The sequence below is a fragment of the Actinomadura meridiana genome (assembly GCF_039537545.1).
In the GTDB taxonomy this organism is placed as follows: Bacteria; Actinomycetota; Actinomycetes; order Streptosporangiales; family Streptosporangiaceae; genus Spirillospora; species Spirillospora meridiana.
Window position 1 is genome coordinate 1 of record NZ_BAABAS010000026.1, and the last position, 55,209, is coordinate 55,209.

The following is a 55,209-nucleotide window of genomic DNA, read 5'->3' on the forward strand; positions in this document are numbered from 1 at the left end:
GGCGTCGGCTCCTACGTCGAACTCTCCGCCTCCAACCCCTCCGTCCTCGCCTTCACCCGCGAGATGGAGAACGGCGAGGCCAATCAGTGGGGCGGGACGGACACCGTTCTCTGTGTGAACAACCTGTCGCGTTTCCCACAACCGGTGGAACTCGACCTGCGGCGTTTCCAGGAATGCAAGCCGATCGAGTGCATGGGCGGCGTTCAATTCCCTGCCATTGGCGAACTGCCCTACCTGATGACCCTTCCCGGGCACGGCTTCTACTGGTTCCTGTTGCCGCCGCCCGCTGAGCGCGCTCAGGGAGAGATGTAGCCGTGCCGCCGTCCGACCATGACCATTCCCTCGTCCAACTCCTGGCGGGTTGGCTGCCAAAGCAGCGGTGGTTCGGTGGCAAGGACGGCCCCATCGACGACCTCACCATCGACACCGCGACCCAACTACGCACCGGCGACCCCGTCCTACACCACCTCATCCTCGACGTCCACCAGAACGGCACCACCGACCACTACCAACTGCTCCTCGGCACCCGGCAGCACCTGCCCGACCGGCTCCGTCCCGTCGAGATCGGGAAGCCGACCGTCGGGCACGGCATCGACGGGCACGTCTACGACGCCGTCCACGATCCGGAACTCGCCCGGACGCTGCTCGCCGCCATGGCGGACGAGGCGACGGTCGGGCCCCTGCGGTTCCGCCGCGCGCCCGGCGCCGAACTGCGCACGGACCTGGACGGCATCCCCATCAGCGCCGAGCAGAGCAACACTTCGCTGGTGTTCGGGGACGCCTACATCTGCAAGCTGTTCCGCCGCCTCTCCCCCGGCGTCAACCCGGACCTGGAGGTCAACCTGGCACTCGCCCGGCAGGGCTCCCCGCACGTGCCCGCCGTGCACGGCTGGGTCGAGATGGAACCCGGCACGGGCGACGAACCGGTCACGCTGGCGCTCCTGTCGGAGTTCCTGCGCAGCGCGAGCGACGGCTGGCAACTCGCGCTCACCAGCGCCCGCGACTGGCTGGCGCAACCCTCGCAGCCCGGCCTCGCGGCGGACCTCGTGCCGGGCGACGCGGGCGGCGACTTCGCCGCCGAGGCCGAACGGCTCGGCGCCGCCACCGCCGAGGTGCACCGCGCCCTCGCCGCCGCCTTCGGCGAGACCCGCACACGGCCCGAGGACGTCCGGGACACCGTCTTCGCGATGAACGACCAGCTCGACCGGGTCAACGCCGCCGTCCCGGAGATCCGCCCGCACGCCCACGCGATCCGCGGGGCGTTCGACGCGCTCGCCGCGCGGGCGGAGGCGCTGACGGTCCAGCGCGTCCACGGCGACTACCACCTGGGCCAGGTGCTGCGCACCGACAGCGGCTGGACGCTGCTGGACTTCGAGGGCGAACCGGCCCGCACGCCCGCCGAGCGCCGGGCCCCCGCGCATCCCCTACGGGACGTCGCCGGAATGCTGCGCTCGTTCGAGTACGCCGCCCGGTTCCTCATCGCCCGGGACGCCGACCTGCCGCCCGACACGGCCGAGGCGCTGGAACTGCGCGCCCGCGCCTGGGCGGCGCGGAACCGCGCCGCGTTCCGCACCGGCTACGCGGCGGCGGGCGGGCCCGACCCGGACGCGAACGCGGCGCTGCTCCGGGCGTTCGAGTTCGACAAGGCCGTCTACGAGGTCCACTACGAGGCGCGGAACCGGCCGTCGTGGCTGCCCATCCCGCTGCGGTCGCTGGCCCACCTCGCCGAATGACCGTCCCCGGCGGCGGTCAGAGGTCGATGGAGTAGTCCAGGACGACGCGATCCGCCGGAAGCACGATGTCGCGGCACACCTCCATCACGTCGACGCGCGACAGCAGGCGGCGGGTGATCGCGAGGACCGGCACGCCCTCCGACATGCCGAGCGTCTCCGCCTCCTCGGGCGTCGGCATCCGGGAACGGACCGACTCCTCGACGCGGGTCGGCGGGTGGCCGAGATAGGCCAGCTGCGCGAGCGTCCCGCCGGGCCACGGCTCGCGCGCCGGATCGGAGACGGGCGTGTCCCCGACCAGCGCCCACGGCAGGTAGTTGACGGAGATCTGCTGCGGCTCGCCGCGCGAGTAGAACACGAACCGGCGGCGCAGCAACTCGGTGCCGGTCGGCAACTCGAACAGGGCGCCGAGGTCGTCGTCGGCCCGCACCCGGCTGAACTGGCGGTCGAGCCGGTACTCCTCCCAGGTGATCCGCTGGTCGCGGGTGAAGGTGGTCTCGGGGACGGCCATGGGCCTCGTCACCGCGCGGTAGCGATCCATCGCGACCCGGCGCGCGGGCGGGATCACCTTGACGAGCGTGCCGCCGCCGCGGCGCGTCTCGACGAGCCCCTCCCCGCGCAGCAGCGCGACGGCCTGCCGCACGACGATCTCGGAGACGCCGTGGACCTCGCACAGCTCGGCGATGGTCGGCAGCCGGGACCCCGGCGGAACGCTGCCGTCCCGGATCCCCTCACGCAGCGAGTCGGCGATGCGCAGGTAGGCGGGTCGGTCCGGCACCGGCATCACCTCATTCTTCTTCCAGGCGGGCCTCCGGTCGTTCGACCGGGTGTTCGACTCCGCGTTCGATCGTGGATCACTCCTCCTAGTGATCCATACCTTCCGCGCGCTATCCACAGGGGCATGGTCCGCTTACGGACAGCTTGACACCTCTAGGACCGAGTAAGACTTTTGTATACAGAAGAGCGGCCTCGGGGAAAGGACGACCTTGATGGGCGACTTCGAGGATCTGAAGGCGGCCATCGAGGGCGACTTCCCGGGCTGGCAGGTGTGGCGCAGTGACGCGGGACGCTGGTACGCGACCCGCAGCGGCGACCTCAGCGACGCCCAACTGCAAGCGGGATTCGCCATGACGGTGGCCGCGGACGACTCGGTCGGGCTTCGCCGCCTACTGCTCGAACAGACGCGCCAGGAGCGCGAGGAGAGGTGACGTGACGTCATCGGGAGAGGTCACCGGGAACGGTGCGGCCCGGTTCGCATGCGGGAGCGGGCCGGGCCGGGGCCTGCCGGTACGGCAGATACCTGTGGCGCTGGAGTGACATAGGAATAGAGCTCGCGGCGGTGTGGTCCATGTCACCGCTGGGGCCAGGTAGACGTGGCCGCACGGGCGGCGCATTCGGCGCGACCCCCTCGACAAAGAGTCGTGCCGCCCGTGCGACCGCACCACCGACACCCGTGCGCGGCGCTGTCGAAACCCGCGCGACCGCGCTGTCGGAACCGGCGCGTTTTCCCTGGAAGCGTCAAGCTCCTGGAAACAGGTGCGTCCGTGACGTGAGACCGGCGTATCTCGGGGCATCCCTACCCGGGTAAAAACTCGGGCGGACGGGAGACGCGAGGTCATGGCGAGGGTCACGCGCGCGGAGATCGACAGGCTGGTCGCGGGCGACCATCACGATCCGCATGGTTTGCTCGGCGCGCATCCCGGCCGGGGCGGTGTGACGGTCCGGGCGTTGCGGCCGCTCGCGGAGCGTGTCGAGGTCGTCCTGCCGAGCGGCGACCGGTACCCACTGCGCCACTTCCACGAGGGACTGTTCGTCGGGACGCTGCCCGAGGGCGCGTCGCTGGCGGGCGACGACGAGGACGAGGCGCCGCTCGCCGTCCCCGACTACCGGCTCGCCGTCACCTACGCGGACGGCGCCGAGGCGATCCAGGACGACCCGTACCGGCACGCGCCGACCCTGGGCGAACTGGACCTGCACCTGATCGGCGAGGGACGGCATGAGGAGCTGTGGCGGGCGCTCGGCGCGCGGGTCCGCAGCTATGTGTCGGCGTTCGGTTCGGTGGAGGGGACGACGTTCGCGGTGTGGGCGCCTACCGCGCGGGGCGTCCGCGTCGTCGGCGACTTCAACCACTGGGACGGCCGCGCGCACCCGATGCGGTCGCTCGGGTCCACCGGTATCTGGGAGTTGTTCGTTCCCGGCGTCGGCGACGGCATGTGCTACAAGTTCGAGATCCTCGGCGCGGACGGCGTACGGCGCGCCAAGGCCGACCCTATGGCGCGATGGACGGAACGTCCTCCGGCGACGGCGTCCCGCGTCTACACCTCGTCCTACGAATGGGACGACGGCACGTGGATGGACGCCCGCAAGGAGCACGAATGGGTGCACGAGCCCATGAGCGTGTACGAGGTGCATCTCGGTTCGTGGCGCCCGGGTCTCGGCTACAGGGAACTCGCGGACGAACTGACCGAGTACGTGCGCGACATGGGTTTCACGCACGTGGAGCTGCTGCCGGTCACCGAACACCCGTACGGGCCGTCCTGGGGCTACCAGGTGACGTCGTACTACGCGCCCACCTCCCGGTTCGGCAGCCCGGACGACTTCCGCCACCTGATCGACCGCCTGCACCAGGCCGGTATAGGCGTCCTCATGGACTGGGTTCCCGCGCATTTCCCCAAGGACGAATGGGCCCTGGCCCGTTTCGACGGCACCGCCCTATACGAACACGACGATCCGGCACGGGGCGAACACCCCGACTGGGGGACGCTTGTGTTCAACTACGGCCGCGCCGAGGTTCGCAACTTCCTGGTGGCGAACGCTTCGTACTGGCTGGAGGAGTTCCACATCGACGGGCTGCGCGTCGACGCCGTCGCCTCGATGCTGTACCTCGACTACTCCCGCGAAGAAGGCGAGTGGACGCCCAACGTGTACGGGGGTCGCGAGAACCTGGAGGCCATCTCGTTCCTCCAGGAGATGAACGCGACCGTATACAAGCGGAACCCAGGTGTCGTGACGGTCGCGGAGGAGTCCACGGCATGGCCCGGCGTGACCCGTCCGACGCATCTCGGCGGTCTCGGGTTCGGGTTCAAGTGGAACATGGGGTGGATGCACGACACGCTCGAATATCTGCGTCACGAGGCAGTGTTCCGGCACTACCACCACAACGAGATCACGTTCTCTTTGGTGTACGCCTTCTCGGAGAACTACGTCCTGCCGCTGTCGCACGACGAGGTCGTCCACGGCAAGGGTTCGCTGTTGAGCAAGATGCCGGGCGACGCCTGGCAGCAGTTCGCCGGGCTGCGCGCCCTCCTCGCCTACATGTGGTCGCATCCCGGCAAGCAACTGCTGTTCATGGGTCAGGAGTTCGGGCAGGGCGCCGAATGGGCGGAGGAACGTCCGCTCGACTGGTGGCTGCTGGAGAACGCCGCCGAGGGCGCCCACCACCTGGGGATGCAGAAACTCGTCCGCGGCCTGAACCGGACCTACCGCGACCAACCCGCGCTGTGGACGCGCGACAGCGACCATGAGGCGTTCCGTTGGATCGACGGCAACGACGCGGGCGGCAACACTCTTTCCTACCTGCGCTACGGAGCGACCAAGGGCGACACGTCTCCCGTGATGGCGTGCGTGGTCAATTTCGCCGGAAACCCACACGAGGACTACCGGCTAGGGCTGCCCCGTGAGGGTGGCTGGCGCGAGATCGTCAACACCGACTCCTACGACTACGGCGGCAGTGGTGTCGGCAACCTGGGACGGGTCGAAGCGACCGCCGAGCCTTGGCACGGGCTGCCCGCGTCCACGGTGCTGCGGGTTCCGCCTCTGGGCGCGGTGTGGCTCGTCCCTGAATAGGGTGTCGGGGTGACCACCGCGCAACGCCTGCACATCGTCCCGTCCCAGTTTCTGGTGCAGCACATCCCGAACGTGACGTTTCCCGAGGACGACGAGTGGATCGCGCTGGTCCGCGCCCCCGAGGGACTGACCGTCGTCAGGGAGGCGTCACCGTTCAGTGAGGCGGAACGCTGGGTCGGCTTCTACGGCGACGCCGGTCACGGGCTGGATCTGCCGGGGATGTTGGCCGCGGTCGTCGGCCCGCTCGCCGACGCGGGAGTTCCCGTCTTCGTCGCGTCGACCTACCACGCCGATCTCGTCCTCGTCCCGGAACACCGGCTGAAGGACGCGACCGCCGCCCTCCTCGACGCCGGTCACCGCGTGGAGAACTAGAGCCGGTCGAGGAGCCAGCGGGGACCCGTCACGGTCGCCCCGGCGGCCTCGCAGCGGCTCCGTAGCTCCCGGTCGGCCGTCACCACGAGGTTCACGGTGTCAGGCCCGGCGTCCCGCACGACGTCGACGATCTGGTCGTCGCCGCTGCCCGGCGCCGCCACGACCCGCACCCCGTCCGCGGGCTCGTCGGCGACACGCCGCGCCGCGCCCTCCACCACCAGGACCACCTCGGGGAAGCAGCGGTCGAACGACACGAGCCCGTCCGGCATGCCCAGGACGCCCGCGTTGAGCGCCTTCAGATCGTCGCGGAGGCGCGCGTTAGCACCGGCCCGGTCCTTCCACCAGCCGTCGGCGCGGGCGCCCACGACGTTCGCCGCGTCCACGACCAGGACGACACCCTTCATCGCCTCCCGCAGCAGGGGCCAGGACCGCGCGAACGGCGCGAACAGCTTCCGGTCGACGACGTCCTCGGCGCGAACCCACTCCGCGTCGCGCGTCTCCCTCGACGCGGGTTCGACGGGAAGTTGCTCTGACAGGGAACCCATGACGGAGGTGAACGACCAGCCACCGTGGTCTTCGACCCTCGTGCCGTGCACGTCCACGGCCGTCACGTCGAGCGTGCATTCCTCGGACGTCTCCCGGAGCGCCCCCATCACGGCGTCCTCATGGCTGTGCAGCGCGCCGCCGAACATGCCCCACGTCCCGCCACCGATGCCCCACCACGCGCGCTGCTGCAACAGCACCCACACCTGCCCGGCGTCGTCGCGCTGGTAGGCCAGCAGACCCGCCGCGCCGAACCGCCCCCAGTGCGTGTGCCCAAGGCCGCAGCCGGCCCATCCGTCCCCGTCGCCCATCCTTCGACGATATCCGTGAGGAACCGCACAGTCCCCCGGACGGCGGCACCGAATACCATTCGAGGAGTCGTCATGATCAGGGGGAACGAGTGAGCGTCGAGACGGGCCCGCAGCTGGACCAGCGGCTGATCGACCTGTGGAACACCCTGTCCGGCGCCGAGCTGCTCCAGGCCATGGCCGACGGCACGGTGCCGGAGATCTCCCATGTCAGCAGGCATCTCAGGCAGATCGTGACGGGCGCCGAGCCGGGCCGCGTCGACATCTCCTGGACGCCGACCGCGGACCTGTGCAACCCGGGGAACGTCGTCCACGGCGGCTACATCGCGATGATCCTCGACAACGCGGCGTGCATGGCGGCGAGCAGCACCTTCGAGCGCTTCACGCCGATGCTGACGCTGAGCCTGAACGTCGACTACCTGCGGGCCGTCAACGCCGACGAGACGTACACGGTCACCGGCACCTGCCTGCATCCCGGCAGCACCCGCATGGTCTCCAACGCCCTGATCCACGACGCGGAGGGACGCCCCGTGGCGCAGGCCACCGCAAGCGTCATTCCCAACAAGGCGTTCATGCCCTAGTACGGGCACGCTCCAGCACGGGCACTCCTTGACGCGAGGACGCTCCAGCACGGCCGAAGGGGCGCCGGGGGCCCGACCGCATAGGGTGGGCCCATGGTGGATCCCGGCACAGTCGTCAACGCGATCAAGCAGGCCCGCGACCGGCGGACGGCCCCGCTGATCCTCGAACTCGACCTCACCGACGGCATCATGGAGACCGCGCCGTCCGACCCGATCTCCGCGCTCATGTCCATGCGCCGCACCGGGCTGCGCGACGTCCTGGACGGCCTGCGCCGCGCCCGCTCCGACACGCGCGTGCGCGCCCTTGTCGTGAAAGTCTCCGGCGGGATGGGGCTGGCGCTCGTCCAGGAACTGCGCGAGGCCGTCCAGGCCCTGCGGGACGCGGGCAAGCTGACCGTCGCATGGGCGGAGACGTTCGGCGAGGGCGGACGCGGCACCATCCCCTACTACCTGGCGACCGGCTTCGACAAGGTGTACCTCCAGCCGACCGGCGAGGTCGGGCTGACCGGCGTCGCGATCGAGGAGCCGTTCCTCGCGGGCGCGCTGGAGAAGGCGGGCGTCCAGCCGAGGTTCGCCAAGCGCCACGAGTACAAGACCATGGCGAACACGTTCATGGAGAAGGCGTACACCCCCGAGCACGAGGAGTCGTCGCGGCGCCTCGTCGCGTCGATCGGCGAGCAGGTCACCGCCGGGATCGCCGCGGGACGCGGCCTCCAGCCGGACCGGGTCCGCGAGCTCACCGACCGGGGCCCGCTCCTCGCCGACGAGGCCCTGGAGGAGAACCTGGTCGACCGCCTCGCCTACCGCGACGAGGTGTACGCCGACCTGCGCACCGAGTTCGGCGAAGAGGCCCAGCTCCGCTACGTCGCCCGTTACAACCGTTCGCACGGCCTAGCGGGACGGCTCCCGCATCCCGGCCGCCAGGACACGGTCGCGCTGATCAACGGGCACGGCCCGATCCGGCTCGGCCGCAGCGGCCGGGGCGGCCCGCTCCCGAACTCCGGCCCCACGATGGGCTCGGACACGATCGGCGCCGCGTTCCGCGCCGCCGTGAAGGACGACCGGGTCAAGGCGATCGTGTTCCGCGTCAACAGCCCCGGCGGCTCCGCCGTCGCGTCCGACGCGATCTGGCGGGAGGTCGTGCTGGCCCGCCGCGCCGGCAAACCCGTGATCGTCTCCATGGGCAACGTCGCCGCGTCCGGCGGCTACTACGTGGCGATGGGCGCCGACGCGATCGTCGCGCAGCCCGGCACGCTCACCGGCTCGATCGGCGTCGTCGCCGGGAAGGCCGTGGTGAACGGCCTGCTCGACCGCGTCGGCATCACGTTCGGCACCGTCGCGGACGGCGACCACGCCCGCATGTTCAGCGCCACCAAGGACTTCAGCGACTCCGAGTGGGAGCGCGTCAACGCCGCCCTCGACCGGATCTACGACGACTTCACCGCGAAGGTCGCCGAGGGCCGCGACCTGTCCCGCGACCGCGTCCACGAGCTGGCGCGGGGCCGCGTCTGGACGGGCGCCGACGCCCGCGAGCACGGCCTCGTCGACGAGTTGGGCGGCATCGACACGGCCCTCGACCTGGCGCGTAAGAAGTCCGGCCTGCCCACCGACGCGCCGATCCGGCTCTACCCGCACACGTCGCCGCTGGAGCGGCTCCGCCAGCCGGAGTCCAGCGAGGACCGCGCCGCCGCGTCCGCCCGCTTCGACGCCTGGGGCTCCCTCGGCGGCCTCGCCGCCCGGCTCGGCCTTCCGGCCGCCGGTCCGCTGACCCTCCCCGGCACCTGGGAGATCCGCTGACCGGCGTCCCCGACTTCGTCGACGCCGTCGCGGGCTTCGCCACGGGCGTGGTCGTGCTGACCGTCCGCGACGGCCGCGACGACCTCGGCACCACCGTGACCTCGTTCATGTCGGTGTCCCTCGACCCCCCACTGGTCGTAGCGGGCGTGGCCACGTCCTCCTACCTCACGGAGGTCCTGACCCGCCAGCCCCGCTGGGCCGCGACCGTCCTGTCCGCAAGCCAACGCGCCCTGGCAGGCCGCTTCGCGTCCGAAGGCCGCCCAAGCGCCCGCATCCTCCTCGCGAGCACCCCGCACCACCGCGGCGAGCACTCGGACGCACTCATCCCCGAACTAGGGCAATTCGCCATAGAATGCGAAACCCGCCAAACGATCGACGCCGGTGACCACACCCTTTTCGTCGCCGAGACCCTCTCCACGGACTACATTACTCAACAGCAAATACCCCTAATAAGAGTCAACCGCCGTTATCTAGAGGACAATTAGCATGCCGGACCACGACGATGACGACATGACGATCATTCCACGCCACGACGATGACGCCATGCCGACGAGTCGGCCGGTACGACTCCACCCGATGACCCTGGACGAGTACCTCGAACTCGACGAGGACGTCCGGCGCAGTTCCGAGATAGTCGAAGGGAGTCTGGTCCCTCGCGAGCCGCGCGAGCGACCGCATCAGAAGACGGCGTTCCGGCTCGCGAACGCCTTTGAGGCCGCCGTACTCAAGTACAGGTCGGCGCACTCCGGGTCCACCGCACCGTGCTACGAGGTCAACACCGAGGTACCTCTCCAGTTGTGGGAGGTTCCCCTGACCATTCGCATCCCTGACGCGATCGTGCACCGCTGTCGCGAGCAGTTCGAGCGGCTCGACGCGGCGGACGCGATCATCATCGCCGAGGTGATCTCGCGCTGGTCGCAGTCACGCGACCGCATCCACAAGATGGGCGAGTACGCGAAATCCGGAATCCCCCATTACCTCATTGTGCAGTTCGATGAGCGCGGCGCGACCATCGTGGAGCACTACGCCCTCATGTCACCGGACCACCTCACCTACTCTCAAATCAGTGTCAATCACCGTGATCGGGATATCTGGGCGCTGAACATCAGCATCCCCTTCGACATTCAGATCAGCTGGCAAGAACTCGACATCATTCTTCCCAGCTGACCCGAATATGGGGCTGCGGGGGCGTCGGCGCACCAGGACCGGGATGCGCGGGTCTGGAGGAGGTCGGCCGACGGATGGCCTAAAAGTCGTGGGTGGGGAGGACGCCTTCGAGGGGGGCCGGGATGGGGAGGTCTTCGCCGAGGGTGGTGGACGCGCTGTGGGTGTAGTCGTCGCCGCGTGGCTCAGAAAAGATCGTGGCCTTGCCGTCCAGGCGGTCGATCAGTAGGTACAGCGGGATGTCAGCGGCGGCGTAGCCCCGGCGTTTGGGCCCACGGTCGCGTTCGGCGCCCTTGCGGTTACCCCTTCGGTCGGAGGTCACCTCCAGGACCATCGACACGCCATCGGGTTTGCTGTGCCATTCCTGCCACGCGAACGCGCCCTTGGGGGCTGCGATGCCGTCAGGAACGTACTCGCCTTCTGGGCTGATCAACGTCAGGTTGCGGTGCAGCCTCAGGCCGTGGACGTCCCGTACCCAGTCGTCGACGGCCACGATGATGGTCTCATGCTGCCCGTCGTGGGGCGGTGACACGATGATTTCTCCATCTACAAGTTCGGCTCGGAAGCCGGGCATGACGTCGAGCGCGGCGAACGCCTCGCGCAGATCGTCACGAACGATCGACGGCTCCTCCGGCATTGCCGTCATCGGGTTCTCCTTGCAGTGGGGTACCTCGTGTCCAACCTAGCAGCGAGGCCATGGCGCAACGGTGGGGCTGCGGTCGCCAGGCGAGTATCAGCCGATGTCACAGGTGGGTGGGGCGAAGGGCGACGAAAGTTGCGTGGAGGGGACGTGCGGCGGTCGGGCGCGGAGGGTCGTCCTTGCGTGGGTTGGTCGTCGCTGGGACCGTGCGCAGGAGCCCAGAGGCTGCGCTAGTAGGCCAGCAGCCGCTGCGCGTTCTGTCGGACGTGGGGGGCGAGGCGGGCGTGGACGGGGTCGCGGTCGGCGGCTTGCAGGAGGATGGCCGCGACGACGAGTTCCGCGAGGCGGCCTTCTGGTGTCTCAAGGATGTCGGTGAAGACGTCGCGGACGCGGGCCGCGAGTTCTGGGACGGGCAGGGAGTGGGCGTGGAGGTGGGCGGCGTCGAATCCGTGCGGGCCGGGGCCGAAGCCTTCCCAGTCAAGGATGGTCAGGTCCGGGCCGGTGAGGTTGGCCCAGTGCAGGTCGCCGTGGGCGAGGGTCCAGTGGCGGACGGTGGTGTCAACGCCTGTGTCGCCGAGGTAGCGGGGGATGGTGCGGTGTATGTAGTCCTGGGTGATGACGTGTGGGCGGCCTTCCGGCACCGGTGTGGTCGCGACCGTTTCCGTAGCCCACCGCAATCGTGACCACCAGGGGCCCGGTAGAGCGATGTGTCCGGTGAGGTCTGGGGAAGAGGAACAAACGGGTGCCATCACGTATGTGCTGAGTTCGGCCCGGTTGGCGTACGGCTCGTGCGCCCAATCGACTGAGTCGAGTAGCCGGGGCCGTGGGATGTCCATCGGCAGCGTGGTGGCGGCTTCCTCGGTGCCGGTCCAGAGCTTTCCGCCCTCCTTGCCCAGCGGCACCTCCAGCACACGGAGCCAGGCCTTGCCGTTGGACGTTGTGACGGGGGCGCCGAGGGTTCTTCCGTTGTGGCCCCAGGTTTTGGCCGCACCGGATATGAGCGAGCATCCGAGCCGGACTGCCGCGTTGGTGAAGGCGGCGTGCATGCGTTCACGGACGTCGGGATCGTCAGGCTCGGAGAACATGGCAGATGTCCTGGAGACGTGTGGGTGGGATGGCTGGGGACTGGAAGGCACGGCCAGCCTCTTGCCAGTGTGCCGTGGTTGAGGCCGACAGCAGAACTCCAGCGAGCCCCGGCGTGGAAGCCACCACCGACAGCGCGGCGGCGACACGCGAGAAGCCGGGATTGATGAACTCGGCCAGGTCATAACTGACCAGGTCGACGAGTTCGCCGCCGTTCAGTGGCGCGGAGGCCCACACCTCCAGACCAACCCCGGCGGCCGCCGCGATGGGACCGGAGCCGTGCAGGGCTTCGGCGACGGGCGCGAGTTCGATGAGGCTTACGGGAAGTTGGATCGCCCGCAGATGGGTTCGGGCGCTTCCCGCCGCCTGTTGCGCCGCGGTGACGAGGTCATGAATGGTGAAGGCGCCGCTGGTGAACCCGCTCCACGTGGCGATGCCGTAGCAGGTGATGTCGCCCTGATGGGCGGCCTCCTCGAAGATCGTGAACGCTCGGGTGATCTGCTTGAGCAGTCGTCTGCGGTCGCCGTGCGCGTCGTGTTCGGGATTGTGCAGATACAGCAGGTCGAGCCGTTCCCGGCCCAGCTCGGTGATGTTGGTGCTAATGCGGTGTTGCAGGTAGGCGGGCGACAAGGAGTGGCAGTGAGCGGCCTCTTCGGAGGTGATGAAGACCCGCCCGGCGAGCGGCCCGGGCTTGCCGCCGGGTCATGTACCCGGCCTTGGTGGAGATGCGCAGGCCAGGGTGATCGGTGAGCAGACCGGCCAAAACTGTGGTCTGCTCGGTGCGGTGCAGTACGGCCCGGGGCGCCACCAGCCGGACGAGGAGATCGGGATCGTCCGGGAGCCGCGCGTGCACAGCGTGTGGCAACGAGAAGCCACCATGAGTCCCGTGGGCAGCATCACGCGCGGCCAGGTAAGAATCGATCACCGCCGGGTCGTTGAGGCGCTCGGTCAGAAGCTCGCGCATCTCATGGCGCCAGGCCGTCCGGGCGTCCCGGTCGGCCAGGCGGGGGATGTCGGCGCGGACGGATGGCTGTGCGCGGAGGTCATCCACCAGCCATGACAGCAGGTCAACACCGGTGTGCGTGGACAACCCGCAGGTCAGGTGAAGGGACGGGTGTCCGGTGGACGCGGCGGCGGCATGCCACCAGCCTCGCGGGACGTGCAAGGCGTCCCCGGTCTGAAGGACGAACTCGTCGATCGGGTACTCGGGTGGTGTGTCGTCGAACTCGACATCTCGATACAGCGGAGCGGGACGAGTTGGGCCGTAGATCCGCCATCGTTTGGCGCCGGATACCTGTAGGACGATGACGTCATGGTCGTCCCAGTGGACGCCGAAGCCTTCTTTCGCTGTCCAGGATGCGTAGGCGTTGACCTGCACGCTCATCCGAAGTTGGCGCTCGAGTGCGCTCGCCACGGCGCGGATCGGCGGATGCATCTCCCCGATCGCGTCCAAGACCAGTGTCGCGCCGTTGCGAAGTTGCTGGGCGACGAGGTGGGGCTGGGGGGCTTCCCACGGCGGCATGCGCCGGTACGTCCGGCGCTGGCAGTACTCCGTTGCGGGGATGGTGGCACCGTCAGCAGACAAGCGCAGTCGTGGCGGTTCCAGTCGATGGGTGTCCAGGAGCCGGTTCATCGCCGTCCAGGTCAGCAGGTCGGCGAACCGCTCTCGGTCGGCGGCCGGGGCAGGGTAGACCCGGTGGGTGCGGCCCAGGTCCTGGGCGAGGAACCGTTCCCCGCCCAGGACCTCGACAATCAAGTCGATCACGATCGCCGGTCAGCCGTCGTTGAGGTCGGACTTGCCGGTGCCCCCGCCGTCAGATGGCTGAGCAGCGCGTCCGCGTGCCGCGACGATCTTCTCCACGACCACCACCAGGCCGCCGTCCTTGCTACTGTCCACTGTGGCTCTCCCTTCCTTCCGCCTGCCTCCAGATGGCCGGCTGTCGGGTCCAACCTTGTGGCAGTCGGCGCAGTTGGAACAGTGACCGAGTCCGCGGCTTGTTCCCGTGGAACCAGCCCACGGACACGCACCGCAAATCGCCGCCGCGCATGGGCTGCGCGCCGCTACTCTCTGGAAGAGGCCTTTCGGTGAGTCAGGGACGAACAGTGACGTGACCAGGCGCAGGTATTTCGATCCCGGAGCTGTCTCTGTGGGATTCTGGTGCCGCGACGACGTCGCGCAGGCCCTCACCCATCGCGATATCGGTCGGCTTTTCCGGCTCTTCCTCGGTCAATTCACCGAGTGCACCCAGACTCAACTGGCGTTACTCACTCAGCATGATCGCTCTGACATCTCCAACTGGGTGCGGGGTACTCGCCAGGGCCGAGTCTCCGACATCGAGGTGCTCACCCGTATCGCGGACGGCCTGCAACTCCCCGATCAAGCCCGGCTCCTGCTCGGACTCGCCCCAGCCGGTTCCTCCATGGCCGGTCCGAATCCGGCCGTTCCCCACCAACGTGCGGACGCCCGTGCCGAAGGCACGGCGACCTCCACCGCACCCGTGCACGTGGCAATCTGCGGTAGCAGAACCCCCGACACCGACTCCTCTGTGATCAACGCCGCCGTCCGGTGCCTCGCCCGTCTCGTAATGAGCCGGGGCTATCGAGTCAATCATGGTCCCGTTGGGGTGGGCATTGAGGTCATGACCTACATTGCCGACCACTACCGTCCCCCCGAAATTTCCCTGGCCATCGGGCTGTTCGGTCACCGCAACGGTTCTACCACCAAGCGGCCCGCGACCCTCGTCTCCGCACCTGGCTGGACGAGAAGCAGTTCGCCGCACTCAACTCCTACGCGGACCCAGGCGAGGACTTCGTCCGTCTCCTCGAGCACCTGATCAACAACGACTCTGGAGCACCGCATGACTGAACGCCCCTACGTGCTGCTTTCCTGCGCGGAGTCGGTGGACGGCTACATCGACGACACCACCGCCGAGCGGCTCCTGCTGTCCAACGAGGAGGACTTCGACCGCGTCGACGAAGTCCGGGCGGGTTGCGATGCCATTCTCGTCGGTGCCAACACCATCCGCCGGGACAACCCGCGCCTGCTTGTCCGGAGGGAGGAACGCCGCAAGGCCCGCGTCGCCCGTGGCATGCCCGAAAGCCCGATCAAGGTCACATTCACCGCCCACGGCGACCTCGACCCCAGCGCCAGGTTCTTCGCCGCCGGTGACGTTGAAAAGATCGTGTACTGCTCGAACGCCGTGGTCGACAACTGCCGTGCCCGACTCGGTGACGTCGCCACCGTCATGGACGCCGGTGACCCGGTCGACCTCAACACCGTGCTCGCCGACCTCGCCGAACGAGGCGTTCGCCGGTTGATGGTCGAAGGCGGTGGGACCGTCCACACCCAGTTCCTCACCGCTGGGCTGGCCGACGAACTCCACCTTGTGATCGCCCCGTTCTTCGTCGGTGACTCCGCCGCCCCACGCTTCGTCGGAACGGGCGCGTTCCCGCACCACCTCGGCAACCGAATGACGCTCGAAGAGGTCCGTCCCATCGGCGACGTCATCCTCGCCCGCTACCTACTCACCAACTCTTAACCACGTCGTCGGGCTTGTCAGCGGGCGCGTCCACTTGGCCGGTGTTGCCTCTGGGACAGATGGATCGGCGAAGGACTTGCCCTTGGGGATGTGGGTGCGGCGGGTCGTCCTGGCCCGGGGGACGGGACGACTCGCCGCTACTCGGCGGGTCGGTGCCGCCGGGTGGTCAGTGCGTGTCGGGGCGGGTCTGGACGGCGCTGCGCAGGGCTGCGCGGGTCAGCAGGAGGACGGGACCGTCCGGGTCCTTGCTGTCCCGCACCGCCACCACACCGGCAGCATCCGCCAGCTCGACGCACTCTCCGCCGTTACTCAGGCTTCGTCCGGCCTTGCGCCACTTGGCGTTTGTCAGGTCCATCTCTCCTCGACGTCCTCTACTCGATGGGGGTCGGTGCCGCCGGGTGGTCAGTGCGTGTCGGGAGTGGGCTGGACGGCGCTGCGCAGGGCCGCGCGGGTCACAAGGAGGACGGGCCCGTCCGGGTCCTTGCTGTCCCGCACCGCCACCACACCGGCAGCGTCCGCCAGCTCGACGCAATTGCCGCCGTTGGACGTGGTGTAGCTACTCTTTCGCCAACTGGTGTTCCTCAGGTCCATTTTTCTTGGACCACCTTCCTAATCACTTCACGCGACATCTCTTCGGTGAGTGTCCGCGCACGAAGCTCGAACAGGGTCCGCGCCATGATGGCCAGGTCCGCAGGGTTGTCCGTCGTGATGGCGCGTATGGCCGTCTCGACGTAAGAGATCTCGCTCCGATCGTCCATCGTCGCGATCATGAACCCGCCTGAGTTGCCATCATGCTCGCCGTTTCCCAACACTACTTGAACCGTGACGTTGGGCAACATGCTCATATCCAGCAGGTGTTCGAGTTGCTCCCGCATGGTCTCGGGCGCTCCGACTTGCCGGTAAAGCGCCTGCTCGTCGATGAGAAGCATGAGCAAGGGTAGGCTGGCCTCGTCGCGCCCGGTGAGGATGCTCTGACGAGCGATCCGGGCGTCAACTGCTTCCTTGTTTCCTCGAAGCAACGCCGAAGCGTAGGCGGGGGTCTGGGCGAGACCGTTGATCAGCATGGGCTCCCAGGAGACCAGCATGGCCGCGTCCGCCTCAATTCCGGGCCAATCGAACCAGATCGGGACCGGGTGCCCGTCCTTGTTCAGGTCTTCCCAGAGGCTGATGAGCGCACCGCCCGCCTCAAGGTAGTCGTCCACGAGCTCTACGAACGTACGGCTCGCACGCCTCTTACCAGCTTCGATTCGGCTCACTTGCGCACCGCTCAGGTTCGTCAGATGCGCGATGGTCTCTTGCTTGATGCCCTTGGCTTCACGCATTCGCCGTAATTGACGACCGAATGCGACGAGTGCGGGGGACTCCCGGGGGCGTTGACGGCGTGGGGGCACGCTCTTACCTCTTCTCGGCATATACCCAGTGCGGCAACCGCTTACCGGCACTGGTCACCCTTGTTCGGCAACACACATTTTAGAGCGGACAGTGGCTCAATGTGGGGAGTTCGCCACACACAGTTAGGAGAGATCATGGGTGAGGCGGTGCAGAGCGAGATGGTGGTCAAGAGGGATCTGCGGGCGGTGGCGGAGGTACGGACGTTCGTCCGGCTGGTGGCGGGTGGGTGGGAGGTGGACGACTTCGTTCCGTGCCTCATCGCCAGCGAGCTCGTCACGAACGCGCTGCGGTACGCGACCACGGCCGACGATGAGGTGATCTTCCGCATCGGCCGCACCGACGCGGGCGTGGTGTGGGTGGAGGTTCAGGACGCCACCTGCGACATGCCGCGCCTAGAACACGCGGACCTCAATGGCGAGTCAGGCCGGGGCCTGTTCGTCGTCGAGCAGTTCACTCGCTGCTGGGGCACCCGACCGCTGGCGGGCAACGTCGGCAAGGTCGTCTTCGCCGTCCTCAACCCGTCCTGAAGACCAGCTGAGCGGCGAGCTTACACTTTCCGGCCTGCCTTCCAGACGGCGGCTGTTTGGGGGACGCCGGGGCGGTAGGCCAGGTGGATGTGGGACGGGGCGTCTAGGACGTGGACGTCCGCGCGCGCGCCGACGCCCAGGTGGCCGACGTCGGTGCGGCGTAGGGCGCGGGCGCCGCCTGCCGTCGCGGACCAGACGGCTTCGGCGGGGGTCATGTGCATGTCGCGGACGGCGACGGCGATGCAGAACGCCATGCTGGAGCTGTAGCAGGAGCCCGGGTTGCAGTCGCTGGCGAGGGCGACGGTCGCGCCCGCGTCGATGAGGCGGCGGGCGTCCGGGTAGGGCTGGCGTGTGGAGAACTCGACGCCCGGCAGGAGCGTCGCCACCGTTTGGGATGAGGCCAGGGCTTCCACGTCGGCGTCGCTGAGGAACGTGCAGTGGTCGGCGGACGCGGCGTCCACCTCCACGGCGACCTGCACGCCGGGACCCTCGCCGAGCTGGTTGGCGTGCACGCGCGGGCTCAGGCCCGCCGCGATCCCGGCCCGCAGGATCTCGCGGGCCTGGTCGGCGTCGAAAGCGCCCTTCTCACAGAAGACGTCCACCCAACGGGCGTGCGGGACGCAGGCGGCCAGCATTTCCGTCGAGACGAGCCGCGCGTAGGCGTCGGTGTCGTCCTTGTACTCGGTGGGTACGACGTGGGCCCCGAGGTAGGTGACCTCGTCGGCGAGTTCGGCGGCGATGCGGACGGCGCGTGCCTCCTGCTCGACCGTGAGCCCGTACCCGGACTTGCATTCGACGGTCGTCGTGCCCTGGCGGGCCATCTCGTCGATGATGCGGCGCAGCGTGGCGCGCAGTTCGTCGTCGGACGCGGCGCGGGAACGCTCCACGGTCGTGCGGATGCCGCCGCCGTCGTAGCGCTGGCCGCTCATCCGGGCCGCGAACTCCTCGGCGCGCTCCCCCGCGAACACCAGGTGGGCGTGGGAGTCGACGAAGCCGGGGAGGACGGCCCGTCCGGCGGCGTCGAACGACTCGTCGGCGGCGGGCGCGTCCGACGACGGGCCCCTCCACGCGACCTTGCCGTCCTCGATCACCAGCGCGGCGTCGCGGACGATGCCGAGACCGTCACCGACGGTCGGATCGTTGGTGACCAGTTCCCCGATGTTCGCGATGACCGTGCTCACCACGGCAGGATCTCACGCGGTCGCATGCTGTTCTCCTTCAGGTTCCGTCACGGCGGCCACTGCGGCGGCGAGCGCGGCCGGGACGTCGTCGATCAACAGGTGCCGCCCGTCGCGCACGATCCGTCGTCCGGACACCACGACGTGCCGGACGTCGGCGGCCGTCGCGGCGAACACGGCGGCCTCGGCGGCGTGGTCCGGGGCCGCGCCCGCCGTCCGCACCGAGTCGAGCGCGACGGTGACGAGGTCGGCGTACGCGCCGGGCTCCAGCCGTCCCGCCTCCGGCCAGCCGAGCCCGTAGTGGCCGTTGGACGTGGCGGTGGCGAGCAGCTCACCGGCCGTCCAGTGGCCGCGGGTCCGGGTGCGCAGGCGCTCGTCCAGCTCGACCGCGCGGGCCTCCTCGAAAAGGTCGATGACGGCGTGCTGGTCGGAGCCGAGGCTGATCGGCGAACCGGCGGCCGCGAGGTCGCGGGCCGGGCCGATGCCGTCGGCGAGGTCCCGTTCGGTGGTCGGGCACATGCACACGCCGGTCATGGTCGTCCCGAGCAGGCCGATGTCCTCGCCGGTGAGGTGCGTCGCGTGGACGGCGGTGGTCAGCGCGCCGAGGGCCCCCGACTCGGCGAGCAGCCGGGTCGGGGTCATGCCGTAGGCGTCCACGCAGGCCTCGTTCTCGGCGGGCTGCTCGGACAGGTGGACGTGCAGCGGCGCGCGGTGCTCCTTCGCCCACGCCGCGACCGCCCGGAGCTGCTCGCGCGGCACGGCCCGGACGGAGTGGATCGCGGCGCCGACCCGGGCGTGCGACCGTCCCGCCTTGCCGGTGTTCTCGCGGAGGCTGTCGACGCGCCGCGCCCAGTTCCCTGCGGTGCGGTCGCCGAAGCGGAGCTGCGGGCCCTGGAGCGGTTCGCCGATGCCGCCGGTGAGGTAGCAGGTGTCCAGGAGGGTGATCCGGACGCCCGCGTCGGCGGCGGCGGCGATCAGCGCCTCGCCCATCGCGTTCGGGTCGTCGTAGGGGTCGCCGCCGGGGCGGTGGTGCAGGTAGTGGAACTCGCCGACGCAGCTGATCCCGGCGAGGGCCATCTCGGCGAACGCGGCGGTGGCGAGGGCGCGGTAGGAGTCGGGGTCGAGGCGTTCGGCGACGCTGTACATCTGTTCGCGCCACGTCCAGAACGTTCCTGAACCGGCCTGAACACGGGAACGGAGCGCGCGGTGGAAGGCGTGCGAGTGCGCGTTGGCGAGACCGGGGAGGGTCAGGCCGGGCAGGCGTTCGACGCCGGGCGGGGCGGGGGCACCGGCGGTGACGCGGGTGATCCGTTCGCCGTCCGCTTCGATGAGGACGTCGGACGCCACCCGGTCACCGAGCCAGGCCAGCTGGGCATACCACTGCATATCGGGCTACCTACCCGCACGCCAGGTCGGCCAGTACCGAGGCGAGTGCCTCCACACCGGCGAGGCAGTCGTCCTGTTCGGCGAACTCCGCGGGGGCGTGCGACACCCCGGTCGGGTTGCGGACGAACAGCATCGCCGCGGGCACCCGCGAGGACAGGATCCCCGCGTCGTGCCCCGCACCGGTCGGCAGGACGGGCGCCCCGCCGAGCGTCCCGGCCAGCCGGTCGCGCAGCGTGTGGTCGAAGTCGACGATCTCGGTGTAGGACTCCTCCGCCAGCTCGACGGACACCCGGTGCGGGCGCGCGGCGACCCTGGCGGCCTCGTCGACCTCGGTGACCGTGCGGCGGACGGCGTCGTCCGCCGGTCCCCGCGCGTCCAGCCAGCCGGTGACGGACGACGCGATCGCGTTCACCCCGCCCGGCACGACCCGCACCTTCCCCACGGTCGCGACGGTGCCGTTGCGTTCGGCCGCCTCCCGCGCGGCGAGGACCATGGCGGCGAACGGCAGCATCGGGTCGCGGCGGTCCACCAGCCTGGTCGTCCCGGCGTGGTTGCCCTCACCGGCGAACTCGAACCGCCACCGCCCGTGCGGGACGATCGAGCTCGCGACCCCGACCGGCTCCGTCAACGCCCGCCCCTGCTCGACGTGCAGTTCGACGTAGCAGCCGATGCGTCCCAGCAGGTCGTCGTCCGGGCCGATCGCCTCCGGGTCGAGGCCGGCGTTGTGCATGACCTCGGCGAACGTGCGGCCGTCCGCGCCGGTGAGGCCGCGCGCCCGCGCCGGGTCGATCGCCCCGGCCAGCAGCCGCGACCCGAGACAGGCCACCCCGAACCGGGCGCCCTCCTCCTCGGCGAACGCCCCGATCCCGATGGGGCGTTCGAGCGCGGTGCCGTGTTTCCGCAGCAGGTCGACGGCCGCGAACGCCGACACGACGCCGAGCGGCCCGTCGAACGCGCCGCCGCCCGGCACCGAGTCCAGGTGGCTCCCGGTCAGGACGGCGTCGTCGCGCGCCCCGCTCTCCGGGAACCACCAGGCGACCATGTTGCCGTTCGGGTCGTGCTCGACGTCCAGGCCGCGGCGGCGCGCCTCGTCCAGGAACCAGGCGCGGCACTCCAGCTCGGGCGGCGTCCACGCGAACCGGTGGTAGCCGCCGCCCGCGTCGTCCTTCCCGATGGGCAGCAGGTCCGCCCACATCTCCTCGAAGCTCATACGCGACTCCCTTGTGGGGGGACGACCCGGTTCGCTTCGCTCATGCGCGCATCGGAATGCGGACACCGCGCTCGTCGGCGACCTCGGCGGCGCGGTCGTAACCGGCGTCGACGTGCCGCATGACGCCCGTGCCGGGGTCGTTGGTCAGGACGCGCTGGAGCTTCTCACCGGCGAGGGCCGTCCCGTCCGCGACGCACACCTGGCCCGCGTGGATCGAGCGTCCGATCCCGACGCCGCCACCGTGGTGGATCGACACCCAGGTCGCGCCGGACGACGTGTTCAGCATCGCGTTCAGCAGCGGCCAGTCGGCGATGGCGTCCGAACCGTCCGCCATGCCCTCGGTCTCCCGGTACGGGCTGGCGACCGACCCGCAGTCCAGATGGTCGCGGCCGAGGACGATCGGCGCGCTGATCTCGCCGCGCGCCACCAGGTCGTTGAACACCTCGCCCGCCTTGTCGCGCTCGCCGTAGCCGAGCCAGCAGATCCGGGACGGCAGGCCCTGGAAGTGGACCCGCTCCCCCGCCATCCTGATCCACCGGGCCAGCGGCTCGTTGTCGGGGAACAGGTCGAGGATCGCCTTGTCGGTGCGGGCGATGTCGGCCGGGTCGCCCGACAGCGCCGCCCAGCGGAACGGCCCCTTGCCCTCGCAGAACAGCGGCCGGATGTAGGCGGGCACGAAGCCGGGGAAGTCGAAGGCCCGCTCGTATCCGGCGAGCTGCGCCTCACCGCGGATCGAGTTGCCGTAGTCGAAGACCTCGGCCCCCGCGTCCTGGAAGCCGACCATCGCCTCCACGTGCGCGGCCATCGACGTGCGGGCCCGGTCGATGAACGCGGCCGGGTCCTTGTCGCGCTCGGCCGCCATGTCGTCGAACGCGACGCCGACCGGCAGGTACATCAGCGGGTCGTGCGCGCTGGTCTGGTCGGTGACGATGTCGATCGGCGCACCCCGGCGCAGCAGGTCCGGGACCATCTCGGCGGCGTTCCCGAGCACCGCGATCGACAACGCCTTCCGCTGCGCCTTCGCCTCCTGCGCGAGCCGCAGCGCCTCGTCCAGGCTGTCGGCCTTGACGTCGCAGTACCGGTGCTCCACCCGCCGGTCGATGCGGGACGGGTCGCAGTCGATACAGATCGCGACGCCGCCGTTCATCGTCACGGCGAGCGGCTGCGCGCCGCCCATCCCGCCGAGCCCGGCCGTCAGCGTGATCGTCCCGGCGAGCGACCCGCCGAACCGCTTCTCCGCGACCGCCGCGAACGTCTCGTAGGTGCCCTGGAGGATGCCCTGCGTGCCGATGTAGATCCACGAACCGGCGGTCATCTGCCCGTACATGGTCAGGCCCAGCTCGTCCAGGCGCCGGAACTCCTCCCACGTGCCCCACTGCGGGACGAGGTTCGAGTTCGCGATGAGCACGCGGGGGGCCCACTCGTGCGTCCGGAAGACCCCGACGGGCTTGCCGGACTGGACGAGGAGCGTCTCGTCGCCCTCCAACGTGGTCAGCGACCTGATGATGGCGTCGAAGGAGTCCCAGTTCCGCGCCGCCTTACCCGACCCGCCGTAGACGATCAGCTCGTCGGGATGTTCGGCCACCTCCGGGTCGAGGTTGTTCTGGATCATCCGCAGGGCGGCCTCCTGCGGCCAGCCCTTGGCGGCGGTCAGCGAGGTGCCGCGCGGCGCGCGGACGGGGCGTGGACCTGACATGTTCTTTCTCCTCCAGGAGAGAGCGGTCTTCAGGAGAGCGGGCCGGTGACGGCCTCGGCTGCGGCGACCAGGGACCCGTCGCGGACCATCTCGGTCGCGGCGGCGATCTCCGGTGCCAGATAGCGGTCGGGCCCGGGCGGCGGCACGGCCTCCCGCAGCTTCGCGACGACCGCGGCGGTCGCCGGACCCGGACGCAGCGGGGTGCGCAGGTCGAGGGCCCGCGCGGCGGTGAGGATCTCGATCGCGACGACCTGCGCGAGGCCCTCCACGGACCGGCGCAGCTTGCGGGCCGCGTTCCAGCCCATGGACACGTGGTCCTCCTGCATGGCGGAACTCGGGATCGAGTCGGCGCTGGCCGGGGCGGCGCGCCGCTTCAGGTCCGAGACGATCCCCGCCTGCGTGTACTGGGCGATCATGTGGCCCGAGTCGACGCCCGGGTCGTCGGCGAGGAACGCGGGCAGCCCGTACGACCGCGCCTTGTCGAGCATCCGGTCGGTGCGGCGCTCCGACATCGACGCGACGTCCGCCGCGGGCACCGCCAGGAAGTCCAGCACGTACGCGACCGGGGCGCCGTGGAAGTTGCCGTTGGACTCGACGCGTCCGTCCGGCAACACCACGGGGTTGTCGATGGCGGACGCCAGTTCCCTGCCAGCGACGAGTTCGGCGTGTTCAAGCGTGTCGCGGGCCGCTCCGTTGACCTGGGGGGCGCACCGCAGCGAGTAGGCGTCCTGCACCCGCGTGCAGTCGGGCCCCCGGTGCGACTCCATGATCTCCGAGTCGCCCAGCAGGGCCCGCAGGTTCGCGGCCGACAACGCCTGCCCCGGATGCGGCCGCAGCTCCTGGAGGTCAGCGGCGAACACCCGGTCGGTGCCGAGCAGCGCCTCAACGGTCATGGCAGCCGCTAGATCAGCCGCCGTGAAGAGATTGTGCAGGTCAGCGATGGCCAGAACGAGCATGCCGAGCATGCCGTCCGTCCCGTTCAGAAGGGCGAGGCCCTCCTTGGCGGCCAAGGTGACCGGCGTGATCTCCGCTTCCCGCAACGCCTCCGCTGCCGGTTTCAGCACGCCCTGGGCGTCCCGCACATGACCTTCGCCGATCAGGGCCAGCGCCACATGCGCGAGCGGCGCGAGATCCCCGGAACACCCGAGGCTCCCGTGCTCGAACACCTGAGGCGTAATGCCCGCGTTCAACAACGCGGCCAGCGTTTGCGCCGTCTTGGGCTGAACGCCGGTGCGTCCGGTGGCGAGCGTCCGCAGCCGGAGCAGCATCAGCGCCCGGACGACCTCCCGCTCGACCTCGGGCCCGGACCCCGCCGCATGGGACCGGACGATGTTCAACTGCAACTGGGCCCGCATCTCCGGAGCGATGTGCCGCGTGGCAAGCGCCCCGAACCCGGTGGAAACCCCATAGACGGGCGTCGGACGGAGCGACAGCTCCTCCACGTGCGCCCTTGAATCGCCGATCAGCTTCAGCGCCTCATCGGTCAGCGTGACCGGCGCGCCGCCTCTGGCGACGTCCACGACCTGCGCGAAGGTCAGCGCCTCCGGCCCGACCCGAACGCCGTTGTCCCCCATGCCAAAACTCATACCCACCATTCCAACCACCTGTGGCGCGGCCCCACGAGACCCCTGACGCGCAAGATGTCTCATATGCAAGACAATGGACCTTATGTCACAAGTTCCGGCCGCTCGTCGCGCCCTGGCCGTCCTGCGCCTGCTGGCCGCCTCACCGGGCCCTCTCCTCGCGTCCTCGATCGCCCGCTCACTGTCCCTTCCCCGATCGAGCACCTACCACCTTCTGACCGCGATGTCCGAGGAGGGTTTCGTCACCTACATTCCCGAGGAGCGCCGTTGGGGCCTGGGCGTCGCCGCGTTCGAGATCGGCTCCGCCTATCTCCGCCACGAGCCCTTGGAACGCCTGGCCCGTCCCCTCCTGCGCCGCCTGGTGGACCGGGTTGGCGAGATCGTCCAGCTGGGCATCCTGCACGGCCCAGAGACCCTCTACCTCCTCAAGGAGCAGCCACCCCGGCACGCCACCGTCATCACCGACGTGGGCGTCCGCATGCCCGCCCACCTCACCGCCAGCGGCCGCTCGATGCTCGCCCACCTCCCCGCGGCCCAGGTCCGCGCCCTGCTCACGACCCCGTTCATCACTCGCACGGGCCGGGGCCCCACCACGCTGAGCGACCTCCGCCGCACCCTCGCCGAGGACGCCCGCCGAGGCTGGTCGGTCGAGGACGGCCACATCACCGAGGGCTTCACCAGCATCGCCGCCTGCGCGTTCGACCACACCACCCGTCCCACGGCCGCCGTGACGATCACCTTCCGCCGCGAAGACCACCCCGAAGAGGCCTGGCCCACCCTCGCCGACCAGGCCCGCTCAACCGCCACAACCCTCACGACCCGCCTGAACGGCCGCCACCCGTAGTGTCAGCCGCCATCATTATGGTCGGGCGCCATGGGTGACTACTTCCAGACCATCGTTGACCTTGACGCCACGGCCGCAGATGCCGCCGAACTGGGCGACCGTGCTCTCGACTGGCTCATCCGGGAAGGGATCGTCGAGGCCGAGCCCACCGACTGCGTGCTCGGGGCCCCGACAGGCCACGAGCCCGGCGAGGCATGGGAGAAGGCCGTCCTCGACCCTGACTGGGAGCCGCTGGACGGCCTCAACATCGAGACGGGCCGGACCGTCTTCCTGGGCGGCCAGGGTGATGGCCAGTACGCGATCTGCCCGCGATGCGCCACCCGCACCCACTTCTTCACCGAAGCGTGGGACCCGATAGAAGGCGCAAGCACCCCCTTCGACGAGGCCATCGAGACCTGGCAGGCGACCGGAGCGGCCCAGGTCAAATGTCCGTCCTGCGTGCAAGCCAGCGACCTCACCACCTGGCAATGGGCTAACAACTACTACACCTTTGGCTACCTCGGCTTCGAGTTCTGGAACTGGCCCCCGTTCACCCCCGACTTCCTGGCCGACTTCACCCGGACCCTCAACAACCACCGCACCATCCTCGTCTACGGCAAACTCTGAGCCTGCCCACTCTGACGAAGCAGCATGTGGCGGACGAGACCATGGAAAACTACTGGCAGTTTCTCATTTCCCTCACCGAAGCAAGCTCCGCCACGGAATAAAACAACCGGACCCATCGGCCGAGATGAGGTTCTTCTACGACGAGTTCGGCGTGACCGCGAGCGGCCCCACCGACCCGGACAACCTGCGGGGCGGTTCCCAGGACGGTCTGTCGATCCGGACCGATGGCACACGGTTCTGGGGCGAGAGGAATTCGTCCTGTTTGATTTGGCGTTTGTCGTGGTGGCCAGCTTTGGCGGGCTCCAGGTCGCTCCTGCGGTCATGGACGGAGCGTTCAGGAACGCGCCCATACTGTTCGAACCTGAGCTGGCTGGGAGCGGGTCTCTAGATGTCACTCAAACGCTGCATGGAGAGTTCGGTCAGGACTTTTATCCGATTGCCGAATGGATCACGAACAGCTGCGTCTTCCTCGGGTCCGTGGGGAAGGTGGTCGTCCACCACGATGCAGAGTTGCTTCTGGTGGGTGAGTCGTTCGGTGACGCGCTGCGCGTGATGCTGACGGCCGACCAGGTGCTCCCCGTGCTGAAGGTCTGCTGATGGGGGCCTCCTGACGAAAGTAGGGGGCAGGAGGTGGCGTTCGGGCAGTGTGGCCGGTGTCTGCGGATGTCTAGGTTCGTGCTCGCCATGTTGGACGGCCGGGCGGGAGAACCCGAGTGATTACGTTGCGGGGACTGACGAAGCGGTTCGGGGACAAGACCGCTGTGGACGGGCTGACGCTGGAGGTCGCGGAAGGGAAGGTCACCGGGTTCCTCGGGCCCAACGGGGCGGGGAAGTCGACGACCATGCGCATGATCGTGGGGCTGGATCGTCCTACAGCGGGCGAGGCGCTCGTGGGCGGACGCCGGTACGCGGGGCTGCCTCGCCCTATTCGGGAGGTTGGGGCCTTGCTGGACGCGGGGTTCGTCCACCCCGGGCGCTCGGCACAGGCGCATCTGACGGCCATGGCGCGCAGCAACGGGATCCCTCGGGCGCGGGTCGACCAAGTCCTGGGGCTCGTGGGGCTGGAATCCGTCGCGGGCAAGCGGGTCGGGTCGTTCTCGCTCGGGATGCGGCAACGGCTGGGCATCGCTGGGGCGCTGCTGGGTGACCCGGCGGTGCTGATGTTCGACGAACCGGTCAATGGGCTCGATCCCGATGGCGTTCTGTGGGTGCGGCGGTTGATGCGCGGGCTCGCCGCCGAGGGCCGGACGGTGTTCGTCTCGTCGCATCTGATGAGCGAGATGCAGTTGACGGCGGACCAACTGGTCGTGCTCGGACGCGGACGGCTGCTCGCGGACGCGCCGATGGCCGAGGTGATCGCACGCGGCTCCGGCAACGCGGTCCGGGTGCGCAGTCCACGGGCGGCCGATCTGGCGGAACGGCTCGCCGCCGTGGGCGCCGAAGTGGGCCGAACGGACGATGACGAGCTGCGGGTGAAAGGGCTCCCCATCGAGCGGGTGGGCCTTGTCGCCTACGAGACAGGAGTTCCTGTGCTCGAACTGAGCGCGGTGGCCGCTTCGCTCGAAGAGGCGTACATGGATCTGACAGGTGCGAGTGTGGAATACGGCACCGGAATGGCGGAGCAGCGATGACCACGAAAACGGGCCCGGTGAGCGTCGAGATCGGCCGGGAGACGGGAGCCGCTTCCGGCGGCGGCGTGTCCGGGGCATTGGCGGCGGAGTGGACGAAACTGTGGACGGTCCGTTCCACCTGGTGGGGGCTGGCCGGGGCCGCACTACTGATGGCACTGATGTCGTTGATCATGGCCCAGGCGACGGTGGAGAACAACCGGAACCCGGGCCCCGACGGGCCTCCCGGGATCGTCTCGGCCAGCGACATGGCCATCGCGTCCGTGGACATGGCGCAGTTCGTCGTCCTCGCCCTGGCCATCCTAATGATCACCGGCGAATACGCCACGGGAAGCATCCGGGCGACGCTGCAATGGATACCGCCACGCGGGCGAATGCTGTCGGCGAAAGCGGCCGTGGCGGCGGCGGTCATGTTCCCGACCGGGGTGATCCTCGGCCTGGTCGGCACGGCGGTCGCACGGCCCGCGCTCGGGAAATGGGGCCGTCTGAGCGCCGGTGACATCGCCCACGACGCCCTGATGACAGGCGTGTACATGGCGGTGATGAGCGTGCTGATCCTGGGCGCCGGCGCCATGCTGCGCAGCACGGCCGGAACGCTGACGACCGCGTTCCTCTTCGTCCTCGTGTTGCCGATCACGCTGGTCAACAGCCGGTCGGAGGTGCTCAAGGACGTCGCGGACGGGCTGCCGAGCAGCGCGGGCCGACACCTGCTGAACAGTGACGGCCCCTACTCGGCGCCCGTCGCGCTAGCGATCCTCGCGGCATGGACGGCGGCGGCCCTGTGGGGCGGAATCACCGTCCTCCGCCACCGCGACGCCTGACCCGCGCCCGCCGAACGAGACCCGGCCGGCTCTCAGCAGGCCCGAGCGCTCTGTTCAAGTCGCTGCGAGAGGATCGCTCCCTCCCAGCCCTCATGGAAGTCCGACTTGACATGGCCGGTCTGAACAAATCCGGCGCGTTCGTAGTAACGCACGAGCCCCTGGTCACCGCCCGACCAGCACTCAAGTCTGAGCAGGCTGATGCCCTTCTCGACGGCCTCGGCACGGGCCTGGTCCAGCAGTGCCGTACCGACTCCCAGCCCCGCGCACCGCCGGTCGATGACAAGGGCCTCCAAGAACAGTTCGGGCTCGTCGACCGCCGGAAGGAAGCGCGGAGCGTCTCCCAACCGCATGGCGCCGACGATGTCGCCCTCATGCTCGACGACGCGCATCCCCCCAGACCTGGCGAACCGCTTGACCCGCTCGATCGCCTTCGGCGATTCCGACCAAGGGTTCGTTCCCCACTGTTGTGACCGTCCAGAGGCGACGAGCCATTCGACCGCCCCGTCATAGAGCTTCAGAACCGCCGGAACGTCCTCAAGTTTACCTACCCGGATACGCAACGCTACCTCAGTCATCCGCACCGCCATTCTCGCAATCGAACCGTCGCTCCGACGCTAGCGGAGCATCAGAAATCTCACCATGAGCGCGGTCACAGGCCGCGAAAGAAGGCCAATGCCTGCGCGGCACCAATGCGTCCCGTCCCGTTCGGGGGCCTGGACCGGCGCGAACCCCTCACCCAGTACCGCACGATGCGCCTAACCAATATGCGCGGTAGCGTGACCCGGACGACGAGCCTCCCTTCGGGATGCCAGCAGTACCCGGTGGCCACCGGTGTCTCGACGCGAGTACGGCAACGCCACCCTCGTCCAATTCTCCGCCATGCCCGACACAGATCACCAGGTCAAGGCCCTGGACGCGGCTGTCAACGGCGTCGCCGGTCTTGTTCATTCCGCGAACTCCACCCGCCCCAACGGGCATGCGCGTCCGGCGCGCCGAGGGCGTGGACGCACATGCGGGCGGCGGCGAAGAACGAGAACCCGTCCAGTCAGCGGGTCGACCAACTGGACGGCAGCAGCGGCCGCGGTCAAGCGGAACTACCGCCCCTTCATCGCCCCGGCCCCGGACCTCGCGCCTCGGGTGCGCGACAGCATCCACAACTTGTCCGGCCACCTCGCACAGGCAGAAAGACTGCCTGCCTCGACACCGAATATCGGCATCGAGGTTCTGCCCCGCCTATCGCAGGGACGTGATGAACGGCGAAGAGCTGAGCAGCCAAGACCCGGTCGAGAGGTTCCGCGAAATCCTCACTTCGCCGCACGTCGCGAAGGCGGAGCCTTGGTGGTTGGACTTCATTTCCATGTGCACCACCGCCTTCAACGCCGTACCTAACATCGTCACGGCGTTCAAGCACATCTGCGAGCTGGACGAGGTACGTGTCCTTCGCGCGGCGAGAGAGTGGTGCGAGCTGGTCGCCGAGTTCTGCGCCCAAGGCCCTTTCCGTCAATGGAACATCGTCGGTCACCGCGTCGGGACGAGCCGCCTCACGGGTCGGTGCGGGGGAAAGTTGCGCGGACGGTGCGGGAGGTCGGGGTGCCGAACCAGGACCAGGTGGCGCATAGGGCGTCGACTGTGAGGAGGCCGCGGCCGCCTTCTGCTAGTTCGGCGACGTTGCGTAGGCAGGGCTCTTTGGGGCCGCCCTGGTCGGTGACGTAGACGATGACTCCGGCGATGTCCTTGCTGATGTCCACGGTGAACCGGCCGCCCTCATCGCCTGACCGCGTGTGGCGGATCGCGTTGACGGCCAGTTCGTCGAGGACGAGGAGGACGTCGTCCAGGGCCGGGAACCCGTCCAGGAGTTGAGCGGCGAACGTGCGGACGACCCGAACCCGGTCGGGCGCGCCCTGGAACTCGCGCCGCCAGTACATCGGTGTCTCGTTCGCGGCGGGGGCGGGAACGGCGAGCAGCATTGGTCACCTCTCATGACGGTGCGTCATCGACCGTTCCATCTTCAGTAGCCCCGCCGCTTCGGGATGGAAAAGAGCCAGGTCGGTGGACTGCCGGGCAGTGCGGCACGCCTGAGCCCTGAACGTTCAATTCGGTTTACGTAAACGGGTGGAACGCTCCTTCGGGCGAGCGTCCAATCTCGCGATTCGCCTTCGAACATCCTTGCTACCGAGGACACCCTTAGACATCGCGTGGTAACACAGAGTTCATACGCGGATCCCCCGGTCAGCGGCCACCCCCGTCTGCCGACCCGATCATGGAGGTCTCCCGGTGACCAGCCCGTTCATCCGTCGGCGCCGCCTCGCTACCGAACTGCGCGCCCTCCGCGAGGAGAGCGGCATGACCGCTGACGAGCTCGCCCGCCGCATCTACCGCTCCCGCATGACCGTCTCCAAGCTTGAGAATGGCCGCACCCGACCCGACACCCGCGACATCGTGAAGATCCTGAGGATCCTGGGCGCCACCGGCGACAAGTTCAACGCCATCCTCGAAATCGCCTGCGAGGCCGCCGAACGCGGCTGGTGGGACTCCTACGGAGACGCCATGGGCCCCAGGCAACGCATGTACGCCGACCTGGAGTCCGGCGCCGCCACCATCCGGGGCTACAACCAGATGTCGATTCCCGGCCTCGTGCAGTCCCCGGAATTCACACAAGCTCTCGTCGAAATGGACAAGATTGAAGGGTTCGAACTCGGCTATGTTCCTGAGCGCAATGCCGAAGCCCGGCTCAAGCGCCAGGAAGCCGTGTTCCGCTGTGAAGGCCCTCTCGGTGAGATCATTCTTGACGAATTTGTGATGAAGCGTCTGGCTGTGCCGCTCCCCGTCATGGCAGCACAGCTGCGTCACATGGTCGAGGTACTCACACGCGAGCCGCGCTTTGCCATCCGCGTCCTTCCCCTCGATGCTCGTCTCTCGCCTGGGCGTCTGCCGCCGTCAGGGTTCATGCTTTACACATTCCCCGACCCAGCAGACCCCGTTCTGGTCGTCGCAGAAAACGCCACCACCTGCCTCGTTCACACCGAGCCGGATGAAGTGGCAGAGTATGAGCGGTACTTCCAACGGCTCCGGGAGGCCACACTGCCCGCCCTCGAGAGCCTCTCTCTGTTGGCGGACACGGCCGACCGGTTAACTGAAGAGGCAGGCAACACATGACCCCCCTGTACAGCAGTTGGCGTAAGTCCAGTTACAGCAACCCCGGCTCCGAGTGCATCGAGGTCGGACGCGGGTCGGGCGGCACTATCGGCGTCCGAGACACCAAGCAAGGCGACACAGGCCCCATCCTCGAGTTCACCTGGAGTGAATGGACCACGTTCATAAAAGCCATCCGCACCATCAAGCCCTAGAACACCACAAAGGCCGATCCCGCCATGCACGGGCTCGGCCTTTGACTCTCCTATGGCTGAGTGCAGAACCAGAATATGGACGCACACCGATCACACTGGCGTAAGAGCGTGTCTCACGTCAGTTTACCGACGATCCGGTGTCGGCGCGGACCGCGCCGCCTGCGGCGGTCAGGGTCCGCGCCGACAAGGCCTACCACTCCGCCGAGCATCTGGCCTGGCCGCGCAGCCGCGGGATCGTGCCACGCATCGCCCGGGGCCGGTGTCGAGTCCGGCGAGCGGCGCGGCCGCCACCGCTGGAAGATCGAACGCACGCTGACCTGGCTGTTCGGCTACCGGCGACTGGCCGTCTGCTATGAGCGCACGGCCACCTGTCCAACGCTTTCCTGGTCCTCGCAGCCGCCGTCACCTGCTAGAAGCAGCTCACCAGACTCACCGCGTGAGACACGCTCCTAGGTCATTCTGGTCGGCATGCGCTGTTTGAAGTTCCCCTAAGAGCAGCGCTTCCATGCGAAGAGGTATTTCGCGTTGCCGTGGGTTGAGTCCATTGACATATAACTCGTCCTGGTGTCGTCGGAGCTTCCCGCGTCCACCCGCAGTTCGGTGTTGATGTTGAGGTTGCGGTCCTCACCGCATTGTTTGTAGACCACCGCTTCACGACTGATCCTGTCCTCGAATTCCCATCCGCCGCGGTACCGGCCCTGGAGTTGGTGGTTGCCGATCTGCCGGGTCACCGGGTCTCCCTGGAAGTAGACGTTCGTCAACTGCACGCCGGACGCCCCCTCCCGCAGCCTGGCGTAGCCCTCGTGGTCCAAGCCGAAGATGCCGTAGGTGTAGTCGGCCGGGGCGTTGACCCTCAGGTTGATCTGGCAGTTCTTTCGGGAGTCCGTCGGCGGCGCGTCACCGCCGTCGGAGGCGACGAAGTCGCTGTAGTTGACGGTGAAGGCGGTTCGGTCGCGGGAGAGGTCCACCGACCACGTCCCGGCCCGGCAGCCGGAGCCGTTGACGGTGACCACGTCGATGCTGACACCGTCCGGCGCGGCGGGGGCGGGGGCCGCGGCCGCGGAGAGGGTCGTGAGGACGGGCAGGCAGAGGGCGCCCGCCAGCACGGTCGCCGTTCGCTTTGCATTCATCATGGATAGGCATTCCCATTGAATCGGGGGGTTTTCCGTCGCGACCTTGTCGGTCGCTCTGGCCAGTTGCGACTGGTATGCCCAACTCAGAAGCGGATCAACTTCGTCTTTTTCAACCCACTTTCTGTCTTTACAACTCTTCAACAACTGCGTCGCCGTCTCCCTGGGCTCGTGCTCACATCCGCCCCGCTGACCCCAGACGCCCCAGCGCTTCAGAAGGGCCAGCCGGAACTTCCGCCGGTCACCGCCGGAAGGCACCACGTCCAGCGGCGTGCTCCCGCCGCCGCTCCCGGCGCCGTCGGGGGCTCCAAGTGGGAACGCGTAACCTGCCCCTTGGCGTGAGTGCGGCTGGTCAGCCTTGCGTGAGTTGAGCCATGAGGTATTCGCCTTCTGAGATCACCCAGTACTCGGTGAATCGGTTTCCGGCTATCCGCAGGATGTCGTGCCCGGAAAACTCGACGGGGGTTCCGGCCGGTGCGGTCGTGCCGGGTAGAGCGTGTTTACCTGCGGCGTAGCTACCGTGGCCGGTCCACCGGGCGGCGACCAGGTCTCCGGTCGTGACGGGGCCCAACTGGAGGGTGAAGGTGAGGCCGGTGAAGGGCAGGCGGCCTTGCCGAACGACGTCGGCCAGTGCGTCCGGGCCATGGACCAGAGCGGGCTGGCCCGGCCAGTTTCCCACGAAGTCCTCGCTGACCAGGCTTGATGCGGCTGCCGCAAGGTCGTTCAGATCGCCGTTCCATAGCTCGGCCAGCCACCGCTGGTAGAGCGCGGCGGCGGTGGCTGTGTCCTGGTTCAAGCGATTTCCCTTCTCGCGTGGAGGGTTGAGTGAGTGAGTGCTGGTCAGCCCCGCAGCGGGCGCTGACCAATAGCCGTGACCCTAGGAAGATCCTTCAAACCGCCTCAGTTGGAACTGGCTGGGGCGAGGCTTGTCGGCGGGCCGTTCGGCGGGTGTGAGGAGGTCGGCCACGTGGTTGTCGTGACCTTGCGACGGTCCTGGAATGACCGTGTCCTATGGGACGGGGGTTATGCCGCCGTCGACGCGGAGGTCGATGCCGTTGATGTAACCGGCCAGTGGGCTGGACAGGAAGGCGATCGCGGCTGCTATGTCGTCTTCGCTGCCTAGGCGGCCGCTGGGGTTGGGAGCGTACTCGGCCAGGACTTGTGGCTCCAGCTCGGTCCATGGTGCGGGGTGACCTTGGACGGCGGCGCGGTGTTCGAACATGCGGCGCATGCCTTCGGTGACGATCACGCCTGGGCTGACTGTGTTCGCCGTTATGCCTGAGCCAGCTAGGTGACGGGCCAGGCTGGTGGTCATGTTGACCACCGCTGCCTTCGCGGCGGAGTAGTCGACCATGTTCGGGAGCGGGGTCGTTGCCGCGCGGCTGCCCAGGTTGATCACCCGGCCCCAGCCGCGTTCGCGCATCGGTGGCGCTAGTGCGCGGATCAGGCGCACCGCTGAGATGAGGTTGCCGTTCATCGTGTCGAGCCATGCTGACGGGTCGGCGTTCTCCCAGTCGTGCTCGACGAACGGCCCCGCGTTGTTGACCAGGATGTCGACGCCCCAGGAGCGCGCCCGGGCGCTTATGTGCGCGGCGGCCTCGTTGTCGGTTAGGTCGCCTAGTGCTACCTCGGCTTCTCCGCCGTTGGAGCGTATGTCGTCGGCGACCGTCGTGGCTCGGGTGCGGTCGCGACCGTGGATCAGCACGGCGCAGCCCTCGGCGGCGAGGCGCCGTGCCACCGCTGTGCCGATTCCGCCGCTGCTGGCCGTCACCAGTGCTCGTCGTCCTGAAAGTTCCAGGTCCATGGGTCAGCAGCTTAAGCACGCCCTGCGACATTCAGGCCCGGCTACTTCTTGGCCGTGAGGGCGATTATGGCCTTCTTGCCCTTGATCTGCCTTATGCGGATGGTGATCTTGTTGACGGTGTTGGGGCCATCTGGGGTGGCTATGACGTGGTAGTCATTGAGGGGGCTGACCAGGACTAGGGAGACTGATTTGTTGGGGGTTATTTCTTCGATTTCTACGCGGGAGATGCCCAGGCGTTTGTCGACGGGGATGCCGATGGGTTTTGAGACGGCGATCTCGCAATTGCCGTCGAAGCACTTTGAGATGTTCGTGCCGTCGGCGGGTGCCGTGCTGGTGGGCGTGGGGGTTGGGGGCGAGGGCGCGGGTGTCTTCGGGGCAGGGGTGGACGGTCGGGTCTCGGCCCTGGCCGGAGTGTTGTCGTCGCCGGAGCCGCAGGCCATCAGGGTTGTCAGGAGCAGCGCGCACGTGGCCGCTGCGACGAAAGTCCGGTTTGCTCCGACGTCCATGGGTCGAGACCTCTTTCCGTGGTGTGGACGGCGTCGGTGTGCAAGTGCCGTCCGGCCGCTCCTGTTTAACCTGTGCGGCCTGGGAGGGGTCCCGGCGTGGACTACGTTAATCAAATGTTGATGGCAATTGGAAATGCGTTCAATGTTGCGGGTTCGAGGAAGAGGAATTAGCGTTCGGGGCTTGGTGCCGTCCGCCTTGTGAGCTGGAGGTCCCGCCCATGATTGGCACTTCAGATGGCGGACGTGTCCCTGACGCGGCTGGTTGCGGCGGTGCGCATGGCGGCCTCCCAGCGGCGGATCATCATCGGGTAGACGATCACGTAGCGGAACGGGCCGATGGCGGCCATGTAGAGCTGTCCGAACCGGCCGTTGGGCTTGACGAGGACGGCCATGCGCAGTTCGTGTCCGCCGTCCGTGGTCGGGGCCCAGCTGAGGTGCATGACCGCGTGGACGACCCGGTTCGCCAGTTCGCGGGCGCACTCGTTGTCCAGCTCGTACAGCGGGGTGAAGGGAAGGCCCTCGGCGCTTGAGCCCGTGCGGCCCTCGGCGAGGTCCTTGGGCAGGCGGGCGCGAAGTGAGCGGACGCGCTTCGCGAGGCCCTCGGCCTCGTCGTCCCAGCCGAAGAGCGTGCCCAGGCGGCGGCGGGTCGTGAACAGGAGCCGGACCGGGGCGGGCAGGGTCGACGCCGTGGGGGCGTAGGTCGCCTCGATCGCCGCCAACGCGGCGGGGAAGCCGTCCGGGCCGATGGCGGGGGTGCAAAACGACCACACGTCCTTCAGCTCGAAGTCGCGGGTGATCTCGTGGATCCGCCAGGGCTGACCGGTGTGGTCCGCGGCCTTGAGCCTCATGGTCCCCATCGCCTTCCATCCAGATATACGCTTGCGTACAACTGGAGGCTAAGCCATGTATACGGTTGCGTATACACGCGAGATCGGTGAGGTGGGACACATCGTGGCCGCTGTTCGGACGCCGCGTGACAGGTGGGTCGAGGAAGGCCTGCGGGCGCTGGCGGACGGTGGTCCGGACGCCGTCCGCGTCGAGGCGCTGGCGAAACGGCTCGGCGTCACCAAAGGCGGGTTCTACGGATACTTCGCCGACCGTGACGCGCTGCTGGAGGCGATGCTGGACGTCTGGGAGCGGGAGAGCACCGACGAGGTGATCGAGCGCGCCGCGCGGGAGACCGATGATCCGAAGACCATGATCCGGATCGCGGGGATGCTCACGTTCTCCAGCGACCGGCTGCTGCCCATCGACCTCGCGGTCCGTGCCTGGGCCCGGCGGGACGAGCGGGTCGCCGAGCGGCTGCGGCGCGTGGACAACCGGCGTATGGAGAGTGTGCGCGCGGTGGTCGGCGAGTTCTGCGACGACCCCGACGAGGTCGAGGCGCGGAGCATGATCGCGTTCTGCGTGGCGATCGGGAAGCACTTCCTCGCCGCCGACCATGGCGGCCGTACCCGGGAACAGGTGCTCGACCGGGCGGCCGACGTGGTGTTCGCCGACGCCCGCCCCGCCGCCGCCGACGCCCGTCCCGCGGACCAGCGCGGGACGGGGCCGGAACGACAGCGGCGGGTCAGGCCAGGCCGGACTTCTTGAGCCAGTCTTCGGCGACCTTCTCCTGGTCCTCCTTGTCGATGGCGATGCGCTTCATCATGTCGAGGAGGTCCTGCGTGGTGAGCTTGGCGGACACCGCGTTCAACGCCGCGCGCGCCGTGGCGTTCACCGACGACTTGTGAATCAACGGCGTGACGTTCTGGGCGCTGAAGACGTGCTTCGGGTCTTCCAGGACGACGAGTTTGTTCTGCTGGATGGTCGGGTCGGTCGTGAACAGGTCGGCGGCCTGGATCTCGTTCTCGCTGAGGAGCTTGACGAGCGTGGCCTGCGCCCCGGCGTCGAACGGCTGGAACTTCTTGAAGTCGAGGCCGTAGACGTCCTTGAGGCCGACGAGGCCCTGGCGGCGGGTCTTGAACTCCGACGGGCCCGCGATGACGAGGTTCTTCGCGACCGGCCCCAGGTCGGTGATGGACTTGAGGTTGTACTTGGCGGCCGTCTGCGCGTTGACGGTGACGGAGTCCTTGTCCTCGGCCTGGGCGGAGTTCAGGATCTCGACCGCGGCCGGGAGCTTGGCCTTGAGGGCCGCGTTGATCTCCTCGGTCGTCGCGGCGGCGCTGGACTTGTCGACGGACGTGGTCAGCAGCGCGCCGTTGTACTCGGGGACGACGCTGAGGCCGCCCTTGACGACCTGGTCGTAGTAGACCTCGCGGGCGCCGATGTTGAACTTGCGGGTGACCTTGAGCTTCTTGGCCTCGAGTGCCTGCGCGTAGATCTCGCCGAGCAGGTTGCTCTCGGGGAAGTTGGCGCCGCCCACGGTGATGGTGCCGCTCTCGCCGCCTCCGGCGAGCGGGTTGTCGTCGCCGGAGTCCCCGCTGCCGCAGGCGGACAGGGCCAGGGCGGCCACGAGGCCGACGACCGCGCCGCGGATGAGTTTCTTCATGGTTGTTCCTCCGGTCAGGTGGAGCGTGCGGAGCCGAGCAGGCCCGGTGAGACGACGAGGCGACGCAGGCCCGCGAAGATCAGCTGGACGATCAGCGCGAGCAGCACCACGAGGACGGTGCCCCCGATGACGAGCTGGTAGTCGTTGGTGGCCAGGCCGTCGATGATGTAGCGGCCGAAGCCGCCGAAGCCCGGGTAGGCGGCGACGGTGGCGGTGGCGACGACCTGGATCGCGGCCGTGCGGAGCCCGAGCAGGATCAGCGGCAGCGCCATCGGCAGCTCGGCCCGCCACAGCACGCCCCAGCCGGTCATGCCGACGCCGCGCGCCGCGTCCTTGGCCTCGGGGTCGACGCCGCGGACGCCCTCGAAGGTGTTGACCAGGACCGGCGGGACGGCGAGCGCCACGAGCGCGACCAGCACCGGGGTGATGCTGAAGTCGATGATGACGATGATCAGGATCAGCCCGAAGGTGGGGATGGCGCGGGCGACGTTGGCGAGGCTGATGGCGAGGAAGCCGCCGCGTCCGGTGTGGCCGACGAGGAGCCCGAGGGCCAGGCCGATCAGGGCGGCGCAGAGGAACGACACCCCGCTGTACCAGAGGTGTTGGAGCAGGCGGTGCGGGATGCCGTCGTCGCCGTGCCACTGGCTGGACGCGGTCAGCCACGTCCAGCACAGGTGGATCTGGTTCCACAGGTCGTTCATGAGGCCCCCCGTGCCCGTGCCCACGGCGTGAGCAGGCGCTGGACGGTGACGAGGATCGCGTCGGTGACCAGGGCCAGCACGACGATCAGCACGACGGCGGCGACGATCTGGGTCTGGAACCGGAGCTGGTAGCCGCGGATCAGGTCGTAGCCGAGGCCGCCCTGCCCGATCAGCTGGCCGACGGCGACGAGGCTGATGGACGAGACGGCGGCGACGCGCGTCCCGGCGATGACGATGGGCACGGCGATCGGCAGCTCGACCTGGACGAGGCGGCGGAACGTTCCGAAGCCCATGGCCGTGGCCGCCTGCCGGACGTGTTCGGACACCGAGGCCAGACCGTCCACCACGTTCGGGATGAGCACCGACAGGCTGTACAGGGTCAGCGGGATCATGACCGTGGACGGATTCAGCCCCGTGTACTGGATGAAGATCATGATCAGCGCGAGCGACGGGATCGCGTACACCGCGTTCGCGATCGTCAGCGTCGGCGGGTAGAGCCAGCGCCAGCGGCGGCACAGCACGCCGAGCGGCAGCGAGATGAGCAGCCCGAACAGCACCGGCAGCAGCGCGAGCCGCAGGTGGATCAGCGCGTGGTCGGTGAGGGTGTCGCGGTGGTCGGCGATCCACGACCAGTCGACGCCCATCAGCCGCCGCCCTCGCCGTCGGCGTGGGTGGGCACGGCGAGCAGGTCGCTTCCGGCGGCGGTGCCGACGACCGCGCCGACGTCGTCGACGCCGACCGCGAGGCCGGACGGCGACAGCACGGCGGCGTCGAGCGCGACGCGCACGGAGTCGGCGCCGACGCGGAACGTGGGGCCGACCGGGGTGAGCGGCGCCTCCGACAGCGGGCCGTCGACCTGGCCGGGGCGCGTCCAGCCGACGGGGCGGCGGTCGTCGTCGACGACCAGGACCCAGTCGAGCCCGTCGAGGTCGGCGGCGTCGGCGGTGGCGGGCCGGACGGCGTCGTCGCTCAGCCGCAGCTCGTCGGTCGCCGCGAACGACAGCGTGCGGATGCCGCGGTTCTGGCCGATGAAGCCCGCGACGAAGTCGTCGGCGGGATGCGCGAGGAGGTGTTCGGGGCTGTCGACCTGGACGAGTTTCCCGCCGGTCTGGAACACCGCGATCCGGTCGCCGAGCTTGATCGCCTCGTCGATGTCGTGGGTGACGAACACGATCGTCTTGTGCAGTTCGTCCTGGAGGCGGAGGAACTCGTCCTGGAGCTCGGCGCGGACGACGGGGTCGACGGCGCTGAACGGCTCGTCCATCAGCATGATCGGCGGGTCGGCGGCGAGGGCGCGGGCGACGCCGACGCGCTGCTGCTGGCCGCCGGACAGCTGGAACGGATACCGCTTGGCCATCGACGCGTCGAGCCCGACCCGTTCCATCAGTTCCAGCGCGCGGGCGCGGGCCTTCTTCTTGCTCCAGCGCAGCAGGTACGGGACGGTGGCGATGTTGTCCTCGATGGTGCGGTGCGGGAACAGCCCGGCGTGCTGGATGACATAGCCCATGCCGCGCCGCAGCTCGGCGGGCTTATGCTCGCGGACATCCCTCCCGTCGATCAGGACCCGGCCGGACGTCGGGTCGACCATCCGGTTGATGGCGCGCAGCGCCGTGGTCTTGCCGCCGCCGGACGTGCCGACGAACACGGTGATCCGGCCCGTGGGGCAGTCGAGGCTGACGTCGTCGAGCGCCACGGTGCCGCCGGGGTAACGCTTGGTCACGCCCTCAAAGGTGATCAAGATTCTGTGTCCTCGTGCGGGCGCCCTCGACGCCGATGATCGACTTCGACTTTCCGGTCAACCGTAGCCAATGGCACGGTCCGTGCGATCTCCCATGTGTCCACAACGATGGATGTTGAGCATAACGACCTGAATTCCCGGGAAAATACCTCAGGGCCGTGGAGAGGGGCCGAATCGTTATCGAAGGGTCGGTGCCCGCCCGCGCGCTGGTGGTAGGCGCGGGTGGTGAGAGTGTGATGGTCACCACGACTCCGTTCGCCTCAGCCGGGGGGCTCGCCGGTCGAGGCCCGGACGCGCAGGGACGGTTCGCGAACGACGCGCTGTTTGTGGCGAGCACGGTGCTTGTGGGGGGCGCCGTCGATGACGTCGACGACGAGCCGGACGGCGGAGTCGACGATGCCGTCGATGTCCCAGTCGACGGTGGTGAGCGGCGGGGTGAGCAGCGCCGACATCGGATGGTCGTCGTAGCCGCAGACGGCGACGTCGCCGGGGACGGCGAGGCCCAGCTCGCGGGTGGCGGCGTACACGCCGTAGGCCATGGAGTCGGCGAAGCAGAACACGGCGGACGGACGGTTCGGGCCGCCGAGCACCCGCAAAGCGACCTCGGTGGCGGCGGTGAGCGACTGCTGCGGGACGGCGACGACGTCGACGCGCAGGCCGAGCCGTTCGGCCTCGGCGTTCACGTGCACGTCGGCGGGACGGTCGGGGGTGCTGGGCCGCGTGGAGGTGAACACGGTGAGCCGCTCGTGGCCGAGATCGCGCAGATGCTCCAGCGCCAGCGTGACGCCGCGCCGGTTGTCGAACACGACCTCGCCCTGCGCCCGGCCGCCGCGCAGGGCGTCGCCGATGGACACCACGGGGACCGTGCCGGACAACTCGGCCCACAGCGCGGCGGAGGGGTCGAGCGGCTGGACGATCAGGCCGTCGACCCGCTGGTCGCGCAGCCGCCGGGCGAGCGCGAGCTCCCGTTCGGGGTCGCCGCCCGCGTCGACGATCAGGGCGTAGCGGCCCCGGGCGAGCAGCGCGCGGCCGATGCCGACCGCGAGGGACTGCTGCCAGTAGTCCTCAAGGGAGCCGCACAGCAGGCCGACCTGGTCGGTGCGTCCGCTGGCCAGCGCCCGCGCGATGGGATGCGCCTCGTAGCCGAGTTCCTCCGCCGCCGCGCGGACCCGCTCCTGCGTCTCCTCGGACGTCTGTAGGCCGCGTAGCGCGTACGACACGGCGGCGGGCGACAGTCCCGTCGCCTGCGCCACTTCCCGGATGGTCGCGCGCTTGCGCTTCTCCGACATCCTTCAAACCCTAGATGCCGCCACCGACAATCCCCCGGACGCCGGGATGGTTGCGCCTCCGGCGGGCCCGACCGGGGGAGACGAGCCCACCGGAGGCGGCGCGTCCGGCCGAAGCCCGCTCACATCCGGCCGGACGCCCCATATCTGTTCAGCGCACTCCCCCGCCGGGATGTCACACCCCCGCACTACGCGGCAGGCCCGCGACCTTCGGTTTCCCTTGCGCCGCGTGTGCTGCCAGGCGTGGGGTGGTCAGTTTCGCGTCGCGTCAACCGGGGTGCGGTCGTGAGGCTCAGTGCCGTTGACGCCAGTACTGCCGCGTCCACCGCGATCCTCATGGCCGACCGACGTAGTCAACCTGTCGGCTCTCCGCACCGGCTCCAGCGACGCGCGCAGGCGCGTCCGCAACCAGGCGGCGCCCGGACGCTCGACGAACCGGTGCACGGCGTAGGCCGTCAGCAGGGACGTGCCGACGACCACGGCCAGCGCCGCCCACTTGTTCAGACCCGGGTACACCGCGTCCAGCAAGGGAAGCGCCAGCTGCGAGTGGACGAGGTACAGCGGATACGTCAGCGCCCCCAGAACGGTCAGCCCGCGCCATCGCAGACGCCTCAGCTTGCCGGTCGCGACGAGTGCCATCACGGCGAAGATGCCGGTGATGACAGCGCACACCCCGATCTGGTTCACGTCGTGAAAGGCGTTCTCCCCGCGCCACACGCCCCAGCGGAGCGCCAGCAGGTACGCCACCGCCACGTAACCCCACAGCAGCAGTGTCGACCCGAACCGGTAGATCAGGAAGAACGCCATGCCCGCGATGAAGTACGCGTTCCACGTCGGCAGCAGCATCACCTGGAGCAGTTTGTGGTCGGCCTCGTCCGCGTAGAGACCCGCGAACATCCAGGCCGCCATGAAGACGAGACAGGAACGGTAGGTGATGCCGATCCCCGCGAGGATGGCGGCGAGGACGTAGAAGTGCAGCTCGACCCAGAGCGTCCAGTAGACGGCGTCCACGTTCCGGATGTCGAGACCGCCCTGCAACATCGTCAGGTTCGGTATGACGAGGCCGGGGATGCCGTTGCCCATGTGGAACACCGCGTAGATGCCCGCGCCCATCAGCACGCTCACCCAGTACGCGGGCATCAGCCGGACCAGCCGCGAAACCCCGAACTCCCCCGGCCCGCGTCCCCACGCGCTCATCAGGATCACGAAGCCGCTGATGACGAAGAACAGGTCGACGCCCAGGTAGCCGTACCGGGTGACCTGACCGAGGTCGGGGAACATCTCGCGCGAAGGGTCCGGCCACGCCCCCTTGCCCCAGAAGCCGGTGAGGTGGAACAGGACCACGGCCAGCGCGGCCACGAAGCGCAGGAGGTCCAGTTCGCGCAGCCGTTCCCGTGGAGTCACCGCGGAACACTCTCGGCGCCAGGTGACCCGTCCTGAGCCGGAGGATGAACGGCGGACAAAGGGCAGGCCGCTATTCCGCTAAGTGAATTCGCCACGCCGTCGCGGACAAGCCCCGGCGCGGGCGGCGAATCAGTAAGATGCCGTGCATCCCCTGAGATTTCATGCTCCTGGACGGGTGATCCTGGATGACTTCTCGCCGCGCCCGACGCGGCGCGGCGACTCTCGCGCTGTGCCTGGGCCTGGTGGCGTCCCTGTCCGCGACGGGGTGTTCGGTGTTTCCCGACACGGTGCACCGGTCTGCGGCGGCGGACGGCCCCGGCAAGGGCGTCGAGCCCGAACCGGCCAAGCACCCGTCCGTGGTGATGTTCCTCGGCGACAGCTACACGGTCGGCGACCGGGGCGTCCAGCCGGAGGCCACGTTCGCGTCCGGCGCCGCGCGGCTGCTCGGCTGGCAGGTCATCGTGGGCGGACGGGCGGGCACCGGGTTCGTCCGCGACGCCGGGGGCGCCGCCTACCTCGGGCTGTTCGAGAGCCAGCTCGGCTGGCGGCCCGCGCCCGACATGCTGATCGTGTCCGGCGGCCACAACGACTGGCGCTATCCCGCGCCGCAGGTCGCGGCCGCCGCGCGGGGGCTGCTCGAACGCGCGCGGCAGCGCTGGCCCGGCACCCACCTCGTGCTGATGGGGCCCCTGTGGGGGACGGGCGCACCGGCATCGGACGCGATCGCCGTCCGGAACGTGCTGAAGGGCCTCGCGGGGCAGCTCGGCCTCCCGTTCATCGACCCGATCGGCGAACGCTGGATCACCGGTGACCAGGCGACGCACACGGGCAACGCGGTCCGGTTCATCAAGCGGGACCGCACCCATCCGACACCGGCGGGCCACCGGTACCTGGCGACCCGCCTGGTGTCGGACCTGAAGCGGCTGGGCCTCGACGAGCCCGTCCGCAAGGCTTAGCTAGCGCTCGGCCTGGTCAGGCACGCGGCGCCGCCGCGGGGCGGGCGAGGGTGAGGGAGAAGTCGCCCGCCGGGTCCGTCCAGAACGCGGCGAGTTCCATCCCGGCGGCGGCGAGTTCGGCTTCGAGGCGTTCGCGGCGGAACTTGGCGGAGATCTCGGTGCGCGTCTCCTCCCCCGCCGCGAACGACACCTCCAGGTCGAGGCCGCGGACGTGGACGTCCTGGTCGCGGGTCGACCGCAGCCGCATCTCGATCCACTCCTCCGCCTCGTCCCAGACGGCGACGTGCTCGAACGCGGACGGGTCGAAGTCGGCGTCCAGCTCCCGGTTGATGACGCGCAGGACGTTGCGGTTGAACTCGGCGGTGACCCCGGCCGCGTCGTCGTAGGCGCGCACGAGCCGTCCCGGGTCCTTGACGAGGTCGGCGCCGAGCAGCAGGAAGTCGCCGTCGGACATGGTGGCGCGCAGCCCGCCGAGGAACGCGATCCGGGCGGCGGGCGGCTGGTTGCCGATCGTCCCGCCGAGGAAGGCGATCAGGCGCCGGTCGCCGCCGGGCAGCAGGTGCAGGTGCTGCTCGTAGTCGGCGACGACGGTCCGGACGGTGAGCCCCGGATGGTCGGCCGCGATGCCCTTGGCGGCGTCCTCCAGGAAGTCGCCGCTCACGTCGACCGGCACGTAGGAGCGGAGCGTGCCCGCGAGGGCGTCCAGGAGGAGACGGGTCTTCTCGCCCGACCCGGCGCCCAACTCCAGCAGCGTCCGCGCGCCGGTCGCGGTGGCGATGTCGGGGGCCCGCGCGGTGAGGATCTCCCGTTCGCGGCGCGTCGGGTAGTACTCGTCCAGCCGGGTGATCTCCTCGAACAGCGCGCTGCCGCGCTCGTCGTAGAACCACTTGGGCGGGAGGGTCTTCGGCGTGCCGAGCAGCCCCTCCCGGACGTCCTGGCGGAGCGTCTTGGCGAGGTCGTCGGCGGTCAGGAACCGGTCCACGTGGTTCTCCTTCAGAGGGGGTCGATGCGGACGCCGGACGCGAGCCCGGCGGTGACGAGCGAACGGTCGGGGACCCGCGTCCAGCCGGGGCCCTCGTCGAGCGGCTCGGACGCGACCCGGATCTCACCGTCGCCCTCGTGGACGAACAGCGAGTCGCCCCAGGTCGTGGCGGCCAGGGTCGTCCCGTCGGAGGCGAGCAGGTTGTAGCGACCCGCGGCGATGGCGGTCACGGCGGCGACGACCGCGACCAGGCCGTCGCCGAGCGGCAGGCCCTCCCGCCAGTACCGGACGGCGAGCGCGAACAGCGGCGCCGAGTCGACCGGGGCGCGGGCGTCGGGCACGCCGCTCACGTCACCGGCGAGGTCGCGGAGCTTGGCCTCGACGCCGCCGTAGTCGTCGACCTTGCCGTTGTGGCTGAACAGCCACGTCCCGGCGCGGAACGGCTGCGCGCACGACTCGTCCACGGGGAACCCGACCGTGGCGGACCGGATCGCCGCGACCGCGCACGACGCGCGGACGGCCCCGGCGACCTCCCGGAACGACTGGTCGGTCCAGATGGGCTGGGACCGGCGGAACCGGACGGCGGAACCGTCCTGGTACCAGCCGACACCGAAACCGTCGGCGTTGAGCAGGTTCCCTTGCGTCATGCGCGGCGCGTACGCCTGCGTCTCCAGGGAGTGGTCGCCGTCGTAGACGAGTGAGTGCAGCGTCCGTTCAGGCCCCAGGTAGCCAAGGTGACGGCACACTCAGACCCCCTCCCCTGGGGTCCGCGCACAACGGAACCCGGAGAAGATCTGCCTGCGGATGGGGTAGTCCCAGTTGCGGAAGGATCCGCGTATGGCGAGCGGGTGCGTCGCCCAGGAACCGCCGCGCAGCACCTTGTACTCGGCGCCGAAGAAGACTTCTGAGTACTCCTTATAGGGGTAGGAACGGAAACCTGGGTAGCCGTAGAAGTCGGTCGACGTCCACTCCCACACGTCGCCGAGCATGCGCCGGACCCCGTACGCGGACGCGCCGGACGGGTACGAACCCGTCTCGGACGGGCGGAACGACCGCTGCCCCAGGTTCGCGCGGCCCTCCTCGTACACCTCGCCCCAGGGGTAGGTCCGTGAGCGTTGGGTGGCCGGGTCCCAGCGGGCCGCCTTCTCCCACTCGGCCTCGGTCGGCAGCCGCTTGCCCGCCCACCGCGCGTAGGCGTCGGCCTCGTACCAGCACACATGTTGGACGGGTTCGTTCGGCGGGACGGGTTCCATCCGTCCGAACCGGCGCCGCAACCACTGGCCGCCGTCCCGTGACCAGAACGCGGGGGTACGTTTGCCGCTGCTCGTGCGCCATTCCCATCCGGCGGGGGCCCACCAGCGCGGGTCGTCGTATCCGCCCGCCTCCATGAAGGCGAGATAGGCGGAGTTGGTCACCGGTTCTGTGTCGATGTAGTACGCGGGGACGTCCACCATGTGCGCCGGACGCTCATTGTCGTACGCCCACGGATTGTCGGACGTCCCCATCTGGAATGGACCGGCCTCGATCAGTACCTCGTCCGTTCCGGAGCGCCCGGCACCGTTCTGGAGGGTGGCGGCCACCGGATCGAGCAGCGCGGGAGCCCCCTTGCGCAGCTGGTGGGTCGCCAGCATGGTCTCATCATGCATGTGCTCGTGCTGGACGACCATCCCGTACACGAACCCACCGGACGTCAGCGGATTCGCCGTGTCGAACCGCACCGAGGACAGCGAGTCGAGCACCTTGGCGCGAACCGTGCCGATGTAGGAGCGCGCCTCCTCCGGTGGCAGAAGCGGCAGCGAGGGGCGTTCGGCGCGCGGATGCTCGAAGGCGTCGTACAGGTCGTCGATCTCCGGGCGCATCGGCTCCACGCCCGCCGCGCCGCGCAGCAACCACAGCTCCTCGTAGTTGCCGATGTGCGCCAGGTCCCACACGAGGGGTGACATCAGTGGCGACACCTGGCCGGTGAGGTCGTCCCTGGCGAGGACGTCAGTGGTCAGGCCGAAACTGCGGTTCCGCGCCGCCCCCAGCTCGTCGGCGATCAACTCCTTCAGGTCGTCCTCGGCGAGCGCTCCGGGAGAGCTCACCGGGGCCCTGCTCACCGGGCCACTGCTCGCCGGGCCACTGCTCATCGGTCCCCTGCTCATCGGGGCCATGTCGGATCCTCTCTCAGGTCAGGTGCGGGGTCGTCGGCCGGGCAGCGGCCGCGTTCGACGTACCGGCGGGCGTACTCGTCGACCAGCGGGACGAGGTCGGACGCGCCGAGCCGGGGCAGCGCGTCCAGCACGGCGGCGAAGCAGGCGCGGGCCGCGGCGGCCAGGGGCGGGTCGGACAGCCCGCACCGGGCGGCCTCCGCCCACCGGTGCGCCACCGGTTCCGCCGCCGCCTCCGCCGCCCGGGACGCGACCGGGTCGTCCAGCAGCGCGGTCGCGACGGCGACGGGCACGGGCCAGTACCGCCCCGGCAGCGCGTCGATCATCCGCAGCTCCAGCCAGCCGCGCGGCCGGACGGGCGGGAACAACGTGCTCAGGTGGTAGGTCAGGTCCTCCTCGCAGGGCTCGCCCTTGTCGAGCCATTCCAGGAAGGACATGCCGGGGTCGGACACCCACGAGCCGTCGGCGGTGTGGACGAGCATGACCCGGGCGTCCAGCGCGTACCGCGTCCACGCCTCGGCCGGGTCGTCGTCGGCGCCGTCCCGCAGGACGGGCAGGGTCCGGCAGGGGTCCAGCTCGGTCCAGATGCCCTGCCGGGACGAGCGCAGCCCGGTGGGACGGCCCGCGCGCAGCGGCGAGTTCGCGAACGCGGCGACCAGCACGGGCCCGAGGGCGTGCGTGAGCCGCCAGCGCCGGGAGGCGTCCGGGTCGTCGGCGCCGATGTCCAGGTTGACCTGGACGGACGCCGTCGAGCACATCATCGCCAGGCCCGCGTCGGGGAAACCGCCCGAGCAGAAGTAGTCCCGCATGCAGGCGTAACGCGGATGGTCGGCCTGGAACCTCGGCCGCCGGACGGGGTCGACGCCCTGCCCGGCGAGCGCGAGGCCGTCCGTCGCGAGCGCCGTCCGGACGTGCGCGATGTCGCCGTCCAGGGCGGCGTGCAGCGCGCCGAGCGTGCCGAACGGCGCGGAGCTGAGCTCGACCTGCCCGCCCGGCTCGTAGGTCACCCGGCTGCCGCCGGACGGCGGACCGACCGCCGCGACGAGGGCCCGCACCCGGTCACCGGGGACGTAAGCGGTGGGATCGTCCGCGTCGACGACGAGCCACTCGGTCTCGGCGCCGACCGTTCCGGGCGGTCCCGTCTTGAAGCAGACGCCGCGTATGTGCTGGTAGACGCCGTCCACGGTCAACCGGGTCATGCTCACTCCCCGAGAATTCGACAACGGGTTCGAAGTCTTCCCAGGTGAACCGGATCAGGAATCCGACAATTTTCGCGAACTTCCTTAAATCTCCGTGAACGTCACCGTCCGCAGGCGTCACCGTTACCTTCCGTACTATTCGACGTATCGCCCAATCCCGGACTTCTCACGCTTTGTCAGGAAGCGCTAGAGTCCCGTCGACCAGAGGTGTGCACAGGACTGGAGGCCCCCACATGGGCGGCGACATGGGCTCGCTCTACGACGCGCACGCCGACCGCCTGTACGTGTACTGCTGGTCGCTCGTCGGCGACCAGCGCGCGGCGGCCGCCGTCGGCGACACGTTCACCGCCGCCGTGCACCATCCGCCGCGCGGCGACCGGGTGCTCTGGCTGTACTCGCTGGCCAGGACGGCGTGCTCGGAGCACGGCGCGTTCGCGGGCGGACCGGCCGGAAGCGTCGGTCCGACCAACGCCGTGGACGGCCGCAGGGCACCGCTGTTCGCGGGCGCGGTCTCTTGTGAGGGGACGACCCCCCACACCCCCCGAAACGGCCCTGATCCGCTGCTGCGCGCCGCCGCGAACCTGCGCGCGGACCACCGCGAAGTGCTGCTGCTGTGGGCGGGCGAATGGCTCGAACCCCACGACATCGCGCTCGTCCTCGGCATCGCGCCGGACACGGTCGCGCAGCTCCTCAACGCCGCGCGGACGCGGCTGGAACGCGCCGTCCTCGAACTCCTCATGCGGGGCGCGTCCGAACCCGGGCTCGACCAGTTCCCCCTCATCACCGCGTTCGAGAAGGGCAGGCTGCCGCAGCTGCTCGCCCGCCGGGCCCCGTCCCGCGCGCCCGCCGGGCTGCGCGAACGGGTCCTCGCCGTCTGCGAGGCGGAGACCACCCGCCCGCTGCCGAGCGTCGTCGCCCCCAGCCCGCTCATCGTCATCGGCGCCGAGAAGGGCCGCCGGGCCAACGACGCCCGATCGCGGCGCGGGCTGTCCGGCGGCGTGTCCAAGGGACTGGGCGCGGCGGCGGGCGTCGCCGCCTCCGCCGCCGCCGTCATCGGACTGCTCGCCTCCTGGCCGTCGGCCAAGGGGGGCGGCGGATCCGCGTCGCTCGTCCCCACGTCCAGCAGCGGCAAGGCCGACCCGGCGGCGGTGCGGACCGGAGACGGGCCCCGGCATCCGCTGCCCGGCCTCACCGGATCCGAGCGCGTGCCGAACGGTCCGCAGGCCTCCTCGGACGACGACCCGCTGACCAAGATCCCCGGTGTGCCGCCGTGGCGGGACGGCGCGGAGCCGGGCTCCCCGCAGTCGGCGTCGCCCACGACATCGCCGTCCGGCAAGCCCTCCGGGGGCCGGGAGCCGACCGACACCCCGCCCCACACGCCGGGGAAGCCGACCACCCCGCCGGGCGGCGGCGGGACCACCGACCCGACCACTCCCCCGGACGGCGGCGGCGGGACCACGGACCCGACGACCCCTCCGGACGACGGCGGCGGATCCACCGAGCCGACCACGCCGCCGGAGGACCCGCCGCCCACGGAGGACCCGGGCACGTCCAGCCCCAGCCCGGAGACCAACCCCGCACCATCGCCGGAGCCGGGACCGAGCCAGGGCTGAACCCCCCTCACACGGCGGCGGCTCCATCCACCGGCGTGTCGCCGCGCCGGATCGCCAGCGCCGCGAGCGCGGCGACGGCCGCGACCGCACCGGCGGCGGTGAGCGCGTTCTGGAAACCGTCCATGAACGCCAGGTGGCTCCCGGTCGTGATCGCCTCGGCGGTCGGCGCGGGCGTGCCGGGCGGGACGGGCGCGACGCCCTGCGACACGATGCCGCCCTGGCCCGCGAGCTGCTCGGCGGCGGCGCCGGGGACGCCCGCGTCCGTCAGCCGTCCGAACAGCACGTCACCGACCTTGGTGGACAGCAGCACGCCCAGCACGGACGTGCCGAGCACGCCGCCGAGCTGCGCGGCGGTCTGCTGGAGCCCGCCCGCGACGCCCGCGAGGTGCGCGGGCGCGTTGCCGACGATCGCCTCGGTCCCGGCGACGATGACCATCCCGAACGCGAGCCCGATCAGCACGAACCACGGCCACAGCTGGCCGTAGGGGGCGTCCACCCCGATGCGCGACAGCCCGAACATGGCGACCGAGGTGAACACCATGCCGAGCACCAGCGGCACCCGGGGCCCGAACCGGCTCGTCAGCGCGCCCGCCAGCGGGGACGCGACGATGAACACGCCCGTCATCGGCAGCATCCGGACGCCCGCGTCCACCGGGCTCATGCCGTGCACCTGCTGGAGGTAGAGGGTGATGAAGAAGATCGTCCCGAACATCCCGAAGAAGCCGAGGACGATCAGCGCGGTCGCCGCCGACAGCGACACCGACCGGAACAGCCCGAGCGGCAGCAGCGGACGTTCGACGCGCAGCTCGTTCCACACGAACGCGGCGAACAGCACGACCGACACGGCGAACGACACGAGCGGCACGGCCTCACCGAAGCCGTCCTCGCCCGCCTTGATCAGGCCCCAGACGAGGGCGAACAGCGCACCGGTGAGCAGCGCCACGCCCGGCAGGTCGAACGAGCCCACGGCCTGCTCGTCCCGCGACTCGCGGATCACCCAGAAACCGACGAGGAGCGCGACGACGCCGAGCGGGGCGTTCAGGAAGAACACCGACTCCCAGTTGACGTTCTCGACCAGCAGGCCGGCGACGATCGGGCCGCCCGCGATGGAGATGCCGACCGTGGAGCCCCAGATGCCGATGGCGGCGTTCAGCTTGTCGGCCGGGAACGTGTTGCGCAGGATGGCGAGGCTGGCCGGTTGCAGGAGCGCCCCCGCGAAACCCTGCACGACGCGCCAGAAGATGACCATGCCGAGGCCGCCGGACAGGCCGATCAGCACCGACGCGGCGGCGAACCCGATCACGCCCGCGAGGAACGTCCGCTTGCGTCCGAACCGGTCGGCGATCTTCCCGGCCGGGATCAGCGAGACGGCGAGCGCCAGAAGGTAGGCGTTGGTGACCCATTGCAGGCCGGACAGGCTCGCGCCGAGGTCCTTGGCGATGGCGGGGTTGGCGATGGCGACGACGGTCGCGTCCAGACCGACCATCATCACGCCGAGCGCGACGGCGACCAGCGTGAGCCAGGGATGGCCGTGCCCGCGTCTGGACGGGCGACCGCGCGCATGACCGCGCGGCGGTGCGTCGACGGCGCCGGGTCCGATCGTCTCGGCGCCTTGGAACTGGCTCATGGTGGGACCTCCGAAATAGCAGGCTCTCAAATTGTCATGAGCTGACACTTGTCGTCAACCGCCGACAGTCACAGCAAGACATGATTCATATCACGACAAGAGGCACCGGCTGCCGCTTGGCTGAGGATCGCCGGGTGGCTACACTTCGCACATGACCGCGACCGCCCACGAGACCGGTGCATCCGGTCCCGAACCCCAGTCCCCGGGCAGGCGCGAACGCAAGAAGCAGCGCACCAGAGACGCGCTGGTCTCAGCCGCGTTCACCCTTTTCGCCGAGAAGGGGTTCGACGCCACGACCGTCGAAGAGATCGCCGACGCCGTGGACGTCTCGTCCCGCACCTTCTTCCGCTACTTCGCCTCCAAGGAGGACGTCGCGCTGACGTTCCAGGAGGAGCAGACCCAGGCGGTCGTCGCCGCGCTGCTCTCGCGGCCCGCCGACGAGCCGATCATGACGGCGCTGCGCGCCACCGTGGTGGGGATCGCGCGCGCCTGTGAGAACGGCGAGCTCGGCTTCGACCCCGACCGGTTCGAGTGCGTGCTGTCGATGCTGAGCGACAGCCCGGCGCTCATGGCGAAGAGCCTGGAGCGCACGCAGAAGAAGCAGAACCTGATGACCAGGATCATCGCCCAGCGGCTGGGCGTCGATCCCGCCACCGACCTGCGCCCGCACGTCATCGCCTCCGCCGCGATGGCCGGGTTCAACGCCGCCGCCGACGCCATGCGGCACCACCCCGAGACGTTCGTCTCGGTCTCCGAGACGGTCGACCAGGCCTTCGCCATCCTGGAAGAGGGCCTCAACCCCGACCACTGACGGGCCCCTCGTCCAACGGGCCCGTCCGACGGGCCCGTTCGGTCGGCCCGTCCGATGGGCCCGTTCGACGAGGGCCGTTCGACGGCATCTGTTCGACGAGGTCTGTTCAACGACGCCTGTTCGCCGCTTCCCGTGTTCAACGCGTGCCTGACGTCGGGTTCCGAACCGTTCGACGGGGACCGAATCCACACTGAAAAACCAATGGATGCCGACTGATTGTCCGCCGGGCCGGGCGGTCCTACATTCCGGGGATCGGGGTGACCACCTCCCCCTCATCTCCCCACCCCCAGGAGAGCCCGAATGGCACGCAAACAGCTTGTGCTGGGCATCGTGGCCGCGTCCGGCCTCGTCGTCGCGCCGGTGACCCCGGCGAGCGCGGGGTCGTACACAACGGCATCGCACCGGGCGGCGCCCGCCGCCGCCCCCGTCCCGAAGCCGGTGGAGCGCGCCGCCGGTGTTCAGAAGCAACTGAAAATGACCCTCGGTTCGAAGTTCGGCGGCGCCTGGGTCGAGCACGGGTCGACGGTCGTCGTCGCGACCACCGACGCCGCGTCCGCCGCCAAGATCAGGGCGGCCGGGGCCACGCCGAAGCTGGTGACCTACGACGCGCGCACCCTCGGCTCGGCGCAGGCCGAGTTGGACCGACACGCGAGGTCGGCGCCGAAGACGGTGACGTCGTGGTACGTCGACGCGGCGACGAACCGCGTGGTCGTGCAAGCGTCCTCGACCGCGGCGGCGCGGCGGTTCGTGAAGGCGAGCGGCGTCGACGCCGCGAAGGTCCGCTACGCCCGCTCGACGGCCAGGCCGCGGCTCGTCTACGACATCGTCGGCGGCGAACGCTACTGGACGACCAAGTACGGCTGCTCCGTCGCGTTCTCCGTCACCGGCGGGTTCATCACCGCCGGGCACTGCGGCGAGGTCGGCGAGCAGACCACGAGCGCCGACCAGCAGACCTCGCAGGGCACGTTCGGCGGCTCGTCCTTCCCCGGCGACGACTACGCCTGGGTGGACGTCACCAACCAGTGGACGCCCACGCCGAAGGTCAACAAGCACGACGGCACCTACCAGACGATCAACGGCGCGGTCGAGGCCCCGGTCGGCGCCACCGTCTGCCGCTCGGGCGGCACCACCGACACCCAGATCTGGTGCGGGCCGATCCAGCAGCGCGACGTGACCGTGAACTACCAGGAGGGCGCGGTCCACGGCCTCATCCAGGCCAACATCTGCGCCGACCCCGGCGACTCGGGCGGCGCGTTGTTCACCCGGGAGGGGCAGGCGCAGGGCATCACGTCCGGCACGTCCGGCAGTTGCAGCAACGGCCAGGACAGCAGTGACACGACCTACTTCCAGCCGGTCGCCGAGGTGCTCCAGATCCTCGCCCGGGACGGTCGCCAGCTGGTCACCGAGGACGGCGGGAACCCCGATCCCGGCGCGTGCGGTGACGAGGAGACCAAGCTGACCGGCACGCTCGCGTCCGGCGCCAGCGGCTACCAGCCGGCCGACGGCTACACCACCACGGCCACCGGCGCGCACACCGCGTGCCTGGACGGCCCCGACGGCGTCGACTTCGACGTCTACCTCCAGAAGCTGAACGGCGGCACCTGGCAGACCGTCGCGCAGTCGATCAGCCCCACCCCGGACGAGACGATCAACTACACCGGCGGCCCGGGCACGTACCGCTACCGCGTCCACGCCTACACGGGGACCGGCGAGTACCACTTCGGGTTCAGCAGGCCGTGAGGTCTTCCCCGGCCGTCCTCCTCCCCATTGGACGGCCGGGGAGCTTTCCCTGTGCCGCCCCCGCCTTCCGCACTAATCTGGGTCCTCCGCAAGGCACCAGACGATCCAGGATGAGAAGGTGTGCAGTGACCGATCAGGAGCCGATCCTCAGCGACGGGGTCATCATCGAGTTCGTCGATGGGAAGGACGTCCCCGTCCAGCACAAGGACTTCGGTGACCGGGCCGTCGTGATGCGCGACGCGAAGAACCCGGCGGGCCCGATCCTCTACTTCACCGAGGCCGAGTGGGACGCCTTCATCGCCGGTGTCAAGGACGGCGAGTTCGACGACCTTCTGGAAGACCCCACCGACGCCTCCTGACGCGAGACTCCCATGCCCCCGGCCACGGCCGGGGGCATGCTCGTGCCGGGACCCCGCAGCGACCGTGCCGCGTCTCGTTCGCTCGGGGTTTGCAGGTTTCTCCATATGAAGCTGCGCGCCCTGCTCGCCCTGCCCGGATCGCGGCTGGACGTCGTCACCGGCGAGGACGGGCTGGACCGGCCGATCCGCCGGGTCGCCACCACCGACCTTCCCGACCCCGGCCGCCACCTGCGCGGCGGGGAGCTCGTCCTCACCGGGCTCGGCTGGCGGTCGGGGCCCGGCGACGCCGAGACCTTCGTGCGGGCCCTCGCCGACGCGGGCGCGGCGGGCCTCGCCGCCGGAGGGCTCGTGTTCGGGCACCTACGACCGGGAGCACGGGGCCGACCTCGTCCGGACCCTGGAGACGTACCTGCGGTACTCCGGGTCGTGGACGCGCTGCGCCGAGCAGCTGCACCTGCACGTCAACTCGGTGCGGTACCGGATCCAGCGCGTCCAGGATCTGACCGGCCGCGACCTGTCGTGCCCGGAGGACCAGGTCGACTTCTTCCTGGCCCTCCGGATCGGGTAGCCGGGGCTCAGCCCCTCTTGGCGGCCAGCGCGTCCAGCGCCTCGACGATCCGCGCCTCGGTGGCCGCCTTGTCGATGCCGAGGTCGGAGAGGACTCCGGTGCCGTCCTCGAACTCCAGGAGGGCGAGGAGCATGTGCTCGGTGCCGATGTAGTTGTGGCCCAGGCGGAGCGCCTCGCGGAAGGTCAGTTCCAGGGCCTTCTTCGAGTCCGCGTCGTAGGGGACGAGTTCGGGCGCGTCCGCCACCTCCGGCGGCAGCGCGGCGGTCGCGGCCTGCCGGACGGAGTCGAGCGACACGCCCTGCGCCAGGATCGCCGCCGAGGCG

60 protein-coding genes and 1 pseudogene (1 of these 61 only partly in view) are annotated in these 55,209 nt (G+C 69.6%); 27 read left to right on the forward strand and 34 right to left on the reverse strand.

All coding sequences use genetic code 11. The features are described from left to right. Together ABD808_RS31880 and ABD808_RS31885 are read left to right on the forward strand one after the other, a co-directional pair. Positions 1–312: alpha-glucosidase C-terminal domain-containing protein (locus ABD808_RS31880; RefSeq protein ID WP_344904802.1), on the forward strand; the 312-nt coding region annotated here is incomplete at its 5' end. 2 nt (positions 313–314) lie between these two features. After that, positions 315–1,733, forward strand: a complete 1,419-nt coding sequence (locus ABD808_RS31885) for a maltokinase N-terminal cap-like domain-containing protein (RefSeq protein WP_344904805.1) — start codon at positions 315–317, stop codon at positions 1,731–1,733. A gap of 16 nt (positions 1,734–1,749) precedes the next feature. On the opposite strand, the gene ABD808_RS31890 is transcribed toward ABD808_RS31885, so the two are convergent. Then, on the reverse strand, positions 1,750–2,514 hold the full coding sequence (locus ABD808_RS31890) for a GntR family transcriptional regulator (RefSeq protein ID WP_344904807.1): 765 nt from the start codon (positions 2,512–2,514) through the stop codon (positions 1,750–1,752). 205 nt (positions 2,515–2,719) lie between these two features. Between ABD808_RS31890 and ABD808_RS31895 the strand changes: the two genes are divergently transcribed. The 3 genes from ABD808_RS31895 (at position 2,720) to ABD808_RS31905 (ending at position 5,948) form a co-directional block, all read left to right on the forward strand. Next, positions 2,720–2,938 (forward strand): hypothetical protein, encoded by a 219-nt coding sequence (locus ABD808_RS31895; RefSeq protein WP_344904810.1) that lies wholly within the window; start codon positions 2,720–2,722, stop codon positions 2,936–2,938. Between the two features lie 409 nt (positions 2,939–3,347). After that, positions 3,348–5,576, forward strand: coding sequence for a 1,4-alpha-glucan branching protein GlgB (gene glgB, locus ABD808_RS31900; RefSeq protein ID WP_344904814.1), 2,229 nt, complete (start codon positions 3,348–3,350; stop codon positions 5,574–5,576). A 9-nt stretch (positions 5,577–5,585) separates the two neighbouring features. Next, entirely contained in the window at positions 5,586–5,948 is a 363-nt protein-coding gene (locus ABD808_RS31905; RefSeq protein WP_344904817.1) for an ACT domain-containing protein, read from the forward strand. Here the strand turns inward: ABD808_RS31905 and ABD808_RS31910 are convergent. Next, positions 5,945–6,802 carry an NUDIX domain-containing protein gene (locus ABD808_RS31910; protein ID WP_344904820.1) on the reverse strand — a complete coding sequence of 286 codons (858 nt, stop codon included), beginning with the start codon at positions 6,800–6,802 and terminating at the stop codon, positions 5,945–5,947. The genes ABD808_RS31905 and ABD808_RS31910 overlap by 4 nt on opposite strands. A gap of 89 nt (positions 6,803–6,891) precedes the next feature. Between ABD808_RS31910 and ABD808_RS31915 the strand changes: the two genes are divergently transcribed. From ABD808_RS31915 to ABD808_RS31930, 4 genes are all read left to right on the forward strand, one after another. Then, positions 6,892–7,380, forward strand: a complete 489-nt coding sequence (locus tag ABD808_RS31915; protein ID WP_344904823.1) for a PaaI family thioesterase — start codon at positions 6,892–6,894, stop codon at positions 7,378–7,380. A 93-nt stretch (positions 7,381–7,473) separates the two neighbouring features. Next, a complete protein-coding gene (gene sppA / locus ABD808_RS31920; protein WP_344904826.1) occupies positions 7,474–9,177 on the forward strand; it encodes a signal peptide peptidase SppA in 1,704 nt (567 codons plus the stop codon). Next, positions 9,174–9,662, forward strand: a complete 489-nt coding sequence (locus ABD808_RS31925) for a flavin reductase family protein (RefSeq protein ID WP_344905919.1) — start codon at positions 9,174–9,176, stop codon at positions 9,660–9,662. Before sppA ends, ABD808_RS31925 begins: the two co-directional genes overlap by 4 nt. 1 nt (position 9,663) lies before the next feature. Beyond that, on the forward strand, positions 9,664–10,344 hold the full coding sequence (locus tag ABD808_RS31930) for a Uma2 family endonuclease (protein WP_344904829.1): 681 nt from the start codon (positions 9,664–9,666) through the stop codon (positions 10,342–10,344). A gap of 79 nt (positions 10,345–10,423) precedes the next feature. Here ABD808_RS31930 and ABD808_RS31935 read toward each other — a convergent pair whose 3' ends face one another. The 5 genes from ABD808_RS31935 to ABD808_RS31955 form a co-directional block, all read right to left on the reverse strand. Then, the gene (locus tag ABD808_RS31935; protein ID WP_344904832.1) at positions 10,424–10,987 is read right to left on the reverse strand and encodes a Uma2 family endonuclease; all 564 of its coding nucleotides are present in this window, start codon (positions 10,985–10,987) and stop codon (positions 10,424–10,426) included. A 224-nt stretch (positions 10,988–11,211) separates the two neighbouring features. After that, positions 11,212–12,066, reverse strand: a complete 855-nt coding sequence (locus tag ABD808_RS31940) for a phosphotransferase (protein ID WP_344904835.1) — start codon at positions 12,064–12,066, stop codon at positions 11,212–11,214. Further along, entirely contained in the window at positions 12,050–12,694 is a 645-nt protein-coding gene (locus ABD808_RS31945) for an aldo-keto reductase family protein (RefSeq protein ID WP_344904838.1), read from the reverse strand. Before ABD808_RS31945 ends, ABD808_RS31940 begins: the two co-directional genes overlap by 17 nt. Beyond that, the gene (locus ABD808_RS31950) at positions 12,663–13,829 is read right to left on the reverse strand and encodes a cupin domain-containing protein (protein WP_344904841.1); all 1,167 of its coding nucleotides are present in this window, start codon (positions 13,827–13,829) and stop codon (positions 12,663–12,665) included. The genes ABD808_RS31945 and ABD808_RS31950 overlap by 32 nt, the downstream gene beginning before the upstream one ends. A 9-nt stretch (positions 13,830–13,838) precedes the next feature. After that, complete coding sequence (locus tag ABD808_RS31955) at positions 13,839–13,961, reverse strand: hypothetical protein (RefSeq protein ID WP_344904844.1); 123 nt, start codon at positions 13,959–13,961, stop codon at positions 13,839–13,841. Between the two features lie 211 nt (positions 13,962–14,172). Here ABD808_RS31955 and ABD808_RS31960 point away from each other — a divergent pair, with 211 nt between their 5' ends. Both ABD808_RS31960 and ABD808_RS31965 read left to right on the forward strand, forming a co-directional pair. After that, positions 14,173–14,898, forward strand: coding sequence for a hypothetical protein (locus ABD808_RS31960; protein ID WP_344904847.1), 726 nt, complete (start codon positions 14,173–14,175; stop codon positions 14,896–14,898). A gap of 24 nt (positions 14,899–14,922) precedes the next feature. Continuing rightward, the gene (locus ABD808_RS31965; protein WP_344904850.1) at positions 14,923–15,603 is read left to right on the forward strand and encodes a RibD family protein; all 681 of its coding nucleotides are present in this window, start codon (positions 14,923–14,925) and stop codon (positions 15,601–15,603) included. A 166-nt stretch (positions 15,604–15,769) separates the two neighbouring features. On the opposite strand, the gene ABD808_RS31970 is transcribed toward ABD808_RS31965, so the two are convergent. Genes ABD808_RS31970 through ABD808_RS31980 form a run of 3 tightly spaced genes read right to left on the reverse strand, consistent with a single transcriptional unit; the run spans position 15,770 to position 17,015 of the window. Further along, the gene (locus ABD808_RS31970) at positions 15,770–15,958 is read right to left on the reverse strand and encodes a DUF397 domain-containing protein (protein WP_344904854.1); all 189 of its coding nucleotides are present in this window, start codon (positions 15,956–15,958) and stop codon (positions 15,770–15,772) included. A 47-nt stretch (positions 15,959–16,005) separates the two neighbouring features. Next, entirely contained in the window at positions 16,006–16,194 is a 189-nt protein-coding gene (locus tag ABD808_RS31975; RefSeq protein WP_344904856.1) for a DUF397 domain-containing protein, read from the reverse strand. Continuing rightward, a complete protein-coding gene (locus ABD808_RS31980) occupies positions 16,185–17,015 on the reverse strand; it encodes a helix-turn-helix domain-containing protein (protein ID WP_344904859.1) in 831 nt (276 codons plus the stop codon). The genes ABD808_RS31975 and ABD808_RS31980 overlap by 10 nt, the downstream gene beginning before the upstream one ends. A gap of 114 nt (positions 17,016–17,129) precedes the next feature. On the opposite strand from ABD808_RS31980, the gene ABD808_RS31985 reads away from it, so the two are divergent. Continuing rightward, positions 17,130–17,522 carry an ATP-binding protein gene (locus tag ABD808_RS31985; protein ID WP_344904862.1) on the forward strand — a complete coding sequence of 131 codons (393 nt, stop codon included), beginning with the start codon at positions 17,130–17,132 and terminating at the stop codon, positions 17,520–17,522. Positions 17,523–17,542: 20 nt separating this feature from the next. Here the strand turns inward: ABD808_RS31985 and hutI are convergent, their stop codons facing one another. From hutI to hutH, 5 genes are read right to left on the reverse strand one after another with little or no spacing between them, the layout of a single operon-like run. Continuing rightward, complete coding sequence (hutI, locus tag ABD808_RS31990; protein ID WP_344904865.1) at positions 17,543–18,703, reverse strand: imidazolonepropionase; 1,161 nt, start codon at positions 18,701–18,703, stop codon at positions 17,543–17,545. A gap of 12 nt (positions 18,704–18,715) precedes the next feature. Beyond that, entirely contained in the window at positions 18,716–20,086 is a 1,371-nt protein-coding gene (locus tag ABD808_RS31995; RefSeq protein WP_344904868.1) for a formimidoylglutamate deiminase, read from the reverse strand. Between the two features lie 10 nt (positions 20,087–20,096). Continuing rightward, positions 20,097–21,296 (reverse strand): allantoate amidohydrolase, encoded by a 1,200-nt coding sequence (locus ABD808_RS32000; RefSeq protein ID WP_344904871.1) that lies wholly within the window; start codon positions 21,294–21,296, stop codon positions 20,097–20,099. Positions 21,297–21,336: 40 nt separating this feature from the next. Continuing rightward, on the reverse strand, positions 21,337–22,992 hold the full coding sequence (hutU, locus tag ABD808_RS32005; RefSeq protein WP_344904874.1) for a urocanate hydratase: 1,656 nt from the start codon (positions 22,990–22,992) through the stop codon (positions 21,337–21,339). A 29-nt stretch (positions 22,993–23,021) separates the two neighbouring features. Continuing rightward, positions 23,022–24,566, reverse strand: a complete 1,545-nt coding sequence (gene hutH / locus ABD808_RS32010) for a histidine ammonia-lyase (RefSeq protein WP_344905922.1) — start codon at positions 24,564–24,566, stop codon at positions 23,022–23,024. A gap of 94 nt (positions 24,567–24,660) precedes the next feature. Between hutH and ABD808_RS32015 the strand changes: the two genes are divergently transcribed. The 5 genes from ABD808_RS32015 to ABD808_RS32035 all read left to right on the forward strand — a co-directional run bounded on the left by ABD808_RS32015 (position 24,661) and on the right by ABD808_RS32035 (position 28,474). Beyond that, positions 24,661–25,419 (forward strand): IclR family transcriptional regulator, encoded by a 759-nt coding sequence (locus ABD808_RS32015; protein ID WP_344904877.1) that lies wholly within the window; start codon positions 24,661–24,663, stop codon positions 25,417–25,419. Positions 25,420–25,449: 30 nt separating this feature from the next. Then, a complete protein-coding gene (locus ABD808_RS32020; protein WP_344904880.1) occupies positions 25,450–26,025 on the forward strand; it encodes a hypothetical protein in 576 nt (191 codons plus the stop codon). 24 nt (positions 26,026–26,049) lie between these two features. Beyond that, positions 26,050–26,622, forward strand: coding sequence for an SUKH-3 domain-containing protein (locus ABD808_RS32025; RefSeq protein ID WP_344904883.1), 573 nt, complete (start codon positions 26,050–26,052; stop codon positions 26,620–26,622). Positions 26,623–26,738: 116 nt separating this feature from the next. After that, positions 26,739–27,656, forward strand: a complete 918-nt coding sequence (locus tag ABD808_RS32030) for an ABC transporter ATP-binding protein (protein WP_344904886.1) — start codon at positions 26,739–26,741, stop codon at positions 27,654–27,656. After that, a complete protein-coding gene (locus ABD808_RS32035) occupies positions 27,653–28,474 on the forward strand; it encodes an ABC transporter permease (RefSeq protein WP_344904889.1) in 822 nt (273 codons plus the stop codon). Before ABD808_RS32030 ends, ABD808_RS32035 begins: the two co-directional genes overlap by 4 nt. A gap of 32 nt (positions 28,475–28,506) precedes the next feature. Here ABD808_RS32035 and ABD808_RS32040 read toward each other — a convergent pair whose 3' ends face one another. After that, entirely contained in the window at positions 28,507–29,061 is a 555-nt protein-coding gene (locus ABD808_RS32040) for a GNAT family N-acetyltransferase (protein WP_344904892.1), read from the reverse strand. Between the two features lie 954 nt (positions 29,062–30,015). After that, positions 30,016–30,441 carry an ATP-binding protein gene (locus ABD808_RS32045; RefSeq protein ID WP_344904895.1) on the reverse strand — a complete coding sequence of 142 codons (426 nt, stop codon included), beginning with the start codon at positions 30,439–30,441 and terminating at the stop codon, positions 30,016–30,018. A 307-nt stretch (positions 30,442–30,748) separates the two neighbouring features. Between ABD808_RS32045 and ABD808_RS32050 the strand changes: the two genes are divergently transcribed. Beyond that, the gene (locus tag ABD808_RS32050; protein ID WP_344904898.1) at positions 30,749–31,630 is read left to right on the forward strand and encodes a helix-turn-helix domain-containing protein; all 882 of its coding nucleotides are present in this window, start codon (positions 30,749–30,751) and stop codon (positions 31,628–31,630) included. Then, positions 31,627–31,821: a DUF397 domain-containing protein gene (locus ABD808_RS38700; RefSeq protein ID WP_425549000.1), complete on the forward strand. Its 195-nt coding sequence runs from the start codon at positions 31,627–31,629 to the stop codon at positions 31,819–31,821. Before ABD808_RS32050 ends, ABD808_RS38700 begins: the two co-directional genes overlap by 4 nt. A 488-nt stretch (positions 31,822–32,309) precedes the next feature. Here the strand turns inward: ABD808_RS38700 and ABD808_RS32060 are convergent, their stop codons facing one another. The 5 genes from ABD808_RS32060 to ABD808_RS32080 form a co-directional block, all read right to left on the reverse strand. Further along, the gene (locus ABD808_RS32060) at positions 32,310–32,954 is read right to left on the reverse strand and encodes a DUF4360 domain-containing protein (protein ID WP_344904901.1); all 645 of its coding nucleotides are present in this window, start codon (positions 32,952–32,954) and stop codon (positions 32,310–32,312) included. 349 nt (positions 32,955–33,303) lie between these two features. Then, complete coding sequence (locus ABD808_RS32065; RefSeq protein WP_344904904.1) at positions 33,304–33,747, reverse strand: ester cyclase; 444 nt, start codon at positions 33,745–33,747, stop codon at positions 33,304–33,306. Positions 33,748–33,960: 213 nt separating this feature from the next. Beyond that, positions 33,961–34,755 (reverse strand): SDR family NAD(P)-dependent oxidoreductase, encoded by a 795-nt coding sequence (locus tag ABD808_RS32070; RefSeq protein WP_344904907.1) that lies wholly within the window; start codon positions 34,753–34,755, stop codon positions 33,961–33,963. Between the two features lie 41 nt (positions 34,756–34,796). After that, a complete protein-coding gene (locus ABD808_RS32075) occupies positions 34,797–35,261 on the reverse strand; it encodes a hypothetical protein (RefSeq protein ID WP_344904910.1) in 465 nt (154 codons plus the stop codon). 230 nt (positions 35,262–35,491) lie between these two features. Then, positions 35,492–36,118, reverse strand: a complete 627-nt coding sequence (locus tag ABD808_RS32080) for a DUF2867 domain-containing protein (RefSeq protein ID WP_344904913.1) — start codon at positions 36,116–36,118, stop codon at positions 35,492–35,494. A 94-nt stretch (positions 36,119–36,212) separates the two neighbouring features. On the opposite strand from ABD808_RS32080, the gene ABD808_RS32085 reads away from it, so the two are divergent. After that, complete coding sequence (locus ABD808_RS32085; RefSeq protein WP_344904916.1) at positions 36,213–36,854, forward strand: TetR/AcrR family transcriptional regulator; 642 nt, start codon at positions 36,213–36,215, stop codon at positions 36,852–36,854. Here the strand turns inward: ABD808_RS32085 and ABD808_RS32090 are convergent. The 6 genes from ABD808_RS32090 to ABD808_RS32115 all read right to left on the reverse strand — a co-directional run bounded on the left by ABD808_RS32090 (position 36,832) and on the right by ABD808_RS32115 (position 42,881). Then, the gene (locus ABD808_RS32090) at positions 36,832–37,752 is read right to left on the reverse strand and encodes an ABC transporter substrate-binding protein (protein WP_344904918.1); all 921 of its coding nucleotides are present in this window, start codon (positions 37,750–37,752) and stop codon (positions 36,832–36,834) included. The two genes, ABD808_RS32085 and ABD808_RS32090, sit on opposite strands and share 23 nt — an antisense overlap. Before the next feature lie 14 nt (positions 37,753–37,766). Then, positions 37,767–38,453, reverse strand: coding sequence for an ABC transporter permease (locus tag ABD808_RS32095; RefSeq protein ID WP_344904921.1), 687 nt, complete (start codon positions 38,451–38,453; stop codon positions 37,767–37,769). Further along, the gene (locus ABD808_RS32100) at positions 38,450–39,097 is read right to left on the reverse strand and encodes an ABC transporter permease (RefSeq protein ID WP_344904925.1); all 648 of its coding nucleotides are present in this window, start codon (positions 39,095–39,097) and stop codon (positions 38,450–38,452) included. The genes ABD808_RS32095 and ABD808_RS32100 overlap by 4 nt, the downstream gene beginning before the upstream one ends. Continuing rightward, the gene (locus tag ABD808_RS32105) at positions 39,097–40,191 is read right to left on the reverse strand and encodes an ABC transporter ATP-binding protein (RefSeq protein ID WP_344904928.1); all 1,095 of its coding nucleotides are present in this window, start codon (positions 40,189–40,191) and stop codon (positions 39,097–39,099) included. The genes ABD808_RS32100 and ABD808_RS32105 overlap by 1 nt, the downstream gene beginning before the upstream one ends. Before the next feature lie 260 nt (positions 40,192–40,451). Then, positions 40,452–41,480: a LacI family DNA-binding transcriptional regulator gene (locus ABD808_RS32110; protein ID WP_344904932.1), complete on the reverse strand. Its 1,029-nt coding sequence runs from the start codon at positions 41,478–41,480 to the stop codon at positions 40,452–40,454. Between the two features lie 249 nt (positions 41,481–41,729). After that, positions 41,730–42,881, reverse strand: a complete 1,152-nt coding sequence (locus ABD808_RS32115) for an acyltransferase family protein (RefSeq protein WP_344904935.1) — start codon at positions 42,879–42,881, stop codon at positions 41,730–41,732. A gap of 185 nt (positions 42,882–43,066) precedes the next feature. Here ABD808_RS32115 and ABD808_RS32120 point away from each other — a divergent pair, with 185 nt between their 5' ends. After that, positions 43,067–43,837: an SGNH/GDSL hydrolase family protein gene (locus ABD808_RS32120; protein WP_344904938.1), complete on the forward strand. Its 771-nt coding sequence runs from the start codon at positions 43,067–43,069 to the stop codon at positions 43,835–43,837. 16 nt (positions 43,838–43,853) lie between these two features. Here the strand turns inward: ABD808_RS32120 and egtD are convergent, their stop codons facing one another. The 4 genes from egtD to egtA are packed head-to-tail and all read right to left on the reverse strand — an operon-like array spanning position 43,854 to position 48,168. Beyond that, positions 43,854–44,819 carry an L-histidine N(alpha)-methyltransferase gene (egtD, locus tag ABD808_RS32125; RefSeq protein ID WP_344904941.1) on the reverse strand — a complete coding sequence of 322 codons (966 nt, stop codon included), beginning with the start codon at positions 44,817–44,819 and terminating at the stop codon, positions 43,854–43,856. An 11-nt stretch (positions 44,820–44,830) separates the two neighbouring features. Next, the gene (egtC, locus tag ABD808_RS32130) at positions 44,831–45,565 is read right to left on the reverse strand and encodes an ergothioneine biosynthesis protein EgtC (RefSeq protein WP_344904944.1); all 735 of its coding nucleotides are present in this window, start codon (positions 45,563–45,565) and stop codon (positions 44,831–44,833) included. Further along, positions 45,566–46,903 (reverse strand): ergothioneine biosynthesis protein EgtB, encoded by a 1,338-nt coding sequence (gene egtB, locus ABD808_RS32135; protein ID WP_425549001.1) that lies wholly within the window; start codon positions 46,901–46,903, stop codon positions 45,566–45,568. Positions 46,904–46,959: 56 nt separating this feature from the next. Further along, positions 46,960–48,168: an ergothioneine biosynthesis glutamate--cysteine ligase EgtA gene (gene egtA, locus ABD808_RS32140; protein WP_344904952.1), complete on the reverse strand. Its 1,209-nt coding sequence runs from the start codon at positions 48,166–48,168 to the stop codon at positions 46,960–46,962. Positions 48,169–48,401: 233 nt separating this feature from the next. Between egtA and ABD808_RS32145 the strand changes: the two genes are divergently transcribed. After that, positions 48,402–49,781 (forward strand): RNA polymerase sigma factor, encoded by a 1,380-nt coding sequence (locus ABD808_RS32145; protein ID WP_344904955.1) that lies wholly within the window; start codon positions 48,402–48,404, stop codon positions 49,779–49,781. A gap of 7 nt (positions 49,782–49,788) precedes the next feature. Here the strand turns inward: ABD808_RS32145 and ABD808_RS32150 are convergent, their stop codons facing one another. Beyond that, on the reverse strand, positions 49,789–51,408 hold the full coding sequence (locus tag ABD808_RS32150) for an MFS transporter (RefSeq protein WP_344904958.1): 1,620 nt from the start codon (positions 51,406–51,408) through the stop codon (positions 49,789–49,791). A gap of 151 nt (positions 51,409–51,559) precedes the next feature. Between ABD808_RS32150 and ABD808_RS32155 the strand changes: the two genes are divergently transcribed. The 5 genes and pseudogenes from ABD808_RS32155 to ABD808_RS32170 all read left to right on the forward strand — a co-directional run bounded on the left by ABD808_RS32155 (position 51,560) and on the right by ABD808_RS32170 (position 54,886). Beyond that, the gene (locus tag ABD808_RS32155; protein ID WP_344904961.1) at positions 51,560–52,219 is read left to right on the forward strand and encodes a TetR family transcriptional regulator; all 660 of its coding nucleotides are present in this window, start codon (positions 51,560–51,562) and stop codon (positions 52,217–52,219) included. 300 nt (positions 52,220–52,519) lie between these two features. Next, positions 52,520–53,959, forward strand: coding sequence for an alpha-lytic protease prodomain-containing protein (locus ABD808_RS32160; protein WP_344904964.1), 1,440 nt, complete (start codon positions 52,520–52,522; stop codon positions 53,957–53,959). Between the two features lie 125 nt (positions 53,960–54,084). Further along, on the forward strand, positions 54,085–54,318 hold the full coding sequence (locus ABD808_RS32165; RefSeq protein WP_344904967.1) for a DUF397 domain-containing protein: 234 nt from the start codon (positions 54,085–54,087) through the stop codon (positions 54,316–54,318). A gap of 105 nt (positions 54,319–54,423) precedes the next feature. Continuing rightward, positions 54,424–54,645 (forward strand): annotated as a pseudogene (locus ABD808_RS38705) (PucR family transcriptional regulator ligand-binding domain-containing protein); the annotation flags it as partial. A gap of 70 nt (positions 54,646–54,715) precedes the next feature. Beyond that, on the forward strand, positions 54,716–54,886 hold the full coding sequence (locus ABD808_RS32170) for a helix-turn-helix domain-containing protein (protein ID WP_425549007.1): 171 nt from the start codon (positions 54,716–54,718) through the stop codon (positions 54,884–54,886). A gap of 7 nt (positions 54,887–54,893) precedes the next feature. Here the strand turns inward: ABD808_RS32170 and ABD808_RS32175 are convergent, their stop codons facing one another. Then, positions 54,894–55,209: the 3' portion of a Clp protease N-terminal domain-containing protein gene (locus ABD808_RS32175; RefSeq protein ID WP_344904969.1), read on the reverse strand. Its footprint extends 425 nt past the window's final position; the window shows 316 of its 741 coding nt (coding positions 426–741); its start codon lies off the right edge, out of view; its stop codon occupies positions 54,894–54,896.

Excerpts from the sequence above, each read along its gene's own strand:
- ABD808_RS31890 (WP_344904807.1), bottom strand. The coding sequence starts at position 2,514 with ATGCCGGTGCCGGACCGACCCGCCTACCTGCGCATCGCCGACTCGCTG.
- ABD808_RS31895 (WP_344904810.1), top strand. The coding sequence starts at position 2,720 with ATGGGCGACTTCGAGGATCTGAAGGCGGCCATCGAGGGCGACTTCCCG.
- glgB (WP_344904814.1), top strand. The coding sequence starts at position 3,348 with ATGGCGAGGGTCACGCGCGCGGAGATCGACAGGCTGGTCGCGGGCGAC.
- ABD808_RS31910 (WP_344904820.1), bottom strand. The coding sequence starts at position 6,802 with ATGGGCGACGGGGACGGATGGGCCGGCTGCGGCCTTGGGCACACGCAC.
- sppA (WP_344904826.1), top strand. The coding sequence starts at position 7,474 with ATGGTGGATCCCGGCACAGTCGTCAACGCGATCAAGCAGGCCCGCGAC.
- ABD808_RS31930 (WP_344904829.1), top strand. The coding sequence starts at position 9,664 with ATGCCGGACCACGACGATGACGACATGACGATCATTCCACGCCACGAC.
- ABD808_RS31935 (WP_344904832.1), bottom strand. The coding sequence starts at position 10,987 with ATGACGGCAATGCCGGAGGAGCCGTCGATCGTTCGTGACGATCTGCGC.
- ABD808_RS31940 (WP_344904835.1), bottom strand. The coding sequence starts at position 12,066 with ATGTTCTCCGAGCCTGACGATCCCGACGTCCGTGAACGCATGCACGCC.
- ABD808_RS31965 (WP_344904850.1), top strand. The coding sequence starts at position 14,923 with ATGACTGAACGCCCCTACGTGCTGCTTTCCTGCGCGGAGTCGGTGGAC.
- ABD808_RS31970 (WP_344904854.1), bottom strand. The coding sequence starts at position 15,958 with ATGGACCTGACAAACGCCAAGTGGCGCAAGGCCGGACGAAGCCTGAGT.
- ABD808_RS31975 (WP_344904856.1), bottom strand. The coding sequence starts at position 16,194 with ATGGACCTGAGGAACACCAGTTGGCGAAAGAGTAGCTACACCACGTCC.
- ABD808_RS31980 (WP_344904859.1), bottom strand. The coding sequence starts at position 17,015 with ATGCCGAGAAGAGGTAAGAGCGTGCCCCCACGCCGTCAACGCCCCCGG.
- ABD808_RS31985 (WP_344904862.1), top strand. The coding sequence starts at position 17,130 with ATGGGTGAGGCGGTGCAGAGCGAGATGGTGGTCAAGAGGGATCTGCGG.
- ABD808_RS31995 (WP_344904868.1), bottom strand. The coding sequence starts at position 20,086 with ATGCAGTGGTATGCCCAGCTGGCCTGGCTCGGTGACCGGGTGGCGTCC.
- ABD808_RS32000 (WP_344904871.1), bottom strand. The coding sequence starts at position 21,296 with ATGAGCTTCGAGGAGATGTGGGCGGACCTGCTGCCCATCGGGAAGGAC.
- hutU (WP_344904874.1), bottom strand. The coding sequence starts at position 22,992 with ATGTCAGGTCCACGCCCCGTCCGCGCGCCGCGCGGCACCTCGCTGACC.
- hutH (WP_344905922.1), bottom strand. The coding sequence starts at position 24,566 with ATGGGGGACAACGGCGTTCGGGTCGGGCCGGAGGCGCTGACCTTCGCG.
- ABD808_RS32015 (WP_344904877.1), top strand. The coding sequence starts at position 24,661 with ATGTCACAAGTTCCGGCCGCTCGTCGCGCCCTGGCCGTCCTGCGCCTG.
- ABD808_RS32020 (WP_344904880.1), top strand. The coding sequence starts at position 25,450 with ATGGGTGACTACTTCCAGACCATCGTTGACCTTGACGCCACGGCCGCA.
- ABD808_RS32025 (WP_344904883.1), top strand. The coding sequence starts at position 26,050 with ATGTGGCGGACGAGACCATGGAAAACTACTGGCAGTTTCTCATTTCCC.
- ABD808_RS32035 (WP_344904889.1), top strand. The coding sequence starts at position 27,653 with ATGACCACGAAAACGGGCCCGGTGAGCGTCGAGATCGGCCGGGAGACG.
- ABD808_RS32040 (WP_344904892.1), bottom strand. The coding sequence starts at position 29,061 with ATGGCGGTGCGGATGACTGAGGTAGCGTTGCGTATCCGGGTAGGTAAA.
- ABD808_RS32045 (WP_344904895.1), bottom strand. The coding sequence starts at position 30,441 with ATGCTGCTCGCCGTTCCCGCCCCCGCCGCGAACGAGACACCGATGTAC.
- ABD808_RS38700 (WP_425549000.1), top strand. The coding sequence starts at position 31,627 with ATGACCCCCCTGTACAGCAGTTGGCGTAAGTCCAGTTACAGCAACCCC.
- ABD808_RS32060 (WP_344904901.1), bottom strand. The coding sequence starts at position 32,954 with ATGATGAATGCAAAGCGAACGGCGACCGTGCTGGCGGGCGCCCTCTGC.
- ABD808_RS32070 (WP_344904907.1), bottom strand. The coding sequence starts at position 34,755 with ATGGACCTGGAACTTTCAGGACGACGAGCACTGGTGACGGCCAGCAGC.
- ABD808_RS32075 (WP_344904910.1), bottom strand. The coding sequence starts at position 35,261 with ATGGACGTCGGAGCAAACCGGACTTTCGTCGCAGCGGCCACGTGCGCG.
- ABD808_RS32080 (WP_344904913.1), bottom strand. The coding sequence starts at position 36,118 with ATGGGGACCATGAGGCTCAAGGCCGCGGACCACACCGGTCAGCCCTGG.
- ABD808_RS32090 (WP_344904918.1), bottom strand. The coding sequence starts at position 37,752 with ATGAAGAAACTCATCCGCGGCGCGGTCGTCGGCCTCGTGGCCGCCCTG.
- ABD808_RS32095 (WP_344904921.1), bottom strand. The coding sequence starts at position 38,453 with ATGAACGACCTGTGGAACCAGATCCACCTGTGCTGGACGTGGCTGACC.
- ABD808_RS32100 (WP_344904925.1), bottom strand. The coding sequence starts at position 39,097 with ATGGGCGTCGACTGGTCGTGGATCGCCGACCACCGCGACACCCTCACC.
- ABD808_RS32110 (WP_344904932.1), bottom strand. The coding sequence starts at position 41,480 with ATGTCGGAGAAGCGCAAGCGCGCGACCATCCGGGAAGTGGCGCAGGCG.
- ABD808_RS32120 (WP_344904938.1), top strand. The coding sequence starts at position 43,067 with ATGACTTCTCGCCGCGCCCGACGCGGCGCGGCGACTCTCGCGCTGTGC.
- egtA (WP_344904952.1), bottom strand. The coding sequence starts at position 48,168 with ATGACCCGGTTGACCGTGGACGGCGTCTACCAGCACATACGCGGCGTC.
- ABD808_RS32145 (WP_344904955.1), top strand. The coding sequence starts at position 48,402 with ATGGGCGGCGACATGGGCTCGCTCTACGACGCGCACGCCGACCGCCTG.
- ABD808_RS32150 (WP_344904958.1), bottom strand. The coding sequence starts at position 51,408 with ATGAGCCAGTTCCAAGGCGCCGAGACGATCGGACCCGGCGCCGTCGAC.
- ABD808_RS32155 (WP_344904961.1), top strand. The coding sequence starts at position 51,560 with ATGACCGCGACCGCCCACGAGACCGGTGCATCCGGTCCCGAACCCCAG.
- ABD808_RS32160 (WP_344904964.1), top strand. The coding sequence starts at position 52,520 with ATGGCACGCAAACAGCTTGTGCTGGGCATCGTGGCCGCGTCCGGCCTC.